We start from the raw sequence: 54,478 nt of genomic DNA on the forward strand, positions 1-54,478 counted from the left end.
GCTGCTCTTCGCGCCGAACATCACCACCCCGCGCTGCGCGCGATGGCCGACCAACGGTCGGCTCTACCTGGAATCAACCTCCGGAGACCGCGCCGTGGACGGGGCTGCGGTTACGCGGCGGCGCGCTGTGCGGCCGGGGCTTCCTGCGGCCGCAGCCAGAGCGCCACGCCCACGCCCAGCAGCGCGAACAACGCGGCACCGTACTGCGCATGGATCATGCCCTGCAGGGCTGCGTCACTGCTGGCGCCGGCGCTGCCGCGACCGGCGTTGGCCAGCATCACCAGCAACGCCAGGCCCAGCGCGCCGCCGATCTGCTGGGCGGTGGCGGCCATGCCCGAGGCCACCCCCTGCTGCGCGGCGGGTACGCCCTGCCCGGCCACGATCCACATCGAGGTCCAGGTGATGCCCTGGCCGAGGCTGAGCACCACGATGCCCGGCAGCAGGGCCCAGTAAGTGGCGCCATACGGCAACGCGACGGCAACCGCGGCGATGCCGATCGCGCCGGCCAGCATGCCCACCGCCAGCACCTGGCGCGGCGAACGCTGCGCGAGCATGCGCTCGGCGATGCGGATGCCGAAGGTGCACACCAGGGTCGGCGGCAGGAACGCCAGGCCCGCCTGCAGCGCGCTCCAGCCGTAGCCATCCTGGTAGTACAGCGCCAGGAAGTAGTACTGCACGCCGTAGCTGCTCATGAACAGCATCGTCAGCAGCATCGCCGCGCGCAGGCTGCGCAGGCGCAGCAGCGAGAACTGCATCAGCGGGTCGCGGCTGCGGCGTTCGATCTGCACGAACGCGGCCAGCATCACCGCCGACACGACCAGGCAGACCAGCGTGAGCGGGGCCGACCAACCCCATTCCGGGCCCTGCACCAGGGTGGTCACCAGCAGGCTGCCGCCGAGGGTCACCGTCACGCAGCCGGCCAGATCGAACGAGCGGCCCGCCAGCGGTGCGGGATCGCGCGGCAGCCACCAACCGCCCAGCAGCGCGCAGCCGCCGGCAAACGGCACGATCACCAGCAGTACCGAGGCCCACCCGAAGCTCTGGGTCAGCACGCCACCGAGCAGCGTGCCCAGGGCCAGGCCGCCGGCGCTGGCCATCGACCAGATCGCCAGCGCGCGATTGCGCGGCGCGCCTTCGGCATAGATCGTGTTGATCAGCGCCAGCGTGGCCGGGAACAGCAACGCCGCGCCGATGCCCTGCACCGCCCGGGCCGCGATCAGCAGCCACGCACTGGTGCTGAAACCGCCGACCAGCGAGGCCAGCGCGAACAGCGCCATGCCGAGCCGATAGACCCGGCGGCGCCCCAGCAGATCGGCCGCGCGGCCGCCGAGCAGCAGGCAGCCGCCGAACGCCACCGTGTAGCCGCTGACGATCCACTGCAGCTGCTGGGCATTGATGCGCAGCTGCGCGCCCATCTCGTGCAGGGCGACGAAGATGATCGTGGAATCCAGCGCGATGATCAGCTGGGCGGTGGCGAGCAGGGCCAGGGCCAGGCGGGGGAACGCCGGCGCGGGGGCGCCAGCGGGAGACAAGGGGGAGGTCATGCCGACTCGGTGGGACGTAAGAAGGTGGGCAGTCTCATTGATGACGCTTCACAAATAAACCCGGATACTTCGATATCTGTCATGCATATCCGCATGAATCGGAGGAGCGATGGACCTCAACGCCGTGCGCATGCTGGTGCAGGTGGCCGAAGCACGCAGCTTCACGGTCGCCGCCGGTCAGCTCGGAATCAGCCAGTCCGGGCTGTCGCGGGCGATCGGGCGACTGGAAAGCGCGCTCGGTGTGCGCCTGCTCCACCGCAATACCCGCAACGTCAGCCTGACCCCGGACGGCCGGCAGTTTGTCGAGCACTGCGCCCCCCTGCTGAGCGGGCTGGAGGATGCAGAGCGCCGGCTGGGCGACCGCCCCTCCACGCCCTCGGGCGTGTTGAAACTGACGGCGCCCTCGATGTTCGGGCGCAAGGTGCTGGTGCCGCTGGCCGGGCAGTTGATGGCAGCGCACCCGCAGCTGCAGTTCGAGCTGGTGCTCAACGACCGGCTGGTCGATCTGGTCGAGGAAGGCTTCGATGCCGCGCTGCGCACCGGCCCGATCAGCGACGTGCGGATGGTGGCGCGCCCCTTGCGGCCGTTGAACTGGGTCACGGTCGCCTCCCCCGCCTACATCGCCCGGCACGGGGAGCCGGCCACGGTGGATGATCTGCACGCGCATGCCTGCCTGGCGGTGCGCAACCTGCGCAGCGGGCGGCTGGTGGACTGGCAGTTCCGCGAGGGGGACGGGCTGCGTGACGTCACCCCGCCGGCCCGGATGGTGTTCGACAGTGGTGATCCGCTGGTGGAAGGCGCGCTGGCCGGCGTCGGGATCGTGCAGGTGATGGATTTCGCGGTGGCCGATGCCCTCGCCGATGGCCGCCTGCAGCGCGTGCTGCAGCCGTTCGAAGGCCGCAGCCGCGCGTTGTCGCTGGTGTATCCGCCGTCGCGGCAGGCCTCGCCGAAGCTGAAGGTGCTGGCCGAGGCGCTGCTTGCCGGCGACTGGTAGCAGCCGCGGGCGCTGGCCCACCGATGAGGCGCATGCCCCACCGATGGGACCGGCCGATCAGCCGGCGAAACGGTCGGTGGCGCGCACCAGCGCGTCCACGTTCTCCGCTTCGAATGCCGAGTGGCCCGAGGCCGGGCTGATCTCCAGCGTGGATGCCGGCCACGCCTTGTGCAGTTCCCAGGCGTTCTGCAGCGGGCACACCACGTCGTAACGGCCGTGCACGATCACGCCGGGAATATCGGCGATGCGGTGGGCGTCGCGCAGCAGCTGCTCTTCCACCTCGAAGAAGCCACCGTTGACGAAGTAGTGGTTCTCGATGCGCGCGAAGGCCAGCGCGAACTGCGGGTCTTCGTGGCTGTTCACGAAGTCGTCGTCCACGTGCAGGAAGCTGGTGGCGCCTTCCCACACGCTCCAGGCCTTGGCGGCGGCCAGGCGCGTGGCCTCGTCGTCGCTGGTCAGGCGGCGGTGGAACGCGGAAATCAGGTCGTGGCGCTCCACGGCCGGGATCGGCTTGAGGTAGTGCTCCCACGCGTCGGGGAACAGACGGTTGGCGCCTTCCTGGTAGAACCACTCCAGCTCCCAGCGGCGCAGCATGAAGATGCCGCGCAGCACCAGTTCGGTCACGCGCTGCGGGTGCGTCTGGGCGTAGGCCAGCGCCAGGGTGGAGCCCCAGCTGCCGCCGAACACCTGCCAGCGATCCACCTTGAGGTGCTCGCGCAGTTTCTCGATATCGGCCACCAGATCCCAGGTGGTGTTGTCCACCAGGTCGGCATGCGGCGTGGAACGGCCGGCACCGCGCTGGTCGAACAGGATGATGCGGTACTTGGCCGGGTCATGGAACTGGCGCATCTTCTCGCTGCAGCCACCACCCGGGCCACCGTGCAGCATCACCACCGGCTTGCCGTCGGGGTTGCCGCACTGCTCGAAGTACAGCGTGTGGCGATCATCGACCTTCAGGCTGCCGACGTCGTAGGGAGTGATGGCGGGGTACAGCGTACGCATGACGGAACTCCGTTGTTGGGGACAGGCACGCACGGGCGGGTTCACCACTCGCGCGGGCTGATCAGGTCTTCGACATCCACATCGAACCCGTAGCTGCGCGCGATGAAATCGACATCGCTGCCGATGGTCTCGCGTGCCACGGTTTCCAGTTCGCTGCCCTGCGCTTCGAAGGCTTCGCCAAGCACGTTGAATTCGAGCGTGGCTGCATGGGTCAGCGCGCACAGCGCCGCCGCATCGACGGGCGGCTCGCGCTCGATGCGCTCGCACAGGCGCAGCAGGATCTGCCGGCCCTGTTCGACCAGGGGCGCGGGAAAATAGCTGTCCTGACGCATGTCATGAAGAAACGGGTGCGCCAGGACCTTGGCATTGCGAAGCAGCATGGTGCGTCCTTTCGGGTGGAACGCCATTCTACCCACGGCATTGTTGCCGCTGGGTTCAAACCACGCCGGGCAGACAGCCGCAGGTCACGCGGTCGCGCTGTTCGAGATCGCGTACGGTGGACACGCGATCGAACCCGGCCTGTTCGAACAGCGCGCGGATCGCGTCACCCTGATCCCAGCCATGTTCGATCAGCAGCCAGCCACCGGGCAGCAGGTGCGCACCGGCGCCCGCAACGATCACGCGGATATCGTCCAGTCCATCCGGCCCGGAGGCCAGCGCGCTCGCCGGTTCATGGCGCAGATCGCCCTGCAGCAGATGCGGATCATCGCTGGCGATGTAGGGCGGGTTGCTGGCGATCAACGCGAAGCGCTGGCCGGCCAACGGCGCATACCAGGACCCTGCGACGAACACCACGTTGTGCACGCCATTGGCCGCCGCGTTGCGACGCGCCACGGTGAGGGCCTCGGCGCTGGCGTCGGTGGCGGTGATGCGGGCCTGCGGGCGCTCGCTGGCCAGGGCCAGGGCGATCGCGCCGCTGCCCGTACCAAGGTCGGCCACATCCACGGCGGTCTCCACCGGCAGCCGGTCCAACGCCAGCTCGACCAGCAGCTCGGTTTCCGGGCGGGGGATCAGTGTGGCCGGGCTGACCGCTAGGTCCAGCGTCCAGAAGCCGCGCCGGCCCAGCAGGTAGGCCACCGGCTCGCCGGCCTGGCGGCGTGCCAGCAGGGCCTGGAAGGCGGCCACCGCGTCGGCGTCGAGCAGATCGGTGGCGTGCGCGAACAGCCAGCTGCGTTCGCGGCCGAGGACGTGCAGCAGCAGCAGTTCGGCCTCGTGCCGCCCCTCCACGCCGGGCAGGGTGGCGGCGGCCTCGGCCAGCAGCTGTCGAACGTCGCGCGGGGCGGCAGTCATGGCGGGGATCGTGCAGGAACGGGCGCGCAGTGTAGTGCACCGTCACAGCGCGGCTGCAGCCGGGAGCGACGCGGGCGCGTGCGGCGCCGCGGGCAGCGTGGCTGACCGGTTCGTTCAGGCTTCAGGATGTGCGGATAAGTGCTGGCTATGGCGCAGACGAGCAGCAACGGGAGCGATGTCATTGCGCTGCAACGCATTCGGGCGATATCGGTCCAAGGATTCATCTTTGGATCATCTCATTTCGATAGACTCAACCTATCGTATAGATGCAATCAATGGATTGTCCTTATGGGAAAGGAGCCGCTAACCTGTGTTGGTCGCTTCACCCACCCCTTCACCAAGAGGAACAACGATGTCGCTCATCAACACCCAGATCCAGCCGTTCGAAGCCAACGCCTACCAGAACGGCGAGTTCATCAAGGTCTCCGACAGCACCCTGAAGGGCCAGTGGTCCGTGCTGATCTTCATGCCGGCCGCGTTCACCTTCAACTGCCCGACTGAAATCGAAGACGCCGCCGACCATTACGCCGAATTCCAGAAGGCCGGTGCCGAGGTGTACATCGTCACCACCGATACCGAGTTCTCGCACAAGGTGTGGCACGAAACCTCGCCGGCCGTGGGCAAGGCCCAGTTCCCGCTGGTCGCCGATCCGACCCACACCCTGACCAACGCCTTCGGCGTGCACATTCCGGAAGCGGGCCTGGCCCTGCGCGGCACCTTCATCATCAACCCGGAAGGCGTGATCAAGACCCTGGAGATCCACTCCAACGAGATCGCCCGTGACGTCTCCGAGACCCTGCGCAAGCTCAAGGCTGCACAGTTCACCGCCGCCAACCCGAACCAGGTGTGCCCGGCCAAGTGGAAGGAAGGCGAGAAGACCCTGACCCCGTCGCTGGATCTGGTCGGCAAGATCTAAGCAACGCCTCATCCCCATTCCCGTTTCGACGGGAGTGGGGGTGAACCCAAGCCGGTGCCGCGATGCGCCCGCTTTGGTTCACCCCCACGCTGCGCAGATGTACCGTTGCGGTACGTCGATGCCGTCCCCTTGCCTGAATCAAGGAGTTTTTCGATGTTGGATGCCAACCTCCAGTCCCAGCTCAAGACCTACCTGGAACGCGTCACCCGCCCGATCCAGATCACGGCGCACGTGGACGACGGCGCCAAATCGCAGGAGATGCTGGAGCTGCTCAACACCCTGACCACCCTGTCGACGCAGATCCAGCTGGACGTGCGCCGCGATGGCAGCGAGCGCACCCCCTCCTTCGCGCTGACCACGCCGGGCCAGGACATCCACCTGGCCTTCGCCGGGCTGCCGATGGGCCACGAGTTCACCTCGCTGGTGCTGGCGCTGCTGCAGGTGGGCGGGCATCCGTCCAAGGCCACTGCCGAGCTGATCGAGCAGGTGCGCAACCTGGACGGCGACTACCGCTTTGAAACCTATTTCTCGCTGTCCTGCCAGAACTGCCCCGACGTGGTGCAGGCGCTGAACCTGGCGGCGGTGCTCAATCCGCGCATCCAGCATGTGGCGATCGACGGCGCGCTGTTCCCGGCCGAAGTCGAGGCACGCCAGATCATGTCCGTGCCCACCGTGTACCTCAACGGCGAGGTGTTCGATCAGGGCCGCATGAGCCTGGAGCAGATCGTGGCCAAGCTGGACACCGGGTCGGGCAAGCGCGACGCCGAGAAGATCAGCGCCAAGGCGCCGTTCGATGTGCTGGTGGTCGGCGGTGGCCCGGCCGGCGCGGCCGCAGCGATCTACGCGGCGCGCAAGGGCATCCGCACCGGCGTGGCGGCCGAGCGCTTCGGTGGCCAGGTGCTGGACACGATGGCCATCGAGAACTTCATTTCGGTCAAGGAGACCGAGGGCCCCAAGCTCGCTGCCGCGCTGGAACAGCATGTGCGCGAGTACGAGGTGGACATCATGAACCTGCAGCGCGCCACTGCGCTGGTGCCGGCCGGCGATGACGGCCTGGTCGAAATCAAACTGGAGAACGGCGCGTCGCTGAAGTCACGTTCGGTGATCCTGTCCACCGGTGCGCGCTGGCGCCAGATGAACGTGCCCGGCGAAGCGCAGTACCGCAACAAGGGCGTGGCGTACTGCCCGCACTGCGATGGTCCGCTGTTCAAGGGCAAGCGCGTGGCGGTGATCGGTGGCGGCAACTCCGGCGTCGAGGCAGCCATCGACCTGGCCGGCATCGTGTCGCATGTGACCCTTCTGGAATTTGATGCCACACTGCGCGCCGATGAGGTGTTGCAGAAGAAGCTGCGCAGCCTGGGCAACGTCACCATCATCACCAGCGCCCTCACCCAGGAAGTCCTGGGCGACGGCCAGAAGGTAAGTGGCCTGGTGTATCAGGACCGCGTTGGCGGCGATGCGCATCGGATCGAACTGGAAGGTATTTTCGTGCAGATCGGCCTGCTTCCCAACACCGAGTGGCTGAAGGACACCGTGGCGCTCTCTCCGCGCGGCGAAATCCTCATCGACGACCGTGGCCAGACCAGCGTTCCCGGCGTATTCGCAGCAGGAGATTGCACCACCGTTCCGTACAAGCAGATCGTCATCGCGATGGGGGCCGGCTCCACCGCCGCACTGAGCGCCTTCGATCACCTGATCCGTACGTCCGTTCCCAAGAGCAGCGGTGCTGTCGCCGAAGCTGCCTGATTTGCGTCGCTCCCGGCTGCATCGGGAGCGTCTTCTGCCCGCTGGGTAAACCACGCCATCACCCGGTCCATACCCCTAGAGGTCTAAGGATGAACCTACGTGATCTGAAGTATCTTGTGGCCCTGGCCGACCATCGCCATTTCGGCCGTGCCGCTGCCGCCTGTTTCGTCAGCCAACCCACGCTCTCCACCCAGATCCGCAAGCTGGAGGACGAGTTGGGGTTGCCGCTGGTCGAACGTGCGCCGCGCAAGGTCATGCTGACCCCGGCCGGCGTGGAAGCGGCAGCGCGTGCACGCACCATCGTGGCCGAGGTCGAGCAGATGAAAGAGGCTGCACGGCGCAGCCGCGATCCCGAAGCCGGCACCGTGCGCCTGGGCATCTTCCCGACCCTCGGCCCGTACCTGCTGCCGCACGTCATCCCCAACATCCGCGAGCGTTTCCCGCACCTGGAACTGCTGCTGGTGGAGGAGAAGAGCGACGAACTGCTGACCCGCCTGCGCGAAGGCAGACTGGATGCGGCGCTGCTGGCGCTGCCGCTGGACGATGACCAGCTGCACGCCGAGTTCCTGTTCGAGGAACCGTTCCTGCTGGCGGTCTCCGGCCAGCATCCGCTGGCCCGGCGCCACCACCTGGATGTGCAGGAGTTGTCGGCGCAGAAGCTGCTGCTGCTCGAAGATGGTCACTGCCTGCGCGACCAGGCACTGGCGGTATGCCGCCTGTTCGGGGCCAACGAGAAGTCCGAGTTCCGCGCCACCAGCCTGGAAACCCTGCGCCAGATGGTGGCCGCCGACGTGGGCATCACCCTGATGCCGACGCTGTCGGTCAAACCGCCGGTTCCGCGGTCGGAGAACATCCGCCTGCTGGACTTCAACGGCGACGACCGCCCCAGCCGCCGCATCGCGATGGCCTGGCGCCGCAGCTCGGCCATGAGTGGCTTCCTGGATCAGCTTGCCCAGCAGTTCAAGCGGCTGCCGCAGGAGCTGTTCACGCTGCAGGCCGGCGACAGCGGCGTGCTGCCGGTAACGGTCCCGCAGCGGCCGGCCTGAGGCTGGCTGAACCGCCCGACGGGCAGGCGGATCGGCACGGGTCGCATCCGCCTGCGATTGTCAGCACAATAGAACCAGGCGGCGCCAGCAGGCGCCGCCTTTTGCATGGGCCATCAACAAATACGCAAGGAGCTTCACCATGTCCACATCCAGCGGACTGCCGCCGTCGATCACTGTTTCCAGCCACGATATGGATCGCCTGGAAGCCATGCTCGATTCCCCCGCCGTCGGCCAGACGCCGGCCGCGCTCGCGCTCGCCCAGGAACTCAACCGTGCCACCGTGGTGGCGCCCGACGCGATGCCCGAGGGCACCGTCATGATGCATTCGCGCGTGGAGTGCGAAGATGAGCTGCAGAACGAAAAGCACGTGCTGACGCTGGTCTACCCCCGCGAAGCCAACGTGGAACAGGGCAAGGTCTCGATCCTTGCGCCGGTGGGCACCGCCCTGCTGGGCCTGTCGGTTGGCCAGAGCATGGACTGGGATGCCCCGGGCGGCCGCAAGCTGCGCCTGCGCGTCACCGCCGTCCACAACCCGAATTCCTGAACCGCGCTGCGTTGCGCGCCGGTTCTTTCGTCCCCTCCAGGAGTGGCAATGAACACCGTTTCTCCGTCCAAACTCACCCAGCTGCGTGATCTCTCCGTCGTCGTGGCCGATACCGGCGACTACGAGGCGATCAAGCGCTTGAAGCCGGTCGACTGCACGACCAACCCGACGCTGGTGAAGAAGGCGCTGGACCTGCCGGTGTACGCGGACCTGATCGAACGCGAGCTGGCCTGGGGCCGTGAGCAGACCGGCGAGCGTGAGACCATCGTGCATGCCGTGGCGGACCGCCTGACCGTGGGCGTGGGCACGCTGCTGAGCACGCTGGTGCCGGGCCGGGTGTCCACCGAGGTGGATGCCGACCAGGCCCACGATACGGAGGCCACGGTGGCCAAGGCGCGCCAGTTCATCGCGATGTACGAGGCGGCCGGCGTGCCGCGCAGCAAGGTGCTGATCAAGATTGCTGCCACCTGGGCCGGCGTGGAAGCCGCGCGCCAGCTGCAGAGCGAAGGCATCGACTGCAACCTGACGCTGATCTTCAATCCGACCCAGGCGCTGGCCTGCAGCGAAGCCGGTGCGTTCCTGATTTCGCCGTTCGTCGGCCGCATCCTGGACTGGTACGTGGCCAACGGGCAGACCCCGGCGACCATCGACGAGGACCCGGGCGTGGTGTTCGTGCGCGGCGTGTATGCCGAGTTCAAGCGCCGCGGCTCGCCGACGGTGGTGATGGGCGCATCGTTCCGTTCGACGGCGCAGATCGAGGCGCTGGCCGGCTGCGACCGCCTGACCATTTCGCCGGACCTGCTGGAAAAGCTGGACGCCGACCACGGCGACCTGCCGCGCAAGCTCGTTGCCGGTGCCGCCGAAGCGGTCACCGCACCGCCGATCGACGCCACGCAGTTCGCCACCGACCTGGCCGCCGACCCGATGGCCACCGAGAAGCTGGCGGCCGGCATCGATGCATTCGCCAAGGACCTGGACGCGCTGCGCCAGACGATCCGCGAACGACTGTAAGCGGCACCGCGTCTCTGGACGCCAACGCGGGACGGATGCAGCACGTGCATCCGTCCCGTGTTCGTTTGCGGAAGCTTACGCCCCCACCCCGATCGGGCAGCTCACGCCGGTGCCGCCGATGCCGCAGTAGCCGTTCGGGTTCTTGGCCAGATACTGCTGGTGGTAGTCCTCGGCGTAGTAGTACTCCGGGGCCGGGAAGACGATCTCGGTGGTGATCGCGCCAAGCCCCGCCTCGCTCAGCCGCTGCTGGTAGAGGTCGCGGCTGGCCAGCGCGGCCTCGTACTGGGCCTGGCTGGTGGCGTGGATCGCCGAGCGGTACTGGGTGCCGGTGTCGTTGCCCTGGCGCATGCCCTGGGTGGGGTCATGGTTTTCCCAGAACACCTGCAGCACCTCGGCCAGGCCGATGATGGCCGGGTCGAAGACCACCTCCACGATTTCGGTATGCCCGGTCAGGCCGGAGCAGACTTCTTCGTAGGTGGGGTTGGAGGTGCTGCCGCCGGCATAGCCGACCGAGGTGGAATACACGCCCGGCAGGGTCCAGAACTTGCGCTCTGCCCCCCAGAAACAGCCCATCGCCACGCGGATGCGCTGCAGGCCGGCAAAGCCGTCCTTGAGCGGGTGGCTGTTGACGTAGTGCTGGTTGTGCAGCGGCAGGGGATGCTCGCGGCCCGGCAGGGCCTCGTCCGGGCGCGGCAGGCGCTGCTTGAACGCGCCGATGCCCAACAGGCCCTTGGCAATTCCCAACATGGCGGTCTCCTAGGCCGGCAACAGGCCGGCGCTTTCGTCACCATCGAATATGGGGTCGTCATGCGGGCCGCCCAAGTCCAGGCCGGCCACGATCCCCTCGGCCTCCGGGCGGGCCAGGTCCGGCACGCAGACCCGCAGCACGCCGAACAGCGGCAGCTCGCCCATGCCGCCCAGCAGCGATTCGCCGAACACGAAGGCCGGAATGCCGGCATCCTCCAGCGCATGCTTGACCAGATGGGCGTCGAACAGGTTGTCGGCCTGGTAGATGACGTGCATGGGCAGCTCCAGCGGGTGTCGGTGCAGGATACCCCGGCGCGGCATCCCCCCGTCTGTCGTGGGGGGGGGGGGGGGGGGAGGGGGGGGGAGGGGGGGGGAGGGGGGGGGGGTGTGTGTGGTGGGGGAGGAGTGCCCCCCCCCCCCCCCCCCCCCCCACTACCCGTTTAGCCTGTCGCTGCCCGACAGGCTAAACTGGTGGTCTTTCTGCCTTTCAACTGCGACCGCGCATCATGTCCGAGTCTACCGCCACCCCCACCGACGCCCTTCCGGAAACCCACGAAAAGCGGGATTTCATCCGTCAGATCGTCCGCGAGGACCTGGCCGCCGGCAAGCATGCTGCGATCAAGACGCGCTTCCCGCCCGAGCCCAACGGCTACCTGCACATCGGCCATGCCAAGTCGATCTGCCTGAACTTCGGCATTGCCGGTGAGTTCGGGGGCGTGTGCAACCTGCGCTTCGACGATACCAACCCGGCCAAGGAAGACCCCGAGTACGTGGCGGCCATCCAGGACGACGTGCGCTGGCTGGGCTTCGAGTGGAACGAGCTTCGCCACGCCTCGGACTACTTCGACGCCTACTACCTGGCCGCCCAGAAGCTGATCCGCGACGGCAAGGCGTACGTGTGCGACCTGTCGGCCGAGGAAGTGCGCGCCTACCGCGGCACCCTGACCGAGCCGGGCCGCCCGTCGCCGTTCCGCGAGCGCAGCGTGGAAGAAAACCTGGACCTGTTCGCGCGCATGCGCGCCGGCGAATTCCCGGACGGTGCGCGCACCGTGCGCGCCAGGATCGACATGGCCAGCGGCAACATCAACCTGCGTGATCCGGCGCTGTACCGGATCAAGCACGTCGAGCATCAGAACACCGGCAATGCCTGGCCGATCTACCCGATGTACGACTTCGCACATGCACTGGGCGACTCGCTCGAGGGCATCACCCACTCGCTGTGCACGCTGGAGTTCGAAGACCACCGCCCGCTGTACGACTGGTGCGTGGACAACGTCGACTTCGCGCACGACGACGCGCTGACCGCGCCGCTGGTGGAGCGCGGGCTGCCGCGCGAAGCGGCCAAGCCGCGCCAGATCGAGTTCTCGCGGTTGAACATCAACTACACGGTGATGAGCAAGCGCAAGCTGATGGCGCTGGTCACCGAGCAGCTGGTGGACGGCTGGGAAGACCCGCGCATGCCGACTCTGCAGGGCCTGCGCCGCCGCGGTTACACCCCGGCCGCGATGCGCCTGTTCGCCGAACGCGTGGGCATCAGCAAGCAGAACTCGCTGATTGATTTCAGCGTGCTCGAAGGCGCGCTGCGCGAAGACCTGGACAGCGCCGCCGCGCGCCGCATGGCGGTGATCGACCCGGTCAAGCTGGTGCTGACCAACCTGCCGGAGGGCCACGCCGAAACGCTGACCTTCTCCAACCATCCCAAGGACGAGGCCTTCGGTACCCGCGAGGTCCCGTTCGCGCGCGAGTTGTGGATCGAACGCGAGGACTTCGCCGAGATCCCGCCGAAGGGCTGGAAGCGCCTGGTGCCGGGCGGCGAAGTGCGCCTGCGCGGTGCGGGCATCATCCGCTGCGATGAGGTGATCAAGGATGCCGACGGCGCCATCACCGAGCTGCGCGGCTGGCTGGACCCGGAATCGCGTCCGGGCATGGAAGGCGCCAACCGCAAGGTCAAGGGCACCATCCATTGGGTCAGCGCCGTGCACGCAGTGCCGGCCGAGATCCGCCTGTACGACCGTCTGTTCTCGGTGCCGAACCCGGACGACGAATCCGACGGCAAGACCTACCGCGATTACCTCAATCCGGCATCGCGCCGCACCGTCACCGGCTATGTCGAACCGGCCGCCGCCAGCGCCGCCCCGGAACAGTCGTTCCAGTTCGAACGCACCGGCTACTTCGTCGCCGATCGCCGCGACCACACCGCGGCCACCCCGGTGTTCAACCGCAGCGTGACCCTGCGCGATACCTGGTCGGCGTAAGCCCTCCACGCCGGTGCCTGGCACCGGCCACGTTCCAGCGGAGCCCTGCACCGGCAGGGCATTCGCCCCGGCATCCCCTCACCCGGCGCAGCGTCCGCGCCGGCAGGCCCGTGGCCGCGTTCAGCGCGGACACGGCATCCCTACGCACGGCCCGATACACTGCCGCTGCTCCGTCCTAGAAGAGGCCCACGCCCCGATGCTGTACGCGCAAGTCCACCTCACCCTGCCCGCCTGGATCCACGACCAGATCGACCTCAGCCGCGCCTATCCCGGCGATGCCGACAAGGTCGCGCTGGCGATCGAGCTGTCGCGCCTGAATGTCGAGGCGCAGACCGGCGGTCCGTTCGGCGCGGTGGTGTTCGGCCCGGACGACCGCGTCATCGCCGCCGGCGTCAACCGCGTGGTGCCGCACAGCACCTCGCTGGCGCATGCCGAGAACATGGCCTACATGCTGGCCCAGCAGCGTCTGCAGACCCCGCGGCTGAACGATGTGCTGAGCCCGATCACGCTCGCCACGTCGTCCCAGCCCTGCTGCCAGTGCTACGGCGCGACCGTCTGGGCCGGCATCGACCGCCTGCTGATCGGCGCCAGCGCGCAGGATGTGGAAGAACTCACCGCGTTCGACGAAGGCCCGCTGCCGGCCGACTGGGTCGGTGAACTCAACCAGCGCGGCATCGAGGTCGTGCGCGACATCGAGCGCGACGCGGCACGTGCCGTGCTGCGCCAGTACGGGGAGACCAACGGTGCGCATTACTGACCGCCGCGCTTCGGGCGCGATTCGATGAGCGGCCTGCTGTGTCTGTGCCGCCAGGGCTTCGAGCCCGAACTGGCCGGTGAACTGACCGAGCGCGCGGCGTATGCCGGCATTGCCGGGTATGCGCGTACGCAGCGCAACGATGGCTACGTGTTGTTCGCCACCGATGAAGGCGCCGCCCTGTCCAAGGCGTTGCCGTGGCGTTCGCTGATCTTCGCGCGGCAGAAGATGGTGGTGCTGGCCGAGCTGCCCCAGCTGGATGCGGCCGACCGCATCACCCCGATCATTGCCGCCCTGCAGGGCCAGCAGCGCTTCGGCGACATGTGGGTGGAGCACCCGGATTCGGATGAGGGCAAGCCGCTGGCCGGCCTGGCCCGCGCCTTCGGCAATGCGCTGCGTCCGGCGCTGCGCAAGGCCGGCCTGTTGACCGACAAGGCCAACACCGCGCTGCCGCGTCTGCACATCGTGTTCGTGGACGGGCGCCATGCGTTCGTCTGCGTCGCCGATACCCGTGACAGCGCGCCGTGGGCCCTGGGCATCCCGCGCCTGAAGCTGCTGCCCGACGCGCCGTCGCGCTCGGCACTGAAGCTGGATGAGGCGCTGCTGACCCTGATGACCCCGGAAGAGCGCGAGAAGCTGGTGGTGCCGGGCATGCGCGCGGCCGATCTTGGCGCCGCACCGGGCGGCTGGACCTGGGTGTTGACCCGCCAGCACGTCCACGTGATCAGCGTGGACAACGGTCCGCTGCGCGACCATGTGCTGGAGACGGGCCTGGTCGAGCACCTGCGCGCCGACGGCTTCCACTGGCAGCCGGAGACCCCGCTGGACTGGATGGTCTGCGACATGGTTGAACAGCCGCGACGGGTCGCCGAGCGCATGGCCACCTGGTTCCGCGAGGGCTGGTGCCGGCATGCGATCTTCAACCTCAAGCTGCCGATGAAGAAGCGCTGGGACGAGACCCGCATGTGCCTGGACCTGTTCCAGGCGCAGGCCGACAAGCCGCTGGTGGTGCGTGCCAAGCAGCTGTACCACGACCGCGAGGAAATCACGGTGCTGGCCTCGCCGTTGCGCTGACCCGCGCGGCACACCCTTTTTTCGGAGATCGCGATGCGACGTCTTTCCAGCCTGGTGCTGCTGCTGTGCGTGCCGGGGGTTGTCTGTGCCCAGGCCGCTGCCCCGCGTCCGGCCATCAGCGAACCGTTGCGCGAGGTGCCGGTCAGCGTGCGCACCCAGCCGCTGGCGCAGGGCAAGGTCACCCATCAGGTGACGCTCCCCGCGCCGGCCGGCGAGGCCGAGGTCACGGTGCGGTCGGTGCAGCCGGTGGCCGTGGTTGGCCAGTACCGGTTCGCCTTCCAGGCGCTCGACGTGGATGGCGACGGCTTCATCAGCCGCGAGGAGGCACAGGCCAATCCCGCGCTGGCCGATGAATTCACCGCGCTGGATGTGAAGCGTCGCGGCAAGCTCGACCGCGCCGACCTGGCCGGCTGGCTGGTCGACTAGCCCCGGTCACGCGGCCGGCGTCACACCCCGGCCGCGCGTTTCCAGAACATCGACACCAGCGGCGGCAGCTTGCCGGCACAGCCCAGCACGCGGCCGCGCGCCAGCGTGAGGTGCATCTCGTCGTTGGAGAACACCGTGTTGATTGCATCGAACCCGTAGGCAGCCACGGTGTTCTCGCTGCGGCGTTCGCGTGCCCAGCGCTGCAGGCGGTGCGGCGACATCCAGTCCTGGCGGCGCTGCTGCGCATCGCGGACCAGACCACGCAGCGCGGCGACATCGCGCAGACCCAGGTTCACGCCCTGCCCGGCCAGCGGATGCACCACATGCGCGGCATCGCCCAGCGCGAGGACACGGCCGGCCACATAGCCGGTCGCCAACTGGCGGCGCAGCGGGAAGGCCACGCGGCGCGAGGCCGGCATCATCGCCCCCAGGCGGGCGCCGAAGGCCGCGGTCAGTTCGCGCCCGAAGGCCGCGTCGTCCAGCGCCAGCACGCGCTCGGCTTCCGCATCGGGCAGCGTCCAGACGATGGAACTGCGGCGGGCGCCGATTGGCAGAACCGCCAACGGGCCGGTCACCAGGAAACGCTGCCAGGCGGTGGCCTCGTTGTCGCGTTCGGTGTCCACATAGGCCACCACGCCGCGCTGGCCGTAGTCCTGGCGGACCACCTCCAGCCCCGCCAGCCGGCGCAGGGTCGATTCGGCGCCATCGGCGGCGATCGCCAGCGACGCCTCCAGGCGACGACCGTCCTCCAGCCGCAGCCGCACGCCCTCCGCGTCCTGCTCCAGCGCGTCGACCCGCGCGGGGCAGCACACCTGCACGCCCGCCGCCGGCAGCGCCGCCCACAGGCGGTCCACCAGCAGGTCGTTCTCGACGATCCAGCCCAGCTGCTGGCGGCCAAGGGTGTCGGCATCGAAACGCAGCTCGTCGCCACCGGCCGCATCCCAGACCCGCATGCGCCGATAGGCGCAGGCGCGCGCGCGGCTGACCGCGGGCCACACGCCGAGCGATTCGAGCAGCTGTGCGTTGTCGGGCGCGAACGCGTATACGCGCAGGTCCGGCTGCTGCGGCTGCCACTGCGCCGGCTCGCGTCCCTCGACCAGGGTCACCTCCAGCCCGGCATCGGCCAGCGCCAGCGCGCAGGTCGCCCCGACCACGCCGCCGCCCACCACGATCACATCACGCGCGCGCCGGCTCATGCGGCGCCCTCCCGGCACAGCGCCGGCACCTCGCCGCGGAACCCCATCGCGCCGCCGACCAGCATCGACTGCATCGGGGTGGCCTGCGCGGCCAGCAGCCCGAGGCTGCGCAACGGCCGCATCAACGGCGCCGGGTTGCTGGTCAGCCGGGCCAGCCCACCGGAGAAGGCGATGGTCTGTTCGCGGTCCTCCGCACGCCGCGCCACGTGCGCGGCCAACAGGGCATCGCTGCCCGGATCATCGGCAGCGGTTACCAGTTCGGCCAGGGTCAGCGCATCGCGCAGGCCCAGGTTGAAGCCCTGCGCGCCGAGCGGGTGGATGGTCTGCGCGGCATTGCCGAGCAGCACCGCCCGCTCACCCACCAGCGACTGCGCCAGTACCTGGATCAGCGGGTAGGCGCTGCGCGGGCCGCTCTCCAGCAACCGTCCGGCGCGCCAGCCGATCGCGTCCTGCAGGCGCTGCAGCCACGCCGCATCGTCCAGCGCCAGCACCGCCTCGGCCTCGGCGCGGGCCACGCCGTGCACCGCACCGTAGTGGCGGTCGCCACGCGGCAGCAGTGCGGTGGGGCCGGTGTCGGTGAAGCGTTCGTAGGCGGTGCCGTCGGGCGCGCGTGCGGCGCGCACCCGCGACACGAACAGGGTCTGCTCGAAATCATGCTCGTCCACGCCGATGCCCAACGCATCGCGCACGCCGCTGCGGGTGCCATCGGCACCGACCACCAGCCGCGCCAGCAGGCAGCGTTCGCCGCCGTCGTCGGCGATGAACACCTGGCGATGGCCGTCGACGGTATCGCCAAGGCGGACGAAGCGGGCCGGCCGGTAGCGGGTCAGGCGGGTCAGTTCGTCCAGGCGGGTTTCCAGCGCCTGGCCGAAGTCGCGCGCCACCACCACCTGGCCGAACCACGGGCGCTGGTACTGCGCTGCCTCCATCTGCACGCGGCCGAAATCGCCTGCGCGGCTGACGTGGATGCGGGTGATCGCGCCGGTGCCCGTGCCCAGCCGCTGCATCACGCCCAACGCGGTCAACGCATTGACCGTGGCGGCGGCAAAACTCAGGTTGCGCTGGTCGAACACCGCCGGCAGCGTTCCCGCCGGGGTGGCTTCCACCAGCCCGACATCGCGTCCGGCGCGGTCCAGCGCGATGGCCAGGCTGGCACCGACCAGCCCACCGCCTACGATCACCACATCATGTCGTTCACTCATGCCGCCATGATAAGCGGCCACCGCGGTCCGCGCCGACCCGCCGCACCCGCCACCGTGGCCCGGGCGCCCGGCCGGGCCGAGGCAGGGCTAGAATGGATGCTGAATCCCCACCCGTCGCCGCCATGACTTCCACCGCCCAACGCGCCTTCGTCCTGTCCGTGCTCGTGCTGCTGATGGCGGCCACCCGGGTCAATCATTTCGCCGCGATCCCGGACGCGTCGTGGGCGGTGTTCTTCCTCGGTGGCTTCTACCTGCGCGACTGGACCCGCTGGGCGTTCCCGCTGCTGATGGCGCTGGCCCTGCTGGTGGACGTGCTGGTCATCCGCAGCGCCGGCATGGCCTACCTGCAGCACTACTGCATCTCGCCCGGTACCTGGATGCTGCTGCCCGCCTACTTCGCGCTGTGGGCCGGCGGCATGCTGCTGCGCCAGCACTACCACGGCGCCAGCTGGGCCGCGCTGGGCAAGGGCGCGCTGCTGCTGGTGGCCGCAGTGGCGGTCTGCCACCTGTTCGCCCAGGGCGGCTTCTACTGGACCAGTGCCAACGTGCCGGTGCCCACCGTGGCCGGCTGGGCCAGCAACTACGGCGACTGGTACCTGCCCTACCTGCGCACCGCCGCGATCTATGTCGGCCTGGCCGCGGCGCTGCAGCTGGCCACCGAGCAGGTCGCCAAGCTGCTGCAGACGCGCCGCGACATCCTGCACTGAGCACCGGAGCCACCGTGGGCAATCGCCTTTCCCGCATCTATACGCGCACCGGTGACGATGGCAGCACCGGCCTGGGCGATGGCAGCCGCGTGCGCAAGGATGCCGCCCGGGTCCAGGCCTACGGCACCGTGGACGAGGCCAACTCGGCGCTGGGGGTGCTGCTGGCGGTGACGCTGCCGGACGACGTGCGCGCGTTGCTGACCACGATCCAGCACCAGCTGTTCGACCTCGGCGGCGAGCTGTGCATTCCCGGCCATGCCGCCATCCATGCCGCCGACATCGAGGCGCTGGAGGCCCGGCTGGACCACTTCAATGCCGACCTGCCCGCCCTGAAGGAGTTCATCCTGCCGGCCGGTGGCGAGGCCGCGGCGCGCTGCCACCTGGCCCGCACCATCGTGCGCCGTGCCGAGCGCGAGACGGTCACCCTGGCCGCCCTGGAGCCGGTGCGCGCTGAAGCGATCGGTTACCTCAACCGCCTGTCGGACCTGCTGTTCGTGCTCGCGCGCGTGCTCGCGCGCGCCGATGGCCAGGGCGACGTGCTGTGGCGCCACGAGCGCCGCCACGCCTGAGCCCCTACCGGAACCCCTGCCCGCATGCTGGTTTTCACCCATCCCGCCTGTCTGCAACACGATCCCGGCCGTGGCCACCCTGAATGCCCCCAACGCCTGCAGGCGGTCCTGGACGCTCTGGAGGCGGCCTTCCCCGACCAGCTCGACTGGCGGCAGGCCCCGCCAGCGAAGCTGGGTGAGCTGGCCCGGGTCCACGACAGCGCGCTGATCGACCTGGTCCTGCAGCCGCAGACCGAGCCGCTGCGCCTGATCGACATGGACACCATGACCTCGCCGGGCTCGGCCAGTGCGGCCCTGCACGCGGCCGGGGCCGGCGTGGCCGCGGTCGATGCGGTGATGCTGGGCGAGGACCCGGTGGCCTTCTGCGCGGTCCGGCCACCCGGCCACCACGCCACCGCGACCACCGCGATGGGGTTCTGCCTGTTCAACAACATCGCCGTCGCCGCCGCCTATGCGCGCGACCGCTACGGGCTGGAACGCATCGCCATCGTCGATTTCGACGTCCACCACGGCAACGGTACCCAGGACATCTTCATCGCCGACCCGGGCGTGGCTTACTACAGCACCCACCAGGCCGGGCTGTTCCCGAACTCGGGGCTGCGCCGCGACCGCGGTGCCGGCAACCTGCTCAACATCCTGCTGCCGCCGGGCAGCGGCGGCTTCCGCTTCCGCAATACCTGGGCCGACGAGATGCTGCCGGCGATCGACGATTTCCGCCCGCAGCTGCTGCTGATCTCGGCCGGCTTCGATGCCCACATGCGCGATCCCCAGGCCGACCTGATGCTGGAAACCGACGATTTCGCCTGGATCACCACCGAGCTGCGGGGCCTGGCACGCCGCCACGGTGGCGGCCGGGTGGTGTCCATGCTGGAGGGCGGTTACGACCTCCAGGCGCTGGCCGAATGCAGCGTGGCCCACGTCGGAGCACTGCGCTGAGCCTGCGCAATCCGGGCCGGCGCTGAACCCGGACCCCTTGTCGTCCATCGCCTTCATTGCCCCTATGCAAGGGATGGGGCAAGCTACGGTCCGTTTTCGCCCGAATCCGATACCGCGTGCGCCGAGCCCTCCGCCTGCTGCCTCTCCCCCTCAGCATCGCCATCTGCCTGCCGGCCCTGGCCGACGAAAAGCCGGTGAGCTGGGGCCTGTGCCCGGCCACTGACGTGCTGCCCGTCTTCAACGATGCTCCCAAAGCCGACAAGGCCGCGGCCGCCACGCGCGACCAGCAGCCCACCGACATCGAGGGCGACCAGCTGACCGGGACCTCGACGGTGCCGCAGTACCAGGGCAACGTCGCGCTCAAACGCGGCGACCAGTTCCTGGGCACCGACCACCTGAGCTTCGATACCGAAAGCGGCAATTACATCGCCGAGGGCAACGTCCGCTACCAGGACTCCTCGATCCGCATGGTCGCCAAGCGGGCCGAAGGCAACCAGGAAGCCGACACCCACAAGATCTCCGACATCCAGTACCAGCTGGTGTCCCGACGTGGCAATGGCGGCGCCGAATCGATCGACCTGCAGGGCGCCGTGGGGCAGATGCACCGCTCCACCTACACCACCTGCGATCCGTCGCAGCCGGTGTGGAAGCTGTCGGCACCGCAGATCGAAGTGGACAACGACGAAGGCTTCGGCACCGCGCGCAACGCGGTGCTGCGCATCGGCAAGGTGCCGGTGCTGTGGGCGCCCTACTTCAAGTTCCCGATCGACGACCGGCGCCAGACCGGCCTGCTGTACCCGCAGCTGGGCCTGTCCGGGCGCAACGGCTTCGACTACGCCCAGCCGATCTACCTGAACCTGGCGCCGAACTACGACGACACCCTGACGCCGCGCTACATGAGCAAGCGCGGTTTCATGCTCGACAACGAATTCCGCTATCTGTACGACGGCGGCCGTGGCGAGCTGCTGACCGGCTATCTGCCCAACGACAAGCTGCGCGACAAGGACCGTGGCCGCGTCGAGTACACCGGCTACCACAACGTCAACAAGCAGTGGCAGGCGCGCGCGAGCCTGGCCTGGGTCAGCGACGAACGCTACATGGAGGACTTCTCCAACAAGCTGCTCGGCGTGACCACCTCCAGCCTGCAGAGCCAGGTCGGCGTCTACGGTACCGGTGAAAACTGGTCGGCCGGGCTGATGGCCGACTACTGGCAGCTCACCGACTACACCTTGACCGAAGCGGCCCTGCCGTACTCGCGCCAGCCGCGCCTGTACCTCAACTGGGACAAACCGCTGCTGCCGTGGCTGGAAACCGGCGTGTACGCCGAAGCCGTGCGCTTCACCCACGACGATGTCCACCAGAAGTTCGGCGCGGACCAGGAGTACGAACGCAACGGCGTGACCACCCGCATGGACGGCGGCTCGCGGCTCGACATCAAGCCCTACGTCTCCATGCCGTTCAGCGGCGCGGCCTGGTACGTCACCCCGACCCTGGCCTACCGCTACACCGCCTACGATCTGGAACGCGGGCTGGCCGACGACATCCGCCGGCAGAACCTGATCGCGGCCAATATCGACCCGGCCACGGCCACCCCGGAGCAGCTGCGCGGCAACACCTCGCCCAGCCGCAGCCTGCCGATCGGCACGATCGACGCGGGCCTGTTCTTCGACCGCGAGACCACCATCGGCGGTACCCGCTTCCTGCATACGCTGGAGCCGCGCCTGTTCTACCTGCGTACGCCGTACCGCGACCAGAATGATCTGCCGGTCTTCGACACCCGCGATTTCACCTTCAGCTGGGGCCAGCTGTTCCGCGACTCGCGCTACTCCGGTGCCGACCGCCAGAACGACGCCAACCAGCTGACGATGGCGCTGAGCACCCGCTTCATCGACCAGGAAACCGGCAAGGAGCGCTTCTCCGGCAGCATCGGCCAGATTCTGTACTTCGATGATTCGCGGGTGACCCTCAACAGCAGCGAGACCCCGGTCGAGAAGGGCAAGTCGGCCTGGGTGGCCGACGGCAACTACGCCATCAACGACCGCTGGACGCTGGGCGCCACCTATCAGTGGGATCCCAAGTACAAGCGTGAGGACCTGGCCAGCGTGCGTGCGCGCTACCTGATGTCCAACGACGGCATCATCAACCTGAGCTACAGAAGCCGCTTGAATCCGCAGGCGTCGAACACCGCGACGCGCTTCGACCGGACGCTGCTGGAGCAGGCCGACCTGTCCTTCCTGTACCCCATCAACGAGCGCTGGAGCCTGGTGGGCCGCTACTACTACTCCATCAAGGACAGCGCCCCGCTGGAAATCATCGGCGGCGTGCAGTGGGACAGCTGCTGCCTGGCGGTGCGTGCCGTGGCCCGCCGTTATGTGCGCAACCGCGAGGGCGAGCTGAACAACTCCTTCCAGATCGAGTTCGTCCTCAAGGGCCTGAGCTCCATCGGCCAGAACACGGACCGCACCTTGCGCCGTGCTATTCTCGGCTATTACCGCGACGACCTGTATCTCGTGCCGCCCAGCAACACCGGCGCGTCGCGGGACGACTACGATCCGAACCAGATCCCATGACCAAGACCCTTCCCGTTCTTCTCGCTTCCCTGCTGGCGGTGTCCACCGCATCGGTGCCGTTGCAGGTCCTGGCCCAGCAGAGCCAGCCGCTGGATCGAATCGCTGCCGTGGTCGACGAAGACGTCGTGCTGCAGAGCGAACTGGACCGTGCGATCCAGAACATCAAGGCCCAGTACGCCGGCCGCGAGGCCCAGCTGCCGCCGGATGACGTGCTCAGCCGCCAGGTGCTGGAACGGCTGGTCCTGGTCAAGCTGCAGGTGGCCCGCGCCGAAAGCAGCGGCATCAAGATCAGCGATCAGGAACTGAATCAGGCCCTGAACGCGATCGCCCAGCAGAACGGCTCCAGCCTGGATGCCCTGCGGCAGCGTCTGGCCAAGGACGGTATCGATTTCAACGACTTCCGTGCCTCGGTGCGCGATGAAATCACCGTGCAGCGTCTGCGCCAGAGCTTCGCCCAGAGCCGCATCAGCGTCAGCGAAGGCGAAGTGGATGCCGCGCTGAAGCAGCAGGCCACGGTCGGTACCCAGTACCACCTGGCCCACATCCTGATCGGCCTGCCCGAAGGCGCCAATGCCGACCAGATCGCCACCGGCCAGAAGAAGGCCGATGGTGTGAAGGCACTGCTGGACAAGGGCGAGCTGGACTTCAACGCCGCCGCCGTGCGCTATTCCGACAGCCCCAACGCGCTGGAAGGCGGCGACCTGGGCTGGCGTACGCTGGATGAAATCCCCAATGCGTTCGCGCAGATGATGGGCCAGATGAAGGCCGGCGACGTGATCGGCCCGCTGCGCGGCCCGAGCGGCTTCCAGCTGCTGAAGCTGGTGGAAGTGCGCGACGCCAATGCAACGGCCGGTACCGGCAACACCGTTACCGAGTACCACGCCCGCCACATCCTGGTGCGCGTGAACGACCAGCAGGACAACGCTGCGGCCAAGGCCAAGATCGAGACGCTGCGTGCCCGCATCGCCGGCGGTGCGGATTTCCAGGCCGTGGCCAAGGAAGCCTCCGAAGACAACAACAGCAAGGGCCAGGGCGGCGATCTGGGCTGGTTCCCGGCCGATGCGTTCGGTCCGGACTTCGGCCGCCAGGTCGAAAGCGTCGCCGACGGCGGCGTGAGCCAGGCTTTCCGCACCGACGCTGGCTGGCACATCGTGCAGCGCGTGGCGACCCGCCAGACCGATGCCACCAACGACAACCAGCGTGCGCAGGTCCGTGAAACGATCGGCCGCCGCAAGCTGGAGGAAGAGTACAACCGCTTCCTGCAGGAACTGCGCGGCGAAGCCTATGTCAGCTTCCGCAGCGGCGACCGGGCGGAAAACACCGCCACGCCTCCGCAGTCCTGATCGATGATCCCGCAGCTCGCGCTGGTACCGGGCGAGCCGGCCGGGATCGGCCCGGAACTCTGCCTCCGCCTCATCCAGCAGCCGCGCACTGATTGCCGGCTGCTCGCCTTCGCCGACCCGGATACGCTGCGGGCGGCGGCGGCCGCTCTCGCGCTGCCCCTGCAGCTCCTGCCTGAAGACGCCATCGCCCGCCAGCCGGGCGATCTGCCGTTGTGCGAGGTGCGCAACACCGCCCCGTCGCGCTTCGGCGAACCGGACCCGGCCAATGCCGGCGCGGTGATCGGCGCCCTGCTCCAGGCCGGCCAGGCCTGCCTGGATGGCCGCCTGGCCGGTGTGGTCACCGGCCCGGTGCACAAGGCGGTGATCAACCAGGGCGGGATCGCCTACAGCGGCACCACCGAACTGCTGGCCGACCAGGCCGGGGTGGAGGTGGTGATGATGCTGGCCAACGACATCGTGCGTGTGGCCCTGGCCACCACCCACCTGCCCCTGCGCGCGGTCGCCGATGCGATCACCGCCGAGGGCCTGGCGCGCACCCTGCACACCGTGCATGCCGCCCTGCGCGGCGAGTTCGGCATCCCCGCGCCGCGCATCGCGGTGCTGGGGCTGAACCCGCACGCCGGCGAGGACGGGCACCTGGGGCGTGAGGAGCTGGACCTGATCATCCCGCTGCTGGACCAGCTGCGGGCGCAGGGGATGGACCTGGTCGGCCCGTTGCCGGCCGATACCGCCTTCCTGCCGGCCAAGCTGGCCGGCGTCGACAGCGTGCTGGCCATGTACCACGACCAGGGGCTGCCGGTGCTCAAGTACAGCGGCTTCGAACAGGCCGTCAACATCACCCTGGGCCTGCCCTATCCGCGCGTGGCGGTCGACCACGGCACCGCGCTGGACCTTGCCGGCCGGGGCATCGCCGATCCCTCCAGCCTGCTTGCCGCCACGTCCCTGTGTGCCCGGCTGGCGCGCCAACGTAAACTGGTGCCATGACTTCCCCGTATTCCCCCTCTGCCGCCGGGTTCACCGCGCCGGCCAAAAAGCAGCTCGGCCAGCACTTCCTGGCCGACCGCAGCTACATCGACAAGATCGTGCTGGCCGTGAACCCCAAGGACGACGACCGCCTGGTCGAGATCGGCCCGGGCCAGGGCGCGATCACGTTACCGCTGCTGCGCCGCCATCCGCGCCTGACGGTGATCGAGTTCGACCGCGACCTGATCGCCCCGCTGACCGCTGCGGCCGCGCCGCTTGGCGAGCTGACCATCGTGCACCGCGACGTGCTGCAGGTGAACTTCACCGAACTGGCCGACGGCGGGCAGATCCGCCTGGTAGGCAACCTGCCGTACAACATTTCCTCGCCGATCCTGTTCCATGCGATGAAGCACGCCGCGGTGATCCGCGACATGCACTTCATGCTGCAGAAGGAAGTGGTGGACCGCATGGCCGCCGAACCGGGCAGCAAGGTGTATGGCCGGCTCAGCGTGATGCTGCAGGCCTGGTGCAAGGTGACCGCGCTGTTCGTGGTGCCGCCGGGTGCGTTCCGGCCGCCGCCGAAGGTGGATTCGGCCGTGGTGCGGCTGGTGCCGCGGGATCCGGCCACGGTCGGCATCCTTGATCGCAAGCGCTTCGCCGATGTGGTCCGGGCCGCCTTCGGGCAGCGCCGCAAGACCCTGCGCAACGCACTCAGCAACGTGGTCAGCGCCGCGCAGTTCGAGGCCGCCGGCGTGCGCAGCGACGCACGCGCCGAACAGCTGGAGGTGGCGCAGTTCATCGCGCTGGCCAACGTTCCGCACCTGGACGGCGACGACGCCCCCCAGGGGTGAACGCGACGCCGCGCGCCAGCCTGCGCTGCGCTCACCTCAACGTGCACAACACCCTCTAAACTGCCTGCATGAACGACGCTGCAAATTACGCGATCTCGGTCGAGGTCGCTCCGCGCTTTCTCGACGACCAGTCCACGCCGGAGGACGGACGCTATGCGTTCGCCTACACGATCCGCATCCACAACCAGGGCCGCATCGCGGCCCGGCTGGTGGCGCGCCACTGGCGCATCACCGACGCCAACGGCCGCATCGAGCATGTGGATGGTGATGGCGTGATCGGCGAGCAGCCGCGCCTGCGGCCGGGTGAAGACTTCCGTTACACCTCCGGTGTCATGCTGGAAACTGAACACGGCACGATGCAGGGGCACTACGACATGGTGGCCGACGACGGCACCGAGTTCGCCGCACCCATCGCGCCGTTCGTATTGACCGTTCCGCGCACATTGCACTGATGGAGGCGCGCGCATGAGTGTCTGGGCCATCGGCGACCTGCAGGGCTGCTACGACGTCACCCAACGGCTGCTGGAGAAGATCCGCTTCGATCCGGCGGTGGATACGCTGTGGTTCTGCGGCGACCTGGTCAACCGCGGCGGCCAGTCGCTGGAAACGCTGCGGCTGGTGCATTCGCTGCGCGACAGCAGCGTGGTGGTGCTGGGCAACCACGATCTGTCGCTGCTGGCCGTGGGCGCGCGTACCGAAGAAGAACAGCGCAAGGTCAACCCGGACCTGCTGCGCATCGTGCAGGCCGAGGACCGTGACGTCCTGCTGGACTGGCTGCGCCTGCAGAAGCTTGCCCACGTGGACCGCGAGCTGGGCTGGATGATGATCCATGCCGGGCTGGCGCCGAAGTGGACCACCCAGCTGGCCGAGAAGCACGCCCGCGAAGTGGAGGTGCAGCTGCACGGCAGCGGCTACCGCAAACTGTTCCGCAACATGTACGGCGACAAGCCGGCGTGGTCGCCGGGACTGTCCGGTTACGACCGCTCGCGCGCGATCATCAACCTGTTCACGCGCATGCGTTACTGCACGCCGCGCGGCCGCATCGGCATCGAGGACAAGGGCACCCCGGGCACCCAGGAACAGGGGCTGTACCCCTGGTTCGAAGTGCCGGGCCGGGTCGAGCGCGACCTGAAGATCGTGTGCGGCCACTGGTCGGCGCTGGGCCTGACCATCACCCAGGGCGTGCATGCCATCGACACCGGTGCGGTGTGGGGCGGCAAGCTGACCGCGCTGCAGCTGGATACCGACGAACTGCGTGTGGTCCAGGTCCCGGGCCGCGATGTCCCCAAGCCGGTATCCGCCCCGCGACCGCCGGCACGCCGGCCGGCCAGCGAAGGTGCACCGGAGGGCCGGCCGGCCCGCCAGGGCGCCCCTGGCCAGCGCGACCGCAACCGCGGCACGGGCCGCCCGTCGCCGCAGGCGCAGGCGCACCCCCAGAACGCCGACGTCACCAGCGACAGCGAGTGAGGCCACGGCCGGTCCTGGCGACCGGCCCGTGCATCAGCGTCGGCGGTAATCCACGAAATCGAACGCCACCGCGTGCCGGGCATCGGCCGGGTGGTGGTCGCGCGCCACTTCGACCCACTGCGCCGGGTCGACCGGCGGGAAATGGGTATCGGCGGCCACGGCGGTATCCACCCAGGTCAGGTGCAGGTCGGTGGCCTGCGCCATCACCAGGGCATAGATCTGCCCGCCCCCGATCACGCACAGCTCGTCGGCCCCGTCCGCGCGGGCCTGCTGCAGCGCCTGCTCGACCGACGCGACCGCCTGCATGCCTTCGAACGGCACCTGATCGCTGCGGGTGAGCACCAGGTTGCGGCGGCCCGGCAGTGCGCGGCCCAGCGATTCGGCGGTGCGCCGGCCCATCAGGATCGGCTTGCCGAGCGTGAGCGCCTTGAAACGCTTGAGGTCATCGGGCAACTGCCACGGCAACTGGTTGTCGTGGCCGATGCCGTGCTGGCGGTCAAGGGCGGCGATCAGGGAGAGCTTCATGGGGGTCGAGTCCGGGGCGCGGCGCCGCACAGTATACGAAGTGCCTGCCGGCGCGCTGTGTGCCGGTCGGGCGCGCGCAGGCGCACCGCCACACCGGGCACGGTCGGGTTTACCGTGCCGCGCAGCGCGCGCGCGCCGCGCGGATCGCGGCGAGCTGGTGGTCGAAGCCGGCGACGTAGTCCGCATCTTCCTCCCGCCGCGCCTGCAGCAGCTCCACACGACCGTCGATGGCATCGGCCAGGGCGGGGGTGTCGAGCATCGCCGCGCCCAGTTCGAGCGGCGGCACGTGGCCGATACGGCCGTTGAGCATGCGCAGCTGGTCCAGCGAGAACGCCGAGGCCACCACCTGTTCGACCTGCGCCAGGTGCCCGCTTTCCTGCATGGCGGGGCGCAGCGGCGCGATGTAGGTCGCCGCGATCGGCGCCAGCGCGGCCTCTGCCTCGCGCCGGCAGGCCTCGGGCAGCCCGTCCGGTTCGTCCTCGGTGAAGTTCTCCAGGATCGACGCTTCGATGTCGTCCAGCAGGGCACTGGTGTAGACCGCCAGCACCTCGCGATTGAGCCGCTCTGCCAGCGCCAGTGCTTCCTCGCCCGGCCCGGCCAGCGCCGGCACTGCCAGCGCGCCCAGTACCAGCGCCGCCACGGCCCGCCGTGTCCTGTGAATCACCTGCATCCTTGACCGTCCATGTCCATCTCCAGGCCGGCCACCCTACACCAGCCCGGGCCGCCGGAGCGACCCTGGGCAGGCGCCGGCGGTGCCGGTCAGACCGCGACCGGTGCCTTGATCGCCGGGTGCGGATCGTAGCCGTCGATGCGGATGTCGTCGAACTGGAAGCCGAACAGGTCGGTGACCTGCGGGTTCAGCCACAACGTGGGCAGCGCGCGTGGCGTGCGTGACAGCTGTTCGCGGGCCTGCTCGATGTGGTTCGAGTACAGGTGCGCATCCCCCAGGGTGTGGACGAAATCGCCCACGCCCAGCCCGGTGGCCTGGGCGACCATGTGGGTAAGCAGCGCGTAGCTGGCGATATTGAACGGCACGCCCAGGAAGATGTCGCCGCTGCGCTGGTAGAGCTGGCAGCTGAGCTTGCCGTCGATCACGTAGAACTGGAACAGGTTGTGGCACGGCATCAGCGCCATCTGCGACAGCTCGCCGACGTTCCAGGCGCTCACCACCAGCCGCCGCGAATCCGGGTTGCGCTTGATCTCGTCCACCAGCCACTGCATCTGGTCGATCGAACCACCGTCGGCGGTGGCCCAGCTGCGCCACTGTTTTCCGTACACCGGGCCGAGGTCGCCGTTCTCGTCGGCCCACTCGTCCCAGATCCGCACCTGGTTGTCCTTGAGGTAGCCGATGTTGGTATCGCCCTTCAGGAACCACAGCAGCTCGTGGATGATCGAGCGCAGGTGCAGCTTCTTGGTGGTGACCAGCGGGAAGCCATCGGCCAGGTTGAAGCGCATCTGCCAGCCGAACACGCTGCGCGTGCCGGTACCGGTGCGGTCGGATTTCTCCGCACCGTGCTCCAGCACGTGCTGCAGCAGGTCCAGATACGGCTTCATGCCTTCGCTCCCGCCGGCGCCGCCGGCAGCTGCGGCTGCAGGACCGGCGCGCGGCGCGACAGCACCAGCAGCACCAGGCCGAACACCACCAGCGGCAGGCTCAGCAGCTGGCCGCGGGTGAACCAGTCGAAGGCCAGGTACACGCCGTTGTCCGGCATGCGCACGAACTCCACCGCGAACCGGAAGATGCCGTACATCAGCGCGAACAGGCCGGCGATCACGTAGCGATGGCGCGGCTTGGCCGACACCGCCCACAGCACCACGAACATCACCAGGCCTTCCAGCAGGGCTTCATACAGCTGCGAGGGATGGCGGGCGTACTGATTGAGCGCGCCGGTGGCGAACTGCGCCCTGAGGGTGGCGGCATCGAGTGCGTTCAACGGCGCCGGCAGACCGCTGGGGAACACCACGCCCCAGGTCCCGTCGGTGTACTTGCCCCACAGTTCGGCGCCGATGAAGTTGCCGATGCGGCCGAAGCCCAGGCCCAGCGGCACCAGTGGCGCCATGAAATCGATGGTGTCGAACAGATGCAGGCGATGCTTGCGCGACCACCACCAGGCGGCGAACAGCACGCCCAGCAGGCCACCGTGGAAGCTCATGCCGCCATCCCACACTTTGAACAGCAGCAACGGGTTGTGCAGGAAGTCGCCCAGCGCATAGAACAGCATGTAGCCCACGCGCCCACCTACCACCACGCCGAGCATGGCGTAGAACAGCAGGTCGGAGAAGCCGTCGGCATTCACTCCCGGCAGGCGCCCGGCCGCGATCCGGCGACGCCCCAGCCACCAGGCCGCCATGAAGCCGAGCAGGTACATGATGCCGTACCAGTGCACTTTGACCGGCCCGAGCGAGATGGCGATGGGGTCGATGTCGTGGAAATAGATCATGGGCGATGCCTTGCAGGTAAGCGGCTATTCTCGGGGTACGGCCGCGCTACCTCAACCGAGCAGTTGGGGGGTATTGGGCAGACCGTCATCCTTGGACCCGGTGCCGGGCGGATAGTGCCCGGCCAGCAGGTCGGACACCTCGTTGATGGCCTGCAACACCGCGTCCTGCAGTTCACCCTGGCGCAGACGTTCCTGCATGTGCGCGCAGATCGCCTGCCACTGGGCCTGACCGATCCGCCCGCGCAGGCCACGGTCGGCCACCACTTCGATCGCGTGGTCGGCCAGCAGCAGGTAAACCAGCACGCCGTTGTTGTGTTCGGTATCCCAGGTACGCAGCTGGGCGAAGGCCTCCTCGGCGCGCTGGCGCGGGCTGACCCGGTGCCACAGGGCCGCCAGCGGCAGGTCTGCTTCCACCGCGAACATCACCTGGCCGCCGTGGCGCTGCTCACCGGCCGCGATGGCATCGGTGATCGCCTGCAGACGGGCCGGCGGGAATGCGCGCCGCACCGACGGCGAGAAAAGATGTCGCCACCAGCGCATCACCAGCCTCCCGAGGCGCCACCGCCTCCCGAACGTCCACCGCCACCGCCCCAGCCGCCACCGCCACCGAAGCCGCCTCCGCCTCCCCCGCCCCAGCCACCACCGCCGAAGCCACCGCCGCCGCCCCAGCCACCACTGCGGGCGAAGCGGCCGACCTTGCCCGAGGACAGGCCGATGAACAGTGCAATCAGGCCGGCCAGGCCGCTGGCCAGCCACAGCGAGGTGAACAGGAACGCGGCCACGGCTGCCCCGCCGCCGCCCACCAGCCCGCGCAGCGGACGTGGCAGCCAGCCCAGCAGGGCGCGCAGGACACTGCCGACGAAGAAACCGATCACCAGGGCGAAGGTCCAGCCATCGCTGTCGGGGTTGCGGGTGGCACGGTGGTCGCTGACCGGTGCCGGCAGCTCTTCGCCGTCGATCAGGGTAACCAGGGCGCCGGTCGCGGCGGACAGGCCGCCGGCATAGTCGCCGGTCCGGAACGACGGGGCGAGGTATTCCTGGATCACGCGGTTGGCGATGGCATCGGGAATGGCGCCCTCCAACCCGTAGCCGGGCTCGATGCGCACGCGGCGGTCATCCTTGGCCACCACCAGCAGGACGCCGTCGTCCACGCCCTTGCGGCCGATCTGCCACTGCTCGAACACGCGCTGGGTGTACTGCTCGATGGACTCGGGCTGGGTGCTGGGCACCATCAGGATCTGCAGCTGGCTGCCCTTGCGCTGCTGCAGGGCCAGCGCCTGGGCTTCCAGCGCCTGCGTCTGCGCGGTATCCAGGGTGCCGGTGGTGTCCACCACCGGCGAGGTCAGCGGCGGGATCGCGGCCTGCTGTGCCCACGCCGCCGGCGCCAGGCACAGGGCGAGCAGCAGCAGGCAGCGCAGCAGGCGCGCGGTCACGGGCTCAGTGCGCCGGCTGCGGGGTCTGCGGCGCGGGAGCCGGAGCCGGGGCCGGGGCCTGCGAGCCGAACCTGACCGCCGGCGGCTGGGAAATCTGCGCCTCGTTCTCCACCGTGAAGTTCGGCTTGGTCGCATAGCCGAAGATCTTGGCGGTGATCACCTGCGGGAACTGGCGGATGAAGGTGTTGTAGTCCTGCACCATCTGGATGTAGCGGCCGCGCGCCACGGTGATGCGGTTCTCGGTGCCTTCCAGCTGCGCCTGCAGATCGCGGAAGCCCTGGTCGGACTTCAGGTTCGGATAGTTCTCGGTAACCACCAGCAGCCGCGACAGCGCGCCGCTGAGTTCGCCCTGCGCCTGCTGGAACTGCTTGAGCGAGGCGGCGTCGTCGGCATTGACGTTGACCTGGCCGACGCGGGCGCGGGCATTGGTGACGTCGGTGAGCACCTGGCGTTCCTGGTTGGCATAGCCTTCCACGGTCTGCACCAGGTTGGGGATCAGGTCGGCGCGGCGCTTGTACTGGTTGAGCACTTCGGCCCAGCCGGCCTTGACCTGCTCATCCTTCTGCTGGATGGCGTTGTAGCCGCAGCCGGACAGCAGGGAGGCCAGTACGGCCAGGAACAACAGTCGGGAGAACGATCGCATGGCCGGCTCCGGATCTCGATGACGGGAGTCCGGAGCATGCCACGAACGCGGTCGGTGCGCCGTGTTCAGCCAACGGCGACACGGCGGACCGACCCGGCCTTCACCACTGGCCGGCGCCCGGCACGTTGTGGGCCACGGCGCGGCGGCGCATCAGCAGGTTCAGCCATTCCACCAGCACCGAGAAGCCCATCGCGGCGTAGATGTAGGGCTTGGGCACGTGCACTTCCAGGCCGTCCAGGATCAGCACGGCGCCGATCAGCAGGATGAAGGCCAGCGCCAGCATCTTCACGGTGGGGTTGGCGTCGATGAAGCGGCCCAGCGGGTTGGCCGCCAGCAGCATCACGGCCACCGAGAGCAGGATCGCGGCGACCATCACCGGCACGTGCTCGGCGATGCCGACGGCGGTGATGACCGAGTCCAGCGAGAACACGATGTCGATGATGGCGATCTGCGCGATCACCATGCCGAACACGGCCGAGGCCTTGGTCGTGGTGGGATCTTCGTCTTCGCCGCCGGTGATCAGCTCGCGGATTTCCATGCCGCCCTTGATGATCAGGAACAGGCCGCCCACGATCAGGACCAGGTCGCGGATGGAGATGCCCATGCCGGCCACGGTGAACAGGTTGGCCTGCATGTGCGCCAGGTAGGCCAGCGAGACCAGCAGCAGGATGCGGGTGATGCAGGCCACCGCGATGCCGAGCTTGCGCGCGAACGGACGGCGCGCTTCGGGCAGCTTGCTCACGGCGATCGAGATGAACACCAGGTTGTCGATGCCGAGCACGATTTCCAGCGCGCTCAGGGTCAGCAGGGTCAACCAGACATTGGGGTCGGACAACAACTCAAGAAACATGGATTTCCATCCTTACAGGGGGGATGACACGCCGCAGACGCGTCAGAAAAAGTGCGGTACCAGGATCAGGCCCCAGCACACCAGGACATTCATCATCAGCACGAAGACCGCGGCCGACCCCATGTCCTTGGCGCGCCCGGCCAGCTCGTGGAACTCGCTGCCGTAACGTTCGATCACCGCTTCGATGGCCGAATTGGCCAGTTCCATCGCCAGCACCAGCAGCATCGAGCCGATCATCAGCGCACGCTCGACCGGGGTCTGCCCCAGCCACAGCGCGAGCGGTGCCAGCACCACCAGCAGGTAGACCTCCAGGCGGAACGAGGACTCGTGCAGCCATGCTGCCCGCAGCCCCTGCCAGGACCATACCGCCGCCTTGAAGATGCGCCGGGGGCCGCGTGGCATGTGCCCCATTTCGTCAGCCACGGCGGCGGGCTCCGCTGCACACGGTGGGCTGGAACGAGGGGAACAGCACACGGCAGGCAGTCATGGGCATCGCTGAATGGGCGGGCAATCCGTCATTTTGCCACAAGCCTGTTGCCGGCACGGACGCGGCGCCCTGAATGGCCCGATGCGGTACGCCAGACAGCGGGGCCAGCTTTTATGATGAACGCCACGCCTGAATGGAGATTCCGATGACGTACCGCCGCCCCCTGCTGCTCGCCCTGGCCCTGGCCTGTGCCCTGCCCGCGCTGGCCCGCAGCCCCGTCCCGCCGGCCACGCCGCAGGTGCCGGCGCAGGTGTCCAACGTGGCCTGGGCCGGCGACATGGCGCAGTTTGCCGCCGCCGACAGGACCAATCCGCCGCCGCGCGGCGGGATCGCGTTCATCGGCAGCTCCTCGATCCGCATGTGGGACACCCTGGCCAGCGACTTCCCGGGCCAGAAGGTGTTCAACCGCGGTTTCGGCGGCTCTGAAGTGCGCGACAGCACCTGGTACGCCGGGCAGATCGTGATTCCGTATGCACCGTGCAAGGTGGTCTTCTACGCCGGCGACAACGACCTCAACAGCGGCCGCAGCCCGGTCCAGGTGCGCGACGACGTGGTGGCATTCGTGCAGCGCGTGCACCGCGACCTGCCGAAGACGACGGTGGAGGTGATCTCGATCAAGCCCAGCCCGTCGCGCGCGCAGCTGCTGCCGGCGGTGGTGGAAGCCAACGGGCTGATCCAGCAGGCGCTGGCCCGGATGCCCAACACCGGCTACACCGACATCTACACGCCAATGCTGGGTGCCGACGGCCAGCCGCGCGCGTCGCTGTTCCGCGAGGACATGCTGCACATGACCCCGGACGGCTATGCGATCTGGCGCGACGCATTGGCGCCGAAGGTACGCTGCGAGTGAAGGCAGCGCCCGGGGCAGGCGGACGGCCGCTGCCCCGCGTCAGCGGAACACGATCGTCGCCTGGGTGCCGACGCCGGGTTCGCTGGTCAGGGTGATCTTCCAGCCGAACCGGTCGCAGAGACGGCGCACGATCGACAGGCCCAGCCCGGTGCCCTGCGGCCGGGTCGGGTCGGCGCGGTAGAACGGCTCGAACGCCCGGGCCAGGGCGTCGGCCGACATGCCGATGCCGGTGTCGCGCACCACCACCCGGTCCTGCTCGACGTCCACCTCGATGCTGCCTTCGTCGGTGTAGCTGCAGGCATTGCGCAGCAGATTGCTGACCACCACCTGCAGCACCCGGGGCGGCGCGTGCAGGTGCACCGGCCCTGCGCTGTGCATGTGGATCTCCACCGGCCGGCCGGCCAGCAGTTCGCGGGCGTTGTCGACCTCGTAACGCACGATGTCATTGACATCGAACAGCTCGACCTGCGGTTCCACGTCCGCCTCGCGCGCGAGGATCAGGAACGCGTCGATCACCGCCTCCATGTCCCGGCCGGCGCGCTGGATGCGCTGCAGACCGCGACGCAGGCGCGGGGTCATTTCCGCATCGCCCAGGGCCATGTCGCTGGCGACGCGGATCACGGTCAGCGGGGTACGCAGCTCGTGGCTGGCATCGCGGGTGAAGTTGCGCTCGCGCGCCACATGCGCGCTGACCCGGGTGGCCAGTGAGTGCAGCGCAGCGGCCAGCTGCCGGGTTTCGCCCTGCATGTCCGCCGGCAGCTGGTCCGCCGCCAGGTCTGCCGCCTCCGGATGGCCCGGGTCCCAGCGCGACACCCGCCGCGCCAGCCAGTTCACCGGTGACACCAGCCGTTTGGAGGCGCGGTAGGTGATCCAGGAGGCGCCGTACACCGCCAGCAGGGTCAGCAGCACCGGCACGATGCCGAACCAGAAGGCCAGCATCTCCGCACGCGAGCGCAGGAACACCAGGTACAGCTGGCCCTCCTCGCGGGCATCCACCAGCACCAGCTGGTCGTCGTCCTTCAGCTCGTGGAACCCCGGCCCCAGCGTGCGCAGGTTGGCCGGCAGGCTCAGGCTCGACTGCCCCGCCTCGAGCAGATACCCGCGGATGTTCTGCGTGTTCGGCGGCGGCTGCGCCGGCGAGGCGTCGTGGAGCTGCCAGAAATAGGCGGCTTCCTCGCGCAGCGCGCTGCTGACCAGGCTGTGCTTGATCACCAGCGACACCAGCCATGCGCCCAGCAGGATGCCCAGGCTGGCGAGCACGGCTTGGAGGATGAAAACGATACGTATCTTGCGCGGCAGACCGTGCGGCATTACGGGGTCCAGGGCGGTTCGCCGCGATTATAGGAAAGCGCGCCGTGATTCCATCGTGCAAGACACCCGAACGACCGGGCATGCGCCAGGTCGTCGAGGATCCCGGGGCCCCGGGGGGCCCACTCGGTCATACCTTCATCACGCGGTGCGCTCAGCTCATCGGCTGGGCGATATCGGCGATCCGGTAGCCTGCGCTCTGCACGGTGTGCAGCAGCGGGCGGTCGAACGGCTTGTCGATGATCTTGCGCAGGTTGTACAGATGGCTGCGCAGGGTGTCCGAGTCCGGCAGGCCGTTGCCCCAGATCTCGCGTTCGATTTCCTGGCGCGTCACCACCCGCGGCGACTCGCGCATCAGGATGGTGAGCAGGCGCAGACCGATCGGCGAGAGCTGCAGCTCGGTGCCCGCACGCGTGGCACGCATGCTGACCGGATCGAGCACCAGGTCGGCGACCTTCAGCACTTCCGAGCCCACCTGGCGACGCTCGCGGCGGATCAGGGCGCGCAGCCGCGCTTCCAGTTCCTGGATGGCGAAGGGCTTGGTCAGGTAGTCATCGGCACCGAAGCCCAGGCCGGTCAGCTTGTCGTCGAGCGTATCGCGCGCGGTCAGCATCAGCACCGGGGTGGACTTGCGGGCGTCGTTGCGCAGCCGGCGGCAGACCTCGATGCCGTCCAGACGCGGCAGCATCAGATCCAGCACGACCACGTCGTAACTGTTTTCCGCCGCCAGGCGATAGCCGTCCAGCCCGTCCTGGGCGTAGTCGACCTCGAAGCCGCGGCCTTCCAGGTATTCACCGATCATCTCGGAGATGTTGCGGTTGTCTTCGACCACCAGCACCAGGCCGGAGGTTTCCTTTGTCTGACGCATGAGAGTCCCTCTTTCTTCAGCTTTGTGAAACATGCCGCATGGGCAGTGGACGCCGTGTGAAGCCGGTCACGACACAATCAGAGCAGGGGTCTCAGCAGGGGCCAGACGTTGTCCAGCACCCGCGGTTGCGCGGCCGCGGTGGGATGCAGGCCGTCGGCCTGCATCGATCCGGGCTGCAGCGCCACCCCGTCCAGCAGGAACGGCAGCAGCGCGACCTTGTGCTCCCGCGCCAGATCGGCATAGACCTGCTTGAGCCGCTGGCGGTAGGCCGGGCCGTAGTTGGGCGGCACGTCGATGCCCAGCAGCAGCACCTTGGCCCCGGCCGCCTTGCTGGCCAGGATCATCTTCTCCAGGTTGCCGCGCAGCTGGGCGGGGGTCAGCCCGCGCAGCGCATCGTTGCCGCCCAGCTCGATCACCACCACCGAGGGCCGGTGCTTCTGCAGCAGCCCGGGCAGCCGGGTCAGCGCGCCGGAGGAGGTTTCGCCGCTGATGCTGGCATTGATGATCGCCGGCGGGGGCTTGATCTGCTGGTTGACCCGCTGCTGAAGCAGGTTTACCCAGCCCGAGGCCGCCGGGATATTGTGGGCGGCACTGAGGCTGTCCCCGACCACCAGCACCGCGTGGCGGGGTTCCGGACCTTTGGCACACGCCAGCAGCGGCCACCACAGCAATGCTGCCAGTACCACGATCCACCCGGCCTGATGCCGCTTCCACTTCGTTCGGTACATTGGAGAATCCTCATCGACAGCCTGTCCCCCCGCAGCGCGCCCGTCGCCATTTCCGCCCACGACGTCGGCAAATCCGCCCGCGGCCCGGAGGGTGAAGTCCACATACTGGACAACATCGGCATGACCGTCCATGAAGGCGAGAGCGTGGCCATCGTCGGCGCGTCAGGTTCGGGCAAGACCACCCTGCTCGGCCTGCTCGCCGGCCTGGACCTGCCCAGCCGCGGCCGCATCACCCTGGCCGGGGAATCGCTGGACACGCTGGACGAGGAAGCCCGCGCACAACTGCGCGCGCGCGAGGTCGGCTTCGTGTTCCAGAGTTTCCACCTGCTGCCGGCGCTGACCGCCGAAGAGAACATCGCCCTGCCGCTGGAACTGGCCGGGCGCGAGGATGCGGCGCGGGTGCGCGAGGTGCTGGAGCAGGTCGGCCTCGGCCATCGTGCGCGCCACTATCCGCGCCAGCTCTCCGGCGGCGAGCAGCAGCGCGTGGCCCTGGCGCGCGCGTTCGTTGCACGCCCGCGCATCCTGTTCGCCGACGAGCCCACCGGCAGCCTGGACCAGGCCACCGGCCAGCAGATCAGCGACCTGCTGTTCGCGCTCAACGCCAGCAGCGACACCACCCTGGTGCTGGTCACCCACGACCTGCGCCTGGCCCAGCGCTGCGAACGCATCTACCGTCTGGATGGCGGCCGCCTGGTCGACGCGTCCATCGGCACGCCGGCATGAATGTCATCCGCCATGCCGCGCGGGCGCTGCGCCGCGAGTTTCTCGCCGGTGACCTGCTGACCGTGTTCGCCGCGCTGGTCCTCGGCGTGGCGGTCATGACCGCAGTCGGCACCCTGGTCAACCGGGTCACGCTGGCGCTGACCAGCAGTGCCGCCGAGATGCTGGGCGGCGATCTTGGCCTGAGCGCGCGCGAGGACGTGCCGGCGCGGTTTGCCGACGCCGCGCGCACGCGCGGGCTGGCCAGCACCCGCATGGTCAGTTTCCCCAGCGTGCTGTTCCACGGCGACGACAGCCAGATGGCCAACATCAAGGCGGTCAGCGCGGGCTATCCGCTGCGCGGCGAGCTGCGCGTGGGCCGTGCCCTGCACGATGCCGCCAGCGAAACCGCCGGCACGCCACCACCGGGAGAGGCCTACGCCGACCCGCGGTTGATGCAGGCGCTGGGGCTGAAGATCGGCGATGCGCTGGAGTTCGGCGCCGGCTCCCTCACCGTCACCCGCGTGCTGCAGGCCGAGCCGGACACGTCCGGCGAGCTGATGCAGCTGTCGCCGCCGCTGCTGGTCAACCGCGTCGATGTCGACCGCGCCGGCCTGCTCGGTCCGGGCAGCCGCGCGTCCTACCGGATGATGTTCGCCGGCCCGGCCGAGGCGATCGCCGACTTCCGCGCGTGGCTGGCGCCGCAGGCCAAGGGCTACCGCATCGTCGGGATCGCCGACACCCAGCGCGGCGTCCGCGGCGCGTTCGACCTCGCCGGCCGCTTCCTGTCGCTGGCCGCCCTGCTGGCGGTGCTGCTGGCCGGCGTGGCCACGGCCCTGGCGGCCAACCGCTTTGCGATGCGCCGGATCGACCAGGTGGCCATCCTGCGCTGCCTGGGCGCGCGCCAGCGCGACATCCTGGCCGCGATGGCGCTGCAGCTGGTGATGCTGGCCGTGCCGGCCTGCCTGGTCGGCATCGGTCTGGGGCTGGCCGCGCAGGCTGGGCTGGTGCAGGCACTGGGCGGGCTGGTCCCCAACCGCCTGCCGCTGCCGCAGGCCACCCCGGCATTGAGCGGCGCCGGCATCGGCCTGGTACTGCTGCTCGGCTTCGGCCTGCCGCCGCTGCTGCGGCTGCGCCGGGTGCCGCCGATGCGCGTGCTCAACCGCAGTTTCGCCGCACTGCCGCCCAGCTCGGTACTGGTCTATCTGGCCGCGCTGGCCGCCACGGTGGCGCTGACCGTGCAGGCCACCGGCGATGTACGGCTGGCCGCCTGGGTGCTGGGCGGGCTGGCCGCGCTGGCGGCGCTGGCCGGGGGCGTGGGTGCGCTGCTGCTGTGGCTGCTGCGCGGCCTGCAGGGCCGCCTGCGCGGGCGCTGGAAGCTGGGCGTGGCGGCGCTGACCCGGCGCCGCGGGCTGGCAGTGATGCAGCTGGTGGGGCTGTCATTGTCACTGTGCGCGTTGCTGCTGCTGTCGGTGGTGGGCCCGGGCCTGCTGGCGCAATGGCGCGACCGGCTGCCCAGCGATACGCCCAACTACTTCCTGATGAACATCCAGCCGGAACAGCGCGCGGCGGTACTGGCGACCCTGCAGGGCCTGGGCGTGGTGGCGCCGGGCATCGAGCCGTTCAGTACCGGCCGCCTGCTGGCCGTCAACGACCGCGCGCCGCAGCGGCAGCAGCGCGAGGACAACAGCAACGACGACGACGACGCCAACCGCCCGGTCAATTTCTCCTGGCGGCATGATTTCCCGCCGGCCAACCAGTTGCTGGAGGGCCGCTTCTGGGCGGTCGGCAGCACGGCGGCGGAGGCATCGATCGAACAGGGCTGGGCCGAGCGCTACGGGATGAAACTGGGCGACACAGTGACGCTGCAGATGGGCGACCAGGAGCGTCGCTTCACCATCACCAGCATCCGCAAGGCGGACTGGGATTCGTTCCGGGTCAACTTCTTCCTGCTGCTCAACGAGGGCGCGGTGGGCGATGCCCCCTACAACCTGATCACCGCGTTCCATCTGCCGCGCACGCAGGCGCCGGCGCTGGCCGGGCTGACCCGCGAGCATCCCAACATCTCGCTGCTGGACATCGACGGCATCCTCGAACGGGTGCGCGAGGTGGTCGACCGGGTCACCCAGGCGGTGCAGCTGGTGATGGGCTTCAGCCTGCTGGCCGGGCTGCTGGTACTGCTGGCGGCGCTGCAGGCCACCGCCGGCGAGCGCCGCTACGACAGTGCCGTGCTGCGCACGCTGGGCGCAACGCGGACGCAGCTGCGCGGGGCGGTGCTGGTGGAGTTCGGGCTGCTGGGGCTGCTGTCGGCGCTGCTGGCGGTCGGTACGGCGGCGGTACTGGGCAGTGTGGTGGCACGCCAGGTGTTCGAGCTGCAGCTGAGCCCGCCGTGGGGGCCGCTGCTGCTGGGCGGTGCGCTGGGCGTGGTGCTGAGCATGGCGTCGGGGTGGCTGGGCACGCGGCGCATTCTGCGTACCCCGCCGGCGCTGGCGTTGCGGGAGGCGTAACGCCGAAGGGGGGGCCGGGAACGCGGCCCCCCAAAGCGGCCGGGCAGAGCCCGGCTCTACGGCCCGCGTTACGGGGCTTTTTCTACCCACTGCTTGAAGACTGCGTCGATCTCGGCGTCTTTGACCTTCTTGCCGTCATGGATGTCCTGGGCCTGGGTGAACAACGGGATGATCATCGCCATGCCGTCCAGCTTGGTCTTCAGGTGCACGCCCGGGGCCTGGCCGAGGAAGCCGTCCCAGCGCTGGCGCACCTTGGCCCAGTAGCCGGCGGTGGCGGTCCAGTAGTCGTAGGCCGGCTTGAAATCGACGTCGGTGGTGCGGTTGTAGTCGTTGAAGCCGAACTCGCGTGCGATCTCCTGCTGGCTGCCATCGGCACCGCGCAGGATCTTGGTGTTGAACTGCTCGTGGGTCCAGCCGTTCGGCGTGAGCGTGTGGCGGTTGACCACGGCCAGCGCGTTGTAATCGCTGCGGCGGGTGTATTCACGGCGCGGCAGCGGGCGCCAGCTCAGGTCGCTGGTCCAGGTGGCCACGCCGTTGTCATAGGCCCACTTGCCCGTGCCGCAGTAGCGCGGCGCATCGCTCACTTCATAGACGCACTGGGTCCACGCACCGGCGTTGACCGCGGCCGGGAGGGTGCGCACCTGCCAGGTCTGGTCGGCGCTGAATTCGAACCGGTTCGGCGCTTCGTACACCCAGTCCTGGCGCCAGTGCTTGGTCACGTGGCCACTCTTGCCGTCCACCAGCAGGTGCTGCAGGACGATGCGCCTGGGCGAGTCTTCGACCACGATCACCACTTCGTTGCCGCCGCTGCGCACGGCCGGCGCGCGCTCGTAGCCGGGCTTGAGCAGCACGGTCTCATCGAAGGCGAAATCGACGATGTACTCGCCTTTCATTGCCAGGATGCTGTCGTGGTCGCGCTGCAGGTCGGAGGGCTGGGCGTGGACGGCACCGCTGCTGGCGAGCAGCAGCCACGCACTGGCTGTCTGGAGTTTCATCTGAAGGTCCCTTCTGGAGTGGCTTGCAAGGTGGATTACAACCGGATCAACGGCGGATCGGCGGGGTCGGCGGCTGGCCCGTGGCGCGCGGCCGTGGCACAGCAGCAGTCGTCGACCCACAGCTCGCCCTCCGCGCCCTCGACATCGGCGATGTGGCGGGCGATGCCCGCGCCCAGCGACGACAGCGGGGCCAGGCTGGCCGCCAACCCACGGCCATCCTCGGCCGTGTGCAGACGCAGGGCGCACATGCGCCACGGCTCGCCGCCGAGACGGACCGCCAGGCGACGCCACAGGCGCTCGGCCACACCGCCGTCGCTGACCGGCTCGGCCCGTGCCGGGAATGCGCCCACCAGCCGGTCCCAGGCCAGGTAGTCGCTGTCGGGCAGCAGGTACAGGCGCCAGCAGCAGCGGCCGCGGGCGTCGGCGAAGCACAGGCTTTCGCGGATGCCTTCGCTGTCCATGCCCTGGCAGGCGTGGGCGGAGACCGCCCGCTTCCAGCCGCCGAGCTCGCTGCTGTCGGGGCGGTACAGGCACAGCACCGTGCCCAGGGCCGCGAGTTGTCCGGGGGTGGGCAAGGCCGTGGCAGGCAGTGCGTGGGCCAGGGGACGGAAGGCGGACAGGGCTCGGCTCATGGCGGCTACCAGCTCACGGCAAGGCTGGCCGACACGGTGCGGCCGGGGTTGGTGAAACGGTCGATCACCGTGCTGTTGGTCGCCAGCGAAGAGGTGATGCCCGAGTAGTCGATGTAGGTGCGGTCGCCCAGGTTGAACACGCCGACGTTGAGCTTGGCGCCGGGTGCGAAGTCCCAGTGCGCCATCAGGTCGAGCACGCCATACCCGGCCGGCGCGAACGGCGCGGCGGCACCGACCGCGGGCGGCAGGCGATCCTTGCGCTTGGCGAAGGTTCCGGCCAGCTCCACGCCCCACGTATCGCGGTCGTAGGCGATGCCGAGCGTGCCGCGCAGCGGGTCGATGGATTCCAGCGGCACGTCTTCGGTCTTGTTCTGGCCACGCGACCAGGCCACCGAACCGTTGAGCGACCAGCCGGCCAGCGCCGGGCTCAGTTCGCCGAAATCGACGCCGGCCTTCAGCTCGGCACCGTAGATTTCCGCATCGGCCACGTTCTGCGACTGGAACACGATCAGGCCCTGGGGATTGATGCCGACCTGGCGCTGGGACTCGATGAAGTCCTTGTAGTCGTTGTAGTAGCCGCTCAGGCTGACGTAGGCGGCCGGGCTGAGGAAGCGCACGCCCAGCTCGAGGCCGTCGCTGGTTTCCGGCTTGAGGTCCGGGTTGGGAATGGCGGTGTACCCGAACATCACGTTGGTGAAGCCCAGATTGACGTCGTTGTACGGCGGCGAGCGGAAGCCATGCGCATAGCCGGCGAACAGCGACCACTGGTCGGCGAAGCGCCAGACCATGCCCAGCTTCGGCGAGACGCTGGTCTTGGTCAGGCCGGACACGGCCATGCCGGGGTTGTCGGCAGCGAAGATGCCGTCCACCTCGGGGCGCAGCTCGTAGTGGTCCACGCGCACGCCCGGCACCAGCGAGAAGCGGCCGTCGGCGAAGCGCATTTCATCCTGCGCGTACAGGCCCAGCTCGGTGGTCTTGCTGATCGGGAAATCGCGCACCGGGAAGGCGTCGGGCAGGATCGTGGTGCTGATCGCTCCGTTGGCGAGGACCTGATAGCCGTCGCGCTTCTGGCGGGTTTCGGTCCAGGCGCCGTCGACGCCGTAGGTCAGCGCATGCGCGACCGCGCCGGTTTCCAGGGCTTTGTGGAACACCGCCTGCAGGCCGTACACGCGCTGGTCGAAATTGAACTCGCGGTGGCGCGTGGTGCGGTTGGCGCGGTCCTCATCGGTGCGCTGGGTGGTCTCGCTGTCCTGGCGGTACACCTGCCACGACAGGCTGTCGGCGAAGCCCATGCCCACATCGTCCAGCTCGTGGCGGAACGACACGCGCGCACGGGTCTGGTGGTCGCGGGCCTTCATGCCGGTGGTGGTGGTGTGGTCGATCGCCGACAGCACGTTGGTGTCCACGCTGTCCTCGTTGCCCTCCACCGTCAGCTTGAAGCGCTGGGTGTCGCTGGGGGCGTAAACCAGCTTGCTCAGCACGCTGCGGCCGTCGCGGTCCTGCGGGTTGGCCGCGGTGCGGGTGCGGTCGCTGCTGCGGACATCCCCGTTGCTCTGGGTTTCCTGGCCCTGGCGATGGTTGACGTTGACCATGCCGCTCCAGCGGTCGCCGCCGAAGGCGGTGGTGGCGCTGCCAAGCAGGCCCTGCCAGTCGCCGTCGTAGCCGAACTTCAGGCCGACGTAGCTGTTCCGGCCGTCCTTGAGGTAGTCGGCCGGGTCCTTGGTAACGAACGCGACCACGCCGCCCAGCGCATCGGAGCCGTACAGCGAGCTGGCCGGGCCGCGCACGATCTCGACCCGTTTGAGGGTTTCCAGATCGGTGAAGTTGCGGTTGGCGTCGGCGAAGCTGCCGATGTCGAACGCCTTGGGCATGGCGATGCCGTCGGTCTGGATCAGCACGCGGTTGCCGTCCAGGCCACGGATGCGGAACCCGCCCAGACCGAAGCGTGCCGGGCTGCTGGTGACCGACACGCCCGGCTCGTAGCGCACCAGATCCTTGATGTTCTGCACCAGGTGGTTGTCCAGCTGCTCGCGGTCGATGACATCGACGGTGGCAGCCACATCGCTCAGCGCGCGCTCGGTGCGCGTGGCGGTGACCTGCACGCGATCGAACTCGCGCGCGTCGTTGGCAGAAGAGGTGGCGGCATCGGCAGCGGCATGCGCGGCCATCGGCAGCGCCAGCCACAAGGCGGCGCTCAGGGCAGTCGGTCGGATCGTCATGGGATGGCTGGAATCGGCTTGGTGCAGGAGGAGACCCCCGACCCACGCCATCGACCGGAGTCGCCGGCGAGGTGTCGAGGGGGAGAGAGCAGGAGCAACGCGGGCCCGGGGGGAGGGGCAGACCCGCGCGGACGGCGCGAGGGCGCAGGCGGGTGCTGCCGGCCAGCGGCCGGCACGCCACCGGCGGCCGGCACTACTTGGTCAGGATCAGCTTGTCGTTGCTGGTATGACGCAGGCGATAGAAGCGGTCGCCGTGCTGGATCAGGATTTCGCGGCGGCCCTTGAGCAGGGCTTCGCTGTCGATCACTTCTTCGGGCGGCACCACGCGTACGGGGCGGTCGCGGAGGGTGAGCGTTTCGGGGCGCAGCAGTACAGCAGCTTGAGTGTTCATCATCGTCTGGACTCGTGCGAGGGACGATTCAAATGATAATGATTCTCAGTTGACAATCAACAACCATTCTCATTTTGATTGATGGCATTAATGATCGAACCGAGAAGTTCGATTGATGCCATCAATTGAAAACGGCGTCTACCTGCTGCCAGACGGTCTCATCCATCGTTTCGAACACCCGCAGCGCGCCCAGGTTCTCCTGCAGCTGCCCTACCCGGCTGGCGCCGAGGATCACGCTGGAGACATTGAGGTTGCGCAGGCACCAGGCGATGGCCAGCTGCGCCGGCGACTGGCCGAGCCGGGCGGCCAGCGCGGTGAAGCGGCGCACCTTCTCCAGCCGCTGCTCGGCCGGATCGCCGAGCACCAGGTCCTTCAGCCAGGCGGTCTGGGCCTGGCCGAGCCGCGACTGCGCGTCCACCCCGGCGTTGTACTTGCCGGTCAGCAGGCCCGAGGCCAGCGGCGACCAGATGGTGGTACCCAGTCCGGCATCGGCATACAGGGGCGCGTACTCGCGTTCGACCCGGTCGCGGTGCAGCAGGTTGTACTGCGGCTGCTCCATCGAGGGGGCGTGCAGGTGGCCGGCGCGGGCGATATCGACCGCTTCCTGGATCTGCGCCGCCGACCACTCCGAAGTGCCCCAGTACAGCACCTTGCCCTGCCGGATCAGGGTGTCCATCGCCTGCACGGTCTCGGCGATCGGGGTGTCCGGATCGGGGCGATGACAGTAATAAAGGTCAAGATAGTCCACCCGCAGGCGCTTGAGCGCGGCATGGCAGGCGTCGGTCACATGCTTGCGCGACAGGCCGTGCTGGGTCGGACGCGGGTCGTCCACCGCGCCGAAGAAAACCTTGCTGGACACGCAGAAGCCGTCACGCGGCAGGCGCAGGTCGGCGATCACGTCGCCCATCACCTGCTCGGCCCGGCCGCGCGCATAGCCCTCGGCGTTGTCGAAGAAGTTGACCCCGTTGTCCCAGGCCGCCGCGATCAGGTTGCGGGCCTCGTCGCGGGCGATCTGGTCGCCGAAGGTCACCCAGGCCCCGAAGGACAGGGCGGAGAGCTTCAGGCCGGTGGAGCCCAGGCGGCGGTAGAGCATGCGATTCTCCTGCTGCAGGCCCGCATCCGGGCCGGATCGATGGTCACTAGTGTAGCCGGCACGGGCCCGCAAACCCTTGTCGATGCTGGCCGGATCGGCGCCGATCGGCTCGCGCACGCCGCTTTTCCTTGCCCCGCCCCTGCCGCTGCTCTAGGCTTCCCGTTTTTCGCGGCGCCCCAAGGGAAGTCACATGGTCGAAGGTTTGGGCAGGATTGGCTTCGGCCTGTTCGGGTTGGTGGTGCTGATCGGCATCGCCTGGTTGTTCTCGAACAACAAGCGCGCCGTCGACTGGCGCCTGGTGGTCACCGGTATCGCGTTGCAGATCGCCTTTGCGGCGGTGGTGCTGCTGGTGCCCGGCGGCCGCGATGTGTTCGATGCGCTGGGCAAGGGCTTCGTGAAGATCCTGAGCTTCGTAAACGAGGGCTCCGGTTTCATCTTCGGCAGCCTGATGGACACCAGCAAGTTCGGCTTCATCTTCGCCTTCCAGGTGCTGCCGACCATCATCTTCTTCTCGGCGCTGATGGGGGTCATGTACCACCTCAACGTCATGCAGATGATCGTGCGTGGCATGGCCTGGGCGATCACCAAGATCATGCGCGTGTCCGGCGCGGAAACCACCAGCGTCTGCGCCAGCGTCTTCATCGGCCAGACCGAGGCGCCGCTGACGGTACGCCCCTACATCGCCAAGATGACCCAGTCCGAACTGATCACGATGATGATCGGCGGCATGGCGCACATCGCCGGCGGCGTGCTGGCCGCGTACGTGGGCATGCTCGGTGGCAGCGATCCGGTGCAGCAGGCGTTCTACGCCAAGCACCTGCTGGCGGCGAGCATCATGGCTGCGCCGGCAACCCTGGTGGTGGCCAAGCTGCTGGTGCCCGAAACCGGCACCCCGCTGACCCGCGGCACCGTCAAGATGGAAGTGGAGAAGACCTCCAGCAACATCATCGACGCGGCAGCGGCCGGCGCCGGCGACGGCCTGAAGCTGGCGCTGAACATCGGCGCGATGCTGCTGGCCTTCATTGCGCTGATCGCCCTGCTCAACGCGCCGCTGACCTGGCTGGGCGAAGTCTCCGGCCTGCAGGCGATGATCGGCCGTCCGACCGACCTGTCGACCATCTTCGGCTACCTGCTGGCGCCGATCGCCTGGGTGATCGGTACCCCGTGGGCCGATGCCACCACCGTGGGCTCGCTGATCGGCCAGAAGGTGGTCATCAACGAGTTCGTGGCGTACTCCAAGCTGTCGGAGATCGTGAACGGCCAGGTGCCGGGCATGACCCTGTCGGCCGAAGGTCGCCTGATCGCCACCTATGCGCTGTGCGGCTTCGCCAACTTCAGCTCGATCGCAATCCAGATCGGTGGTATTGGTGGCCTGGCCCCCGAGCGTCGCCACGATCTGGCCAAGTTCGGCCTGCGCGCGGTGCTTGGCGGTACCATCGCCACCTTCATGACGGCGACCATCGCCGGCGTGCTGACGCATTTCAGCTGATATCCGTTCATTGAGAAACAGACTTTATGAGTAGCAGTGTCGTCGTTGTCGGCTCCTTCAATGTGGACCATGTCTGGCGTTGCGATGCGCTCCCGGCTCCGGGCGCGACCATCGCCGGGCGCTACAGCACCGGTCCGGGCGGCAAGGGCTTCAACCAGGCCGTCGCCGCACGCCGCGCCGGCGCGCCGACCACCTTCGTGTGCGCGCTGGGCGACGATGCCGGCGGTGCGATGGCCCGTGGCCTGGCCGCCGATGACGGCTTCACCCTGCAGGCCGAAGCCAGCACCGAGCCGACCGGCACCGGTGGCATCTACGTGGACAGCCGCGGCCGCAACACGATCGTGATCGGCCCGGGCGCCAATGCCGCCCTGAGCACCGCCTACGTCGAGCAGCAGCGTGCGTTGCTGAGCGGCGCCAAGGTGGTGCTGGCGCAGCTGGAGTCGCCGGTGGAAACCATCGAAGCGGCGCTGGCGATCGCCCGTGAGGCCGGTGCCACCACCGTGCTCAACGTGGCCCCGGCCGACGCCCCGTCCAGCATCGGCCTGCTCAAGCTGGCCGACGTGCTGACCCCCAACGAGACCGAGTTCGCCGCCCTGCTCGGCCGCCATGTGGGTGAGCGCGTGGACGCCAACGACGTGGCCGCGCTGGACGGTGCCAGCCTGCATGCGCTGTGCCGCAAGCTGGTGGGCAACGGCACCGTGGTGGTGACGCTGGGGTCGGTGGGCGTGTTCGTCTCGCACGCCGAGGAGAACCTGCGCGGTGACACCCAGCCGTATTACCGCGTGGGCGCCGAACAGGTGCAGGTGCTCGACACCACCGGTGCCGGCGATGCGTTCAACGGTGCGCTGGTGGCGTCCATCGCCCAGGACCCGGACGCCGCGTTCGCCCGCCATGTGCGCTTTGCCAACCAGTTCGCCGGCCGCTCCACCGAGAAGGAAGGCGCCGCCGCAGCGATGCCGCACTTCACCCCGGCCGACGCCGAAACCAAGTAAGCGTCACCCCTGTGGATAACGAGGCCAGCGTTCGCGCTGGCCTTTTTTTTTGGTTCCTCGCCGTCCCCTGCGGGTCAGCCGCCTGCCCGGTGCGGCGGTACGCAGCGCGCGATCCACAGCGCCAGCGCGCCGACCAGCAGGCCGGCCAGCACATCCAGCAGATCGTGCTGCCAGGTGGTGAGCGTCGAGATCAGGATCAGGCCACACGCCCCATGCCACAGCCAGCGCAATGCCGCCGCATCGTCCTGCAACCAGCGCCGCCATGCCTGCCATACCACCACCAGCACGGCGGCATGCAGCGACGGCGCCATGTTGAACGGCGCCTCGAACGCCCGCAGCTGTGCGAACAGCAGCCCGCTGGCGCCCTCCGGCTGTGGCAGCACGCGGATGTTGCCGGTCGGCCAGCACACGAAGACGAGCATGCAGCCGGCCTGCACCAGCGCAATGGCCAGCGCATGGCGGCGCAGCGCCGATCGGGTCGGGCAGATGAAGAAGGTCAGCGGGTACAGCAGGTTCAACGCCAGGTAGGGCCAGATCGTCCACGCCCAGAACGGCATCGCATCGTCCCAGCGACCATGCAGGCTGTAGGTCTGCGCCTGGCTGGCGGCCCAGTGGTTGCTCCAGCTGTAGCCGTGGATGAACATCGCGCCGAGCAGCAGCATCCACAGCATGGCCTCGCGCCAGGGCGGCTGAGGGACTGAAGCGTTGGCAGCAGGTGACAGGGGCACGCGCGCACCGTAGCAGAACGTGGCAGGCCTGTTTGCCGCTATCCTTGCCGCTTCACCGATACACGGACTGTACGCAGTGGCCGCAGCAGGCAGTCAGCACCACGCAGGCACGCGCGCGGAAGCACCGCGCCTGACGCGCAATCCGGCCTGGGCCGTGTTCTCGCAGACCCATGCCGGGCGCCCGCTGCTGCTGGTGTCCGGCGGCGCCGACGAGCTGTACGTGGTCGATGAGGCCGACACCCCGGCCGTCATCGAACGGATCCTCGGCCACTGGCAGGACGACACGCTGGCGGTCCTGCAGGACGATGCCGACTGCGGCCCGGCGGTCCGCCAGTTGATCCGCCTCGGCGTACTGGTGCCGCTGCAGGCCGTGCGCGACGTGCGCCGCTATGCACTCGACTGGCTCGGCGACCCCCTGCCCGGCCTGGCCGACGCGTTCGACCGGCATGCCAGCGCGGATCTGCACCGCGTCGATGCCGTTGACGACGCCGATCTGCTGGTCCTGGTCAGGCATGGCCTCGGGTGGGAACAGGCGCTGACCCGCTACCGCGCACGGATGCCGGCGCAGCCGCATCTGCTGCTCGACCTCAGCTATCACCACACGCTCGCGCTCGGGCCCTATGTGGTGCCGGGCCAGAGCGCCTGCGTGTATTGCCTGGGCAACCGGGTGCTGCGCCGCTGGGGCGACGCGGCGGTGCCGGCGCTGCCCGCCGTCGCGGCGCAGCCGGCACGGATCGCGGCGCTGGTCGCGCCCCTGCTGGATCAGCCCAACCTGTTGCTGGGCTATCTCGAACGCAGCGTCTGGCTCGACCTGCATCGGCTGCACGGGGAACGCGACCGGGTCGTGCGGCTGCCGTGGTGCCCCGCCTGCCAGCACGGCGAGGCGTCATTGCCGCCCCCGCTGTCGTTGCCCTGGGACGCCGGACGCCCGTGATAACGTGGCTCACGCGCCGGGCGTTTCCGCATCGGTCAAGGGAGTGACCCCATGTATCGCCTGCCTACTCAGTTCGATGCCAGTGCCTCGCGCCAGGACCTTGCCGCCGCAGGCGGCGGTTCGACGTCGACCACCTGCAGCTCCTGCGTCGTTACCCTGCTCGGTACCTCGGTACTCTCGGCCGTGGTGCTCGGCAAGTTGGACCCGGTCACGCCGACGGCCGCCGGCAGCGACGCACACGCCACGACCGATACCGTCGATACCGGCACCGGGGTTCGCGATCCGGCGCCTGCGCAGACAAACACACCGACAGCGCCGGCAACCGGGCTGAGCCGCACGGGCCGGGTGCTGCTGGGGCTGTTCGCCCTGCCGCTGGCCGCGATCGGCGGCAGCATGTTCATGGGCATCTCCAACCCGCTGTTCGGCCTGTTCGTCGCCGTCGGGCTGTATGTCGGCCTGTACGCCCTCGTCTACGAACGCTCGGGGCGTTCGCTCGGGCGCGGTATCGGCATCGGCATCGCCCTGCTGCTGGGCCTGTTCGCCGTCGGCGCACTCGAGATGATGCTCTGGCTGAGCGTGATGAAATGAACCGCGCCGCCGCGCGGGCGGCGGCGCCGGAAACGCCCACGCTGTCGTCGCACCTGCTGCATGGCGCAGCGCGTCCGCGCTGCGGTCTGGTGCGCCCCGCGCAGCCGATCGACGCCAACCCCTGCGATGCAACCGGGCCCTTGTTCGACGGGCGGCGCGTGCACAATGCCGCCACCCCGGCCGACCCGGCCAATCCCTGGCAGGGCGTCTCCGGCGCGGTCGCGCTGGACGCGGAGGCCGCCGCTGATGGCGCGGTCGCCGAGGCGCTGGAGCGGCTGGCAGCGGCGCAGGTGGGCGTCGACGTACGTCGCCGCGATGCGCTGACGCCCGCGCAACGTCTGGACGAATCGGCCTTCGCGCTGTTCTCGGCCAGCCAACGTGCCACGCCGGGCTTTCCGTGGCCGATGCCCGAACGCGACGACGATCTGTTCGCGGCGGTGCATGCGCTGGATGACAACCGGGTGGTCTGGGTGCCGCAGGAACTGGTCGGACTGGGGCCTCGCAGCGGCCAGGCGCGACTGCCGTCGACGTCCAGCGGGCTGGCCGCCTGGCGGGACGGCCGCGATGGCGCCTGGCTGGCGCTGCTGCGTGCGGCCCAGGAGCTGCTCGAGCGCGACGCGCTGGCGGTGACCTGGCTCAACGGTGTGGCCGGGCGGCGAATTGCGTTGCCCGCGCAGTGGCAGGCCCATGCGCGCGCGCGCGGCGGCGAACTGCAGGCCTTCGACCTGACCCAGCACTGGAACCCGCACCCGGTGATCGCGGTCGCGGGCGGCATCCCGTTTGAAGGCCGCCCCCGGCACGTGCTCGGTATCGCCTGCCGTGCCGATCCCGGCGAGGCGCTGCACAAGGCGCTGCTGGAATGGCAGCAGGCGCTGACCTTTGCCGCGCATCTGTGTGGCCGCGAAAGCGCACGGCTTCCGCGTGAACCGGCGGCGCTGCGCAGCTTCGACGAACATGCCGCGTTCTACACGCTGCGCCCGGACCTGTGGCCGCAGCTGCCGCTGTTCGGGAAGGCCGCTGAGAGCACCCTGCAGCTGCCACCGCCGGGCGCGGCAATCCTGCCCGCAGCGCCGCGCGCGATCGCCGAGCTCGATCTGCTGCGGCGCCGGCTGGGCCATGCCGGCATCGCGCTGTACTACCGCGAGTTGACCACCGCCGATGTGGCCGCGGCCGGCCTGCGGGTGATGCGGGTGGTGTCGCCGCCGCTCAGCGGCCTGCATGCCGACGAGCGTGCGCCCTTCCTCGGCGGCCGCTGCCGGGACGTGGCATGGCGGTATCCCGGCGTGCCGCACAGCGACACGTTTCCCACTCCCTTCCCGCATCCGCTGGGTTGATGCACGAGGCCCGCATGCCGTCACCACCGCCCCCCTGGCAGGATGCCCCGCTGTTCCATCTGTTCTGGCACAACGGCGAGCTCAATCCTGCCCGCGCCGAGGTCATGGGCGCGCGCATCGCCGAAGATGCCGCTCGCGCCTGGTCGCCGCCGCGGCCGTTGCATGCGCCCGCCGGCATCGCCCTGCCGGACCCGGTGCACCCCGGCGACGCCCTCGCGCAGCGCCACAGCGGCCGCCGGTTCGGTGACGCACGCTGGGGCGCGCCGGAACTGGGGCGCCTGCTGGCCCCGCTGCGCGCCCGGCCCGGTGACAGCGACACGCGGCGGCTGCCGTCCGGCGGTGCCAAATACCCGATCCAGGCCTATGCCGCGCTGTACGGCACCGACGATGCGATCGCCGCAGCGCCGGGCATCCATTGGTACGACCCGCTCGCGCATGCGCTGGTGCCGGTGGCGCCCTGCCCCGCATGGCCGGCGCTGTCCAGGCTGCTTGGCGTGGCGTGGCCGGAGCGGCCGGCCGCCGTGCTGTTCCTGGTGGCCGAGCCGGCCGGCACCCTGGCCAAGTACGGTGAGCGGGGGGGCCGCTTCGTATTGATCGAGGCCGGGGTCTGGCTGGGGGCGCTGGGGCAGCAGGTGGCGGCGATGAACGCCGCCGGCTGCGCGATCGGCTCCTTCGAGGATGCCGCCGTGCTGGCCCTGCTCGGGCTCGACCCGCAGCGGCATCTGGCCGTGTTGGCCTATGCCTGCGGTCCGGCGCCCTGAGCGCGACCGGAAATTGCCAGCGAATGGCCGCTGCCTGGATTGCCCCGATGCTGTTGTCACTCGACCATGAGCTCCCCCCGCTCACGGACGACGCACGACATGACCGACACCCCCTTCTGGATGCTGCTGGCCGCCACCGGCACCGCGCTTGCGGTGCTGCTGCACATTGGCTGCATCGCCTTCGGTGCCCCGTGGTATGAATTCTTCGGGGCCGGCCAACGCATGGTGCGCCTGGCCCGTGCCGGGCGTGCCGAACCCGCCTTGATCACTGCAGCGATCACCCTCGTGCTGGGCATCTGGACGCTGTATGCCTTGTCGGCGGCCGGCTGGGTACGCCCGCTGCCCGGCACCCGCTGGGTGCTGCTGGGGATCATCGGCATCCTCGGCGGCCGGGGCCTGGCCGGGCTGATCATCGGCCGGGTCCGCCCGGGCTACAACGGTGCGCGCTTCTGGTATGCCAGTTCCCTGACCTGCCTGGCGCTCGCTGGCCTGTACGTTGCCGGCAGCCTGACCCGATAGCGCCGGCCGCCGCCCTTTAGCGCGTGATTGCCGGCCAGCGGCCGGCACGACCGGTAACCGGCCAGCATCAGCCGCCGCTGGGGGCGGCGGAAGCAATCGTCAAGCATATGCTCATGACCGGAGCGCATCAGGCCCTTCCGGATCGGCCTTAACGCGGCGCCGGATCGCAGCCCTGCGCGTGGTTGCCGGCCGGCGGCCGGCACTACAATGCGGGCATGCAGATTGGCCCCTACAACATCCAGCCCAACGTGGTGCTGGCGCCGATGGCCGGTGTCACCGACAAGCCCTTCCGCCTGCTGTGCAAACGGCTGGGCGCGGGTCTGGCCGCCTCGGAAATGACCATCTCCGACCCGCGTTTCTGGACCACCCGCAAGTCGCTCCACCGCATGGACCATGCCGGCGAGCCGGACCCGATCAGCGTGCAGATTGCCGGCACCGAGCCGCAGCAGCTGGCCGACGCGGCGCGTTACAACGTGGACCACGGCGCGCAGATCATCGACATCAACATGGGCTGCCCGGCCAAGAAGGTCTGCAATGCCTGGGCCGGCTCGGCACTGATGCGCGATGAGGCGCTGGTGGCGCGCATCCTCACCGCCGTGGTTGACGCGGTGGACGTGCCGGTCACGTTGAAGATCCGCACCGGCTGGGACTGCGACCACCGCAACGGTCCGCTGATCGCGCACATCGCCGAGGACAGCGGCATCGCCGCGCTGGCCGTGCACGGGCGCACCCGCGACCAGCATTACACCGGCAGCGCCGAGTACGAGACCATCGCGGCGATCAAGGCCGCGCTGCGCATTCCGGTGCTGGCCAACGGCGACATCGATTCGCCGCAGAAGGCCGCGCAGGTGCTGGCCCAGACCGGCGTGGACGCGGTGATGATCGGCCGCGCCGCGCAGGGCCGTCCGTGGATCTTCCGCGAGGTCGCCCACTACCTGGCCACCGGTGAGCTGCTGCCACCGCCGGCGCTGGAGGAAGTGCGCGACATCCTGCTCGGCCACCTGCATGCGCTGCACGATTTCTACGGCGAGCCACAGGGCGTGCGCATCGCGCGCAAGCACCTGGGCTGGTACGCCAAGGACCGGCCGGAGAACGCCGCCTTCCGCGCGGTGGTCAACCGCGCCGAGGATGCCGCCAGCCAGATCGCCCTGACCACCGACTACTTCGATGCCCTCGCCGCCGGCGAGCCGGTGTCGTCCGCTGCCTGAGCCTGACGCCATGACCCCGCCGATCACTGCACCGACCTATCTCCACGGCTTCTCCGACACCGAACAGCAGCGGCTGGTCACCCAGTCGCGCCTGTTTGAATCG

The 54,478-nt window shown here is 69.0% G+C and carries 57 protein-coding genes (1 of these 57 cut by a window edge); 31 read left to right on the forward strand and 26 right to left on the reverse strand.

All coding sequences use genetic code 11. From position 1 onward, the window contains the following. Positions 1-110: 110 nt before the first annotated feature. A complete protein-coding gene (locus ACO6VK_RS01350; protein ID WP_422505100.1) occupies positions 111-1,544 on the reverse strand; it encodes an MFS transporter in 1,434 nt (477 codons plus the stop codon). 109 nt (positions 1,545-1,653) lie between these two features. Here ACO6VK_RS01350 and ACO6VK_RS01355 point away from each other — a divergent pair, with 109 nt between their 5' ends. After that, positions 1,654-2,538: a LysR family transcriptional regulator gene (locus tag ACO6VK_RS01355; RefSeq protein ID WP_422505101.1), complete on the forward strand. Its 885-nt coding sequence runs from the start codon at positions 1,654-1,656 to the stop codon at positions 2,536-2,538. 57 nt (positions 2,539-2,595) lie between these two features. On the opposite strand, the gene pip is transcribed toward ACO6VK_RS01355, so the two are convergent. Genes pip through prmC form a run of 3 tightly spaced genes read right to left on the reverse strand, consistent with a single transcriptional unit; the run spans position 2,596 to position 4,830 of the window. After that, entirely contained in the window at positions 2,596-3,540 is a 945-nt protein-coding gene (pip, locus tag ACO6VK_RS01360) for a prolyl aminopeptidase (RefSeq protein WP_422505102.1), read from the reverse strand. Positions 3,541-3,581: 41 nt separating this feature from the next. Continuing rightward, the gene (locus tag ACO6VK_RS01365; RefSeq protein WP_422505103.1) at positions 3,582-3,920 is read right to left on the reverse strand and encodes a DUF5713 family protein; all 339 of its coding nucleotides are present in this window, start codon (positions 3,918-3,920) and stop codon (positions 3,582-3,584) included. A gap of 55 nt (positions 3,921-3,975) precedes the next feature. Then, positions 3,976-4,830, reverse strand: coding sequence for a peptide chain release factor N(5)-glutamine methyltransferase (gene prmC, locus ACO6VK_RS01370; RefSeq protein WP_422505104.1), 855 nt, complete (start codon positions 4,828-4,830; stop codon positions 3,976-3,978). A gap of 352 nt (positions 4,831-5,182) precedes the next feature. Here prmC and ahpC point away from each other — a divergent pair, with 352 nt between their 5' ends. The 5 genes from ahpC (at position 5,183) to ACO6VK_RS01395 (ending at position 10,093) form a co-directional block, all read left to right on the forward strand. Further along, on the forward strand, positions 5,183-5,746 hold the full coding sequence (gene ahpC / locus ACO6VK_RS01375) for an alkyl hydroperoxide reductase subunit C (RefSeq protein ID WP_411849970.1): 564 nt from the start codon (positions 5,183-5,185) through the stop codon (positions 5,744-5,746). Positions 5,747-5,899: 153 nt separating this feature from the next. Further along, the gene (gene ahpF / locus ACO6VK_RS01380) at positions 5,900-7,492 is read left to right on the forward strand and encodes an alkyl hydroperoxide reductase subunit F (RefSeq protein ID WP_422505105.1); all 1,593 of its coding nucleotides are present in this window, start codon (positions 5,900-5,902) and stop codon (positions 7,490-7,492) included. 89 nt (positions 7,493-7,581) lie between these two features. Next, positions 7,582-8,538 (forward strand): DNA-binding transcriptional regulator OxyR, encoded by a 957-nt coding sequence (gene oxyR / locus ACO6VK_RS01385; protein WP_422505106.1) that lies wholly within the window; start codon positions 7,582-7,584, stop codon positions 8,536-8,538. A gap of 139 nt (positions 8,539-8,677) precedes the next feature. Further along, positions 8,678-9,082 carry a nucleoside diphosphate kinase regulator gene (gene rnk / locus ACO6VK_RS01390; RefSeq protein WP_422505107.1) on the forward strand — a complete coding sequence of 135 codons (405 nt, stop codon included), beginning with the start codon at positions 8,678-8,680 and terminating at the stop codon, positions 9,080-9,082. Positions 9,083-9,130: 48 nt separating this feature from the next. Beyond that, positions 9,131-10,093: a transaldolase gene (locus ACO6VK_RS01395; RefSeq protein WP_422505108.1), complete on the forward strand. Its 963-nt coding sequence runs from the start codon at positions 9,131-9,133 to the stop codon at positions 10,091-10,093. A gap of 75 nt (positions 10,094-10,168) precedes the next feature. Here ACO6VK_RS01395 and msrA read toward each other — a convergent pair whose 3' ends face one another. Continuing rightward, a complete protein-coding gene (msrA, locus tag ACO6VK_RS01400) occupies positions 10,169-10,819 on the reverse strand; it encodes a peptide-methionine (S)-S-oxide reductase MsrA (protein WP_422505154.1) in 651 nt (216 codons plus the stop codon). 30 nt (positions 10,820-10,849) lie between these two features. After that, entirely contained in the window at positions 10,850-11,116 is a 267-nt protein-coding gene (locus tag ACO6VK_RS01405) for a DUF2007 domain-containing protein (protein ID WP_422505109.1), read from the reverse strand. Positions 11,117-11,346: 230 nt separating this feature from the next. On the opposite strand from ACO6VK_RS01405, the gene ACO6VK_RS01410 reads away from it, so the two are divergent. From ACO6VK_RS01410 to ACO6VK_RS01425, 4 genes are all read left to right on the forward strand, one after another. After that, on the forward strand, positions 11,347-13,095 hold the full coding sequence (locus ACO6VK_RS01410; RefSeq protein WP_422505110.1) for a glutamine--tRNA ligase/YqeY domain fusion protein: 1,749 nt from the start codon (positions 11,347-11,349) through the stop codon (positions 13,093-13,095). Positions 13,096-13,291: 196 nt separating this feature from the next. Further along, the gene (locus ACO6VK_RS01415; protein ID WP_422505111.1) at positions 13,292-13,852 is read left to right on the forward strand and encodes a nucleoside deaminase; all 561 of its coding nucleotides are present in this window, start codon (positions 13,292-13,294) and stop codon (positions 13,850-13,852) included. Positions 13,853-13,876: 24 nt separating this feature from the next. Then, entirely contained in the window at positions 13,877-14,923 is a 1,047-nt protein-coding gene (rlmM, locus tag ACO6VK_RS01420) for a 23S rRNA (cytidine(2498)-2'-O)-methyltransferase RlmM (RefSeq protein ID WP_422505112.1), read from the forward strand. 33 nt (positions 14,924-14,956) lie between these two features. Then, on the forward strand, positions 14,957-15,349 hold the full coding sequence (locus ACO6VK_RS01425; protein ID WP_422505113.1) for an EF-hand domain-containing protein: 393 nt from the start codon (positions 14,957-14,959) through the stop codon (positions 15,347-15,349). A gap of 20 nt (positions 15,350-15,369) precedes the next feature. Here ACO6VK_RS01425 and ACO6VK_RS01430 read toward each other — a convergent pair whose 3' ends face one another. Both ACO6VK_RS01430 and ubiH read right to left on the reverse strand, forming a co-directional pair. Continuing rightward, positions 15,370-16,545, reverse strand: a complete 1,176-nt coding sequence (locus ACO6VK_RS01430) for a UbiH/UbiF family hydroxylase (RefSeq protein WP_422505114.1) — start codon at positions 16,543-16,545, stop codon at positions 15,370-15,372. Further along, the gene (ubiH, locus tag ACO6VK_RS01435) at positions 16,542-17,747 is read right to left on the reverse strand and encodes a 2-octaprenyl-6-methoxyphenyl hydroxylase (RefSeq protein ID WP_422505115.1); all 1,206 of its coding nucleotides are present in this window, start codon (positions 17,745-17,747) and stop codon (positions 16,542-16,544) included. Before ubiH ends, ACO6VK_RS01430 begins: the two co-directional genes overlap by 4 nt. A gap of 122 nt (positions 17,748-17,869) precedes the next feature. Here ubiH and ACO6VK_RS01440 point away from each other — a divergent pair, with 122 nt between their 5' ends. The 9 genes from ACO6VK_RS01440 (at position 17,870) to ACO6VK_RS01480 (ending at position 27,153) form a co-directional block, all read left to right on the forward strand. Further along, the gene (locus ACO6VK_RS01440; protein WP_422505116.1) at positions 17,870-18,454 is read left to right on the forward strand and encodes a hypothetical protein; all 585 of its coding nucleotides are present in this window, start codon (positions 17,870-17,872) and stop codon (positions 18,452-18,454) included. Between the two features lie 14 nt (positions 18,455-18,468). Further along, positions 18,469-19,023 (forward strand): cob(I)yrinic acid a,c-diamide adenosyltransferase, encoded by a 555-nt coding sequence (locus ACO6VK_RS01445; RefSeq protein WP_422505117.1) that lies wholly within the window; start codon positions 18,469-18,471, stop codon positions 19,021-19,023. A 24-nt stretch (positions 19,024-19,047) separates the two neighbouring features. Next, a complete protein-coding gene (locus ACO6VK_RS01450) occupies positions 19,048-19,959 on the forward strand; it encodes a histone deacetylase family protein (protein ID WP_422505118.1) in 912 nt (303 codons plus the stop codon). Between the two features lie 116 nt (positions 19,960-20,075). After that, positions 20,076-22,529, forward strand: a complete 2,454-nt coding sequence (lptD, locus tag ACO6VK_RS01455; protein ID WP_422505119.1) for an LPS-assembly protein LptD — start codon at positions 20,076-20,078, stop codon at positions 22,527-22,529. Beyond that, positions 22,526-23,872, forward strand: a complete 1,347-nt coding sequence (locus ACO6VK_RS01460) for a peptidylprolyl isomerase (protein ID WP_422505120.1) — start codon at positions 22,526-22,528, stop codon at positions 23,870-23,872. The genes lptD and ACO6VK_RS01460 overlap by 4 nt, the downstream gene beginning before the upstream one ends. A gap of 3 nt (positions 23,873-23,875) precedes the next feature. Then, entirely contained in the window at positions 23,876-24,856 is a 981-nt protein-coding gene (gene pdxA, locus ACO6VK_RS01465) for a 4-hydroxythreonine-4-phosphate dehydrogenase PdxA (RefSeq protein WP_422505121.1), read from the forward strand. Then, positions 24,853-25,686, forward strand: coding sequence for a 16S rRNA (adenine(1518)-N(6)/adenine(1519)-N(6))-dimethyltransferase RsmA (gene rsmA / locus ACO6VK_RS01470; protein ID WP_422505122.1), 834 nt, complete (start codon positions 24,853-24,855; stop codon positions 25,684-25,686). The genes pdxA and rsmA overlap by 4 nt, the downstream gene beginning before the upstream one ends. A gap of 68 nt (positions 25,687-25,754) precedes the next feature. After that, positions 25,755-26,138, forward strand: coding sequence for a Co2+/Mg2+ efflux protein ApaG (gene apaG, locus ACO6VK_RS01475; RefSeq protein WP_411849951.1), 384 nt, complete (start codon positions 25,755-25,757; stop codon positions 26,136-26,138). 13 nt (positions 26,139-26,151) lie between these two features. Next, on the forward strand, positions 26,152-27,153 hold the full coding sequence (locus ACO6VK_RS01480; RefSeq protein ID WP_422505123.1) for a symmetrical bis(5'-nucleosyl)-tetraphosphatase: 1,002 nt from the start codon (positions 26,152-26,154) through the stop codon (positions 27,151-27,153). Between the two features lie 33 nt (positions 27,154-27,186). Here ACO6VK_RS01480 and ACO6VK_RS01485 read toward each other — a convergent pair whose 3' ends face one another. The 9 genes from ACO6VK_RS01485 to ACO6VK_RS01525 all read right to left on the reverse strand — a co-directional run bounded on the left by ACO6VK_RS01485 (position 27,187) and on the right by ACO6VK_RS01525 (position 33,468). Continuing rightward, positions 27,187-27,678, reverse strand: a complete 492-nt coding sequence (locus tag ACO6VK_RS01485) for a dihydrofolate reductase (protein WP_422505124.1) — start codon at positions 27,676-27,678, stop codon at positions 27,187-27,189. A 109-nt stretch (positions 27,679-27,787) separates the two neighbouring features. Beyond that, positions 27,788-28,348, reverse strand: a complete 561-nt coding sequence (locus ACO6VK_RS01490) for a hypothetical protein (RefSeq protein ID WP_422505125.1) — start codon at positions 28,346-28,348, stop codon at positions 27,788-27,790. Between the two features lie 89 nt (positions 28,349-28,437). Beyond that, positions 28,438-29,232 (reverse strand): thymidylate synthase, encoded by a 795-nt coding sequence (locus tag ACO6VK_RS01495; protein ID WP_422505126.1) that lies wholly within the window; start codon positions 29,230-29,232, stop codon positions 28,438-28,440. Beyond that, on the reverse strand, positions 29,229-30,119 hold the full coding sequence (gene lgt / locus ACO6VK_RS01500) for a prolipoprotein diacylglyceryl transferase (protein ID WP_422505127.1): 891 nt from the start codon (positions 30,117-30,119) through the stop codon (positions 29,229-29,231). Before lgt ends, ACO6VK_RS01495 begins: the two co-directional genes overlap by 4 nt. A 51-nt stretch (positions 30,120-30,170) precedes the next feature. Then, positions 30,171-30,659 carry a TPM domain-containing protein gene (locus ACO6VK_RS01505; RefSeq protein WP_422505128.1) on the reverse strand — a complete coding sequence of 163 codons (489 nt, stop codon included), beginning with the start codon at positions 30,657-30,659 and terminating at the stop codon, positions 30,171-30,173. Next, entirely contained in the window at positions 30,659-31,552 is an 894-nt protein-coding gene (locus ACO6VK_RS01510; protein WP_422505129.1) for a TPM domain-containing protein, read from the reverse strand. The genes ACO6VK_RS01505 and ACO6VK_RS01510 overlap by 1 nt, the downstream gene beginning before the upstream one ends. 4 nt (positions 31,553-31,556) lie before the next feature. Further along, positions 31,557-32,195, reverse strand: coding sequence for a LemA family protein (locus tag ACO6VK_RS01515; protein WP_422505130.1), 639 nt, complete (start codon positions 32,193-32,195; stop codon positions 31,557-31,559). A gap of 100 nt (positions 32,196-32,295) precedes the next feature. After that, positions 32,296-33,045, reverse strand: a complete 750-nt coding sequence (locus tag ACO6VK_RS01520) for a TerC family protein (protein WP_411849942.1) — start codon at positions 33,043-33,045, stop codon at positions 32,296-32,298. Positions 33,046-33,087: 42 nt separating this feature from the next. Then, a complete protein-coding gene (locus ACO6VK_RS01525) occupies positions 33,088-33,468 on the reverse strand; it encodes a diacylglycerol kinase (RefSeq protein ID WP_153164889.1) in 381 nt (126 codons plus the stop codon). A gap of 209 nt (positions 33,469-33,677) precedes the next feature. Between ACO6VK_RS01525 and ACO6VK_RS01530 the strand changes: the two genes are divergently transcribed. Further along, complete coding sequence (locus tag ACO6VK_RS01530; protein WP_422505131.1) at positions 33,678-34,382, forward strand: SGNH/GDSL hydrolase family protein; 705 nt, start codon at positions 33,678-33,680, stop codon at positions 34,380-34,382. Between the two features lie 39 nt (positions 34,383-34,421). On the opposite strand, the gene ACO6VK_RS01535 is transcribed toward ACO6VK_RS01530, so the two are convergent. The 3 genes from ACO6VK_RS01535 to ACO6VK_RS01545 form a co-directional block, all read right to left on the reverse strand. Further along, the gene (locus ACO6VK_RS01535; protein ID WP_422505132.1) at positions 34,422-35,693 is read right to left on the reverse strand and encodes a sensor histidine kinase; all 1,272 of its coding nucleotides are present in this window, start codon (positions 35,691-35,693) and stop codon (positions 34,422-34,424) included. Between the two features lie 151 nt (positions 35,694-35,844). Further along, positions 35,845-36,558 (reverse strand): response regulator transcription factor, encoded by a 714-nt coding sequence (locus tag ACO6VK_RS01540; protein ID WP_019182442.1) that lies wholly within the window; start codon positions 36,556-36,558, stop codon positions 35,845-35,847. Positions 36,559-36,635: 77 nt separating this feature from the next. Next, positions 36,636-37,286 (reverse strand): arylesterase, encoded by a 651-nt coding sequence (locus ACO6VK_RS01545; protein WP_422505133.1) that lies wholly within the window; start codon positions 37,284-37,286, stop codon positions 36,636-36,638. A 120-nt stretch (positions 37,287-37,406) separates the two neighbouring features. On the opposite strand from ACO6VK_RS01545, the gene ACO6VK_RS01550 reads away from it, so the two are divergent. Next, on the forward strand, positions 37,407-38,009 hold the full coding sequence (locus ACO6VK_RS01550; protein ID WP_422505134.1) for an ABC transporter ATP-binding protein: 603 nt from the start codon (positions 37,407-37,409) through the stop codon (positions 38,007-38,009). Further along, positions 38,006-40,492 carry an ABC transporter permease gene (locus tag ACO6VK_RS01555; RefSeq protein ID WP_422505135.1) on the forward strand — a complete coding sequence of 829 codons (2,487 nt, stop codon included), beginning with the start codon at positions 38,006-38,008 and terminating at the stop codon, positions 40,490-40,492. The genes ACO6VK_RS01550 and ACO6VK_RS01555 overlap by 4 nt, the downstream gene beginning before the upstream one ends. 68 nt (positions 40,493-40,560) lie before the next feature. Here the strand turns inward: ACO6VK_RS01555 and ACO6VK_RS01560 are convergent, their stop codons facing one another. From ACO6VK_RS01560 to ACO6VK_RS01580, 5 genes are all read right to left on the reverse strand, one after another. Continuing rightward, entirely contained in the window at positions 40,561-41,487 is a 927-nt protein-coding gene (locus tag ACO6VK_RS01560; protein ID WP_422505136.1) for a DUF6607 family protein, read from the reverse strand. A 35-nt stretch (positions 41,488-41,522) separates the two neighbouring features. Then, complete coding sequence (locus tag ACO6VK_RS01565; RefSeq protein ID WP_422505137.1) at positions 41,523-42,119, reverse strand: Hemin transport protein; 597 nt, start codon at positions 42,117-42,119, stop codon at positions 41,523-41,525. Between the two features lie 5 nt (positions 42,120-42,124). Beyond that, positions 42,125-44,338, reverse strand: coding sequence for a TonB-dependent hemoglobin/transferrin/lactoferrin family receptor (locus tag ACO6VK_RS01570; protein ID WP_422505138.1), 2,214 nt, complete (start codon positions 44,336-44,338; stop codon positions 42,125-42,127). A 193-nt stretch (positions 44,339-44,531) separates the two neighbouring features. Beyond that, on the reverse strand, positions 44,532-44,729 hold the full coding sequence (gene hemP, locus ACO6VK_RS01575) for a hemin uptake protein HemP (protein WP_019182448.1): 198 nt from the start codon (positions 44,727-44,729) through the stop codon (positions 44,532-44,534). A 121-nt stretch (positions 44,730-44,850) separates the two neighbouring features. Beyond that, entirely contained in the window at positions 44,851-45,822 is a 972-nt protein-coding gene (locus ACO6VK_RS01580; protein ID WP_422505139.1) for a potassium channel beta subunit family protein, read from the reverse strand. 190 nt (positions 45,823-46,012) lie between these two features. On the opposite strand from ACO6VK_RS01580, the gene ACO6VK_RS01585 reads away from it, so the two are divergent. Next, entirely contained in the window at positions 46,013-47,311 is a 1,299-nt protein-coding gene (locus ACO6VK_RS01585; RefSeq protein WP_422505140.1) for a NupC/NupG family nucleoside CNT transporter, read from the forward strand. Between the two features lie 26 nt (positions 47,312-47,337). Continuing rightward, positions 47,338-48,303, forward strand: coding sequence for a ribokinase (locus ACO6VK_RS01590; protein WP_422505141.1), 966 nt, complete (start codon positions 47,338-47,340; stop codon positions 48,301-48,303). 74 nt (positions 48,304-48,377) lie between these two features. Here ACO6VK_RS01590 and ACO6VK_RS01595 read toward each other — a convergent pair whose 3' ends face one another. Further along, positions 48,378-48,974, reverse strand: coding sequence for a hypothetical protein (locus ACO6VK_RS01595; RefSeq protein ID WP_411849930.1), 597 nt, complete (start codon positions 48,972-48,974; stop codon positions 48,378-48,380). A gap of 133 nt (positions 48,975-49,107) precedes the next feature. Between ACO6VK_RS01595 and ACO6VK_RS01600 the strand changes: the two genes are divergently transcribed. The 7 genes from ACO6VK_RS01600 to ACO6VK_RS01630 all read left to right on the forward strand — a co-directional run. After that, on the forward strand, positions 49,108-49,965 hold the full coding sequence (locus ACO6VK_RS01600; protein ID WP_422505142.1) for a hypothetical protein: 858 nt from the start codon (positions 49,108-49,110) through the stop codon (positions 49,963-49,965). Between the two features lie 51 nt (positions 49,966-50,016). Next, the gene (locus tag ACO6VK_RS01605; RefSeq protein ID WP_422505143.1) at positions 50,017-50,553 is read left to right on the forward strand and encodes a hypothetical protein; all 537 of its coding nucleotides are present in this window, start codon (positions 50,017-50,019) and stop codon (positions 50,551-50,553) included. Beyond that, positions 50,550-51,887: a YcaO-like family protein gene (locus tag ACO6VK_RS01610; RefSeq protein ID WP_422505144.1), complete on the forward strand. Its 1,338-nt coding sequence runs from the start codon at positions 50,550-50,552 to the stop codon at positions 51,885-51,887. Before ACO6VK_RS01605 ends, ACO6VK_RS01610 begins: the two co-directional genes overlap by 4 nt. 14 nt (positions 51,888-51,901) lie before the next feature. Further along, the gene (locus tag ACO6VK_RS01615; protein WP_422505145.1) at positions 51,902-52,648 is read left to right on the forward strand and encodes a SagB/ThcOx family dehydrogenase; all 747 of its coding nucleotides are present in this window, start codon (positions 51,902-51,904) and stop codon (positions 52,646-52,648) included. A 99-nt stretch (positions 52,649-52,747) separates the two neighbouring features. After that, complete coding sequence (locus ACO6VK_RS01620; protein WP_411849925.1) at positions 52,748-53,167, forward strand: hypothetical protein; 420 nt, start codon at positions 52,748-52,750, stop codon at positions 53,165-53,167. A gap of 215 nt (positions 53,168-53,382) precedes the next feature. Next, entirely contained in the window at positions 53,383-54,375 is a 993-nt protein-coding gene (gene dusB, locus ACO6VK_RS01625; protein ID WP_422505146.1) for a tRNA dihydrouridine synthase DusB, read from the forward strand. Positions 54,376-54,385: 10 nt separating this feature from the next. Further along, on the forward strand, positions 54,386-54,478 hold the beginning of the coding sequence (locus ACO6VK_RS01630) for a methyltransferase domain-containing protein (RefSeq protein WP_422505147.1). 735 nt of this gene lie beyond the right edge of the window; only the first 93 of its 828 coding nucleotides appear in the window; its start codon is at positions 54,386-54,388; its stop codon lies off the right edge, out of view.

The organism is Stenotrophomonas sp. GZD-301 (genome assembly GCF_049310345.1).
Taxonomy (GTDB): Bacteria; Pseudomonadota; Gammaproteobacteria; order Xanthomonadales; family Xanthomonadaceae; genus Stenotrophomonas.

Bases quoted from the DNA above. Each gene is read 5' to 3' on its own strand.
- oxyR (WP_422505106.1), top strand. From the start codon at position 7,582: ATGAACCTACGTGATCTGAAGTATCTTGTGGCCCTGGCCGACCATCGC.
- ACO6VK_RS01565 (WP_422505137.1), bottom strand. From the start codon at position 42,119: ATGAGCCGAGCCCTGTCCGCCTTCCGTCCCCTGGCCCACGCACTGCCT.
- ACO6VK_RS01620 (WP_411849925.1), top strand. From the start codon at position 52,748: ATGACCGACACCCCCTTCTGGATGCTGCTGGCCGCCACCGGCACCGCG.
- ACO6VK_RS01580 (WP_422505139.1), bottom strand. From the start codon at position 45,822: ATGCTCTACCGCCGCCTGGGCTCCACCGGCCTGAAGCTCTCCGCCCTG.
- ACO6VK_RS01405 (WP_422505109.1), bottom strand. From the start codon at position 11,116: ATGCACGTCATCTACCAGGCCGACAACCTGTTCGACGCCCATCTGGTC.
- ahpF (WP_422505105.1), top strand. From the start codon at position 5,900: ATGTTGGATGCCAACCTCCAGTCCCAGCTCAAGACCTACCTGGAACGC.
- ACO6VK_RS01535 (WP_422505132.1), bottom strand. From the start codon at position 35,693: ATGCCGCACGGTCTGCCGCGCAAGATACGTATCGTTTTCATCCTCCAA.
- ACO6VK_RS01460 (WP_422505120.1), top strand. From the start codon at position 22,526: ATGACCAAGACCCTTCCCGTTCTTCTCGCTTCCCTGCTGGCGGTGTCC.
- apaG (WP_411849951.1), top strand. From the start codon at position 25,755: ATGAACGACGCTGCAAATTACGCGATCTCGGTCGAGGTCGCTCCGCGC.
- hemP (WP_019182448.1), bottom strand. From the start codon at position 44,729: ATGAACACTCAAGCTGCTGTACTGCTGCGCCCCGAAACGCTCACCCTC.
- pip (WP_422505102.1), bottom strand. From the start codon at position 3,540: ATGCGTACGCTGTACCCCGCCATCACTCCCTACGACGTCGGCAGCCTG.
- ACO6VK_RS01545 (WP_422505133.1), bottom strand. From the start codon at position 37,286: ATGTACCGAACGAAGTGGAAGCGGCATCAGGCCGGGTGGATCGTGGTA.
- ACO6VK_RS01615 (WP_422505145.1), top strand. From the start codon at position 51,902: ATGCCGTCACCACCGCCCCCCTGGCAGGATGCCCCGCTGTTCCATCTG.
- ACO6VK_RS01595 (WP_411849930.1), bottom strand. From the start codon at position 48,974: ATGCTGTGGATGCTGCTGCTCGGCGCGATGTTCATCCACGGCTACAGC.
- ACO6VK_RS01415 (WP_422505111.1), top strand. From the start codon at position 13,292: ATGCTGTACGCGCAAGTCCACCTCACCCTGCCCGCCTGGATCCACGAC.
- ACO6VK_RS01395 (WP_422505108.1), top strand. From the start codon at position 9,131: ATGAACACCGTTTCTCCGTCCAAACTCACCCAGCTGCGTGATCTCTCC.
- ACO6VK_RS01480 (WP_422505123.1), top strand. From the start codon at position 26,152: ATGAGTGTCTGGGCCATCGGCGACCTGCAGGGCTGCTACGACGTCACC.
- lgt (WP_422505127.1), bottom strand. From the start codon at position 30,119: ATGATCTATTTCCACGACATCGACCCCATCGCCATCTCGCTCGGGCCG.
- ACO6VK_RS01520 (WP_411849942.1), bottom strand. From the start codon at position 33,045: ATGTTTCTTGAGTTGTTGTCCGACCCCAATGTCTGGTTGACCCTGCTG.
- rlmM (WP_422505112.1), top strand. From the start codon at position 13,877: ATGAGCGGCCTGCTGTGTCTGTGCCGCCAGGGCTTCGAGCCCGAACTG.
- ACO6VK_RS01590 (WP_422505141.1), top strand. From the start codon at position 47,338: ATGAGTAGCAGTGTCGTCGTTGTCGGCTCCTTCAATGTGGACCATGTC.
- ACO6VK_RS01350 (WP_422505100.1), bottom strand. From the start codon at position 1,544: ATGACCTCCCCCTTGTCTCCCGCTGGCGCCCCCGCGCCGGCGTTCCCC.
- ACO6VK_RS01425 (WP_422505113.1), top strand. From the start codon at position 14,957: ATGCGACGTCTTTCCAGCCTGGTGCTGCTGCTGTGCGTGCCGGGGGTT.
- ACO6VK_RS01365 (WP_422505103.1), bottom strand. From the start codon at position 3,920: ATGCTGCTTCGCAATGCCAAGGTCCTGGCGCACCCGTTTCTTCATGAC.
- ACO6VK_RS01605 (WP_422505143.1), top strand. From the start codon at position 50,017: ATGTATCGCCTGCCTACTCAGTTCGATGCCAGTGCCTCGCGCCAGGAC.
- ACO6VK_RS01505 (WP_422505128.1), bottom strand. From the start codon at position 30,659: ATGCGCTGGTGGCGACATCTTTTCTCGCCGTCGGTGCGGCGCGCATTC.
- pdxA (WP_422505121.1), top strand. From the start codon at position 23,876: ATGATCCCGCAGCTCGCGCTGGTACCGGGCGAGCCGGCCGGGATCGGC.
- ACO6VK_RS01355 (WP_422505101.1), top strand. From the start codon at position 1,654: ATGGACCTCAACGCCGTGCGCATGCTGGTGCAGGTGGCCGAAGCACGC.
- ACO6VK_RS01610 (WP_422505144.1), top strand. From the start codon at position 50,550: ATGAACCGCGCCGCCGCGCGGGCGGCGGCGCCGGAAACGCCCACGCTG.
- ACO6VK_RS01585 (WP_422505140.1), top strand. From the start codon at position 46,013: ATGGTCGAAGGTTTGGGCAGGATTGGCTTCGGCCTGTTCGGGTTGGTG.
- ACO6VK_RS01490 (WP_422505125.1), bottom strand. From the start codon at position 28,348: ATGCAGGTGATTCACAGGACACGGCGGGCCGTGGCGGCGCTGGTACTG.
- ACO6VK_RS01450 (WP_422505118.1), top strand. From the start codon at position 19,048: ATGCTGGTTTTCACCCATCCCGCCTGTCTGCAACACGATCCCGGCCGT.
- ubiH (WP_422505115.1), bottom strand. From the start codon at position 17,747: ATGAGTGAACGACATGATGTGGTGATCGTAGGCGGTGGGCTGGTCGGT.
- ACO6VK_RS01495 (WP_422505126.1), bottom strand. From the start codon at position 29,232: ATGAAGCCGTATCTGGACCTGCTGCAGCACGTGCTGGAGCACGGTGCG.
- ahpC (WP_411849970.1), top strand. From the start codon at position 5,183: ATGTCGCTCATCAACACCCAGATCCAGCCGTTCGAAGCCAACGCCTAC.
- ACO6VK_RS01560 (WP_422505136.1), bottom strand. From the start codon at position 41,487: ATGAAACTCCAGACAGCCAGTGCGTGGCTGCTGCTCGCCAGCAGCGGT.
- rnk (WP_422505107.1), top strand. From the start codon at position 8,678: ATGTCCACATCCAGCGGACTGCCGCCGTCGATCACTGTTTCCAGCCAC.
- rsmA (WP_422505122.1), top strand. From the start codon at position 24,853: ATGACTTCCCCGTATTCCCCCTCTGCCGCCGGGTTCACCGCGCCGGCC.
- prmC (WP_422505104.1), bottom strand. From the start codon at position 4,830: ATGACTGCCGCCCCGCGCGACGTTCGACAGCTGCTGGCCGAGGCCGCC.
- ACO6VK_RS01440 (WP_422505116.1), top strand. From the start codon at position 17,870: ATGACTTCCACCGCCCAACGCGCCTTCGTCCTGTCCGTGCTCGTGCTG.
- ACO6VK_RS01550 (WP_422505134.1), top strand. From the start codon at position 37,407: ATGACCGTCCATGAAGGCGAGAGCGTGGCCATCGTCGGCGCGTCAGGT.
- ACO6VK_RS01555 (WP_422505135.1), top strand. From the start codon at position 38,006: ATGAATGTCATCCGCCATGCCGCGCGGGCGCTGCGCCGCGAGTTTCTC.
- dusB (WP_422505146.1), top strand. From the start codon at position 53,383: ATGCAGATTGGCCCCTACAACATCCAGCCCAACGTGGTGCTGGCGCCG.
- ACO6VK_RS01530 (WP_422505131.1), top strand. From the start codon at position 33,678: ATGACGTACCGCCGCCCCCTGCTGCTCGCCCTGGCCCTGGCCTGTGCC.
- ACO6VK_RS01540 (WP_019182442.1), bottom strand. From the start codon at position 36,558: ATGCGTCAGACAAAGGAAACCTCCGGCCTGGTGCTGGTGGTCGAAGAC.
- ACO6VK_RS01570 (WP_422505138.1), bottom strand. From the start codon at position 44,338: ATGACGATCCGACCGACTGCCCTGAGCGCCGCCTTGTGGCTGGCGCTG.
- ACO6VK_RS01430 (WP_422505114.1), bottom strand. From the start codon at position 16,545: ATGAGCCGGCGCGCGCGTGATGTGATCGTGGTGGGCGGCGGCGTGGTC.
- ACO6VK_RS01515 (WP_422505130.1), bottom strand. From the start codon at position 32,195: ATGCGATCGTTCTCCCGACTGTTGTTCCTGGCCGTACTGGCCTCCCTG.
- ACO6VK_RS01410 (WP_422505110.1), top strand. From the start codon at position 11,347: ATGTCCGAGTCTACCGCCACCCCCACCGACGCCCTTCCGGAAACCCAC.
- ACO6VK_RS01485 (WP_422505124.1), bottom strand. From the start codon at position 27,678: ATGAAGCTCTCCCTGATCGCCGCCCTTGACCGCCAGCACGGCATCGGC.